Annotated in this window: 47 protein-coding genes (2 of these 47 only partly in view); 42 read left to right on the top strand and 5 right to left on the bottom strand. The window is 42.4% G+C overall.

Features of this window, described 5'->3' with window-relative positions:
- The 34 genes from FLL46_RS17650 to FLL46_RS17485 all read left to right on the top strand — a co-directional run.
- Positions 1-371, top strand: partial view of a chemotaxis protein CheW gene (locus tag FLL46_RS17650; RefSeq protein ID WP_142932641.1) — the 3' portion only. The gene continues 181 nt to the left of window position 1, outside the view; 371 of the gene's 552 nt are visible here — the last part of the coding sequence; the start codon falls outside the window, past its left edge; the stop codon is at positions 369-371.
- Positions 364-873, top strand: a complete 510-nt coding sequence (locus tag FLL46_RS17645) for a chemotaxis protein CheW (RefSeq protein WP_142932640.1) — start codon at positions 364-366, stop codon at positions 871-873. The genes FLL46_RS17650 and FLL46_RS17645 overlap by 8 nt, the downstream gene beginning before the upstream one ends.
- A gap of 128 nt (positions 874-1,001) precedes the next feature.
- Entirely contained in the window at positions 1,002-5,153 is a 4,152-nt protein-coding gene (locus FLL46_RS27430; protein ID WP_142932639.1) for a PAS domain-containing protein, read from the top strand.
- A gap of 98 nt (positions 5,154-5,251) precedes the next feature.
- Positions 5,252-6,094, top strand: a complete 843-nt coding sequence (locus FLL46_RS17635) for a CheR family methyltransferase (RefSeq protein ID WP_142932638.1) — start codon at positions 5,252-5,254, stop codon at positions 6,092-6,094.
- 2 nt (positions 6,095-6,096) lie between these two features.
- Complete coding sequence (gene cheD, locus FLL46_RS17630; RefSeq protein WP_142932637.1) at positions 6,097-6,732, top strand: chemoreceptor glutamine deamidase CheD; 636 nt, start codon at positions 6,097-6,099, stop codon at positions 6,730-6,732.
- Between the two features lie 74 nt (positions 6,733-6,806).
- On the top strand, positions 6,807-7,859 hold the full coding sequence (locus tag FLL46_RS17625) for a protein-glutamate methylesterase/protein-glutamine glutaminase (protein WP_246119345.1): 1,053 nt from the start codon (positions 6,807-6,809) through the stop codon (positions 7,857-7,859).
- Positions 7,860-7,995: 136 nt separating this feature from the next.
- Entirely contained in the window at positions 7,996-8,298 is a 303-nt protein-coding gene (locus FLL46_RS17620; RefSeq protein WP_142932636.1) for an STAS domain-containing protein, read from the top strand.
- A gap of 21 nt (positions 8,299-8,319) precedes the next feature.
- The gene (locus tag FLL46_RS17615) at positions 8,320-10,023 is read left to right on the top strand and encodes an ATP-binding SpoIIE family protein phosphatase (RefSeq protein WP_142932635.1); all 1,704 of its coding nucleotides are present in this window, start codon (positions 8,320-8,322) and stop codon (positions 10,021-10,023) included.
- 13 nt (positions 10,024-10,036) lie between these two features.
- Complete coding sequence (locus FLL46_RS17610; protein ID WP_142932634.1) at positions 10,037-10,396, top strand: Hpt domain-containing protein; 360 nt, start codon at positions 10,037-10,039, stop codon at positions 10,394-10,396.
- A gap of 215 nt (positions 10,397-10,611) precedes the next feature.
- The gene (locus FLL46_RS17605) at positions 10,612-12,234 is read left to right on the top strand and encodes a flagellar hook-length control protein FliK (RefSeq protein ID WP_168204211.1); all 1,623 of its coding nucleotides are present in this window, start codon (positions 10,612-10,614) and stop codon (positions 12,232-12,234) included.
- 783 nt (positions 12,235-13,017) lie between these two features.
- Positions 13,018-14,640 (top strand): methyl-accepting chemotaxis protein, encoded by a 1,623-nt coding sequence (locus tag FLL46_RS17600; RefSeq protein WP_142932632.1) that lies wholly within the window; start codon positions 13,018-13,020, stop codon positions 14,638-14,640.
- Between the two features lie 166 nt (positions 14,641-14,806).
- On the top strand, positions 14,807-15,169 hold the full coding sequence (locus FLL46_RS17595) for a hypothetical protein (protein ID WP_142932631.1): 363 nt from the start codon (positions 14,807-14,809) through the stop codon (positions 15,167-15,169).
- Positions 15,170-15,569: 400 nt separating this feature from the next.
- Entirely contained in the window at positions 15,570-16,088 is a 519-nt protein-coding gene (locus tag FLL46_RS17590; RefSeq protein ID WP_142932630.1) for a flagellar basal body-associated FliL family protein, read from the top strand.
- Between the two features lie 146 nt (positions 16,089-16,234).
- Positions 16,235-17,230 carry a flagellar motor switch protein FliM gene (gene fliM, locus FLL46_RS17585; RefSeq protein ID WP_142932629.1) on the top strand — a complete coding sequence of 332 codons (996 nt, stop codon included), beginning with the start codon at positions 16,235-16,237 and terminating at the stop codon, positions 17,228-17,230.
- Between the two features lie 2 nt (positions 17,231-17,232).
- Entirely contained in the window at positions 17,233-17,622 is a 390-nt protein-coding gene (fliN, locus tag FLL46_RS17580) for a flagellar motor switch protein FliN (RefSeq protein ID WP_142932628.1), read from the top strand.
- Between the two features lie 26 nt (positions 17,623-17,648).
- On the top strand, positions 17,649-18,116 hold the full coding sequence (gene fliO, locus FLL46_RS17575; protein WP_168204210.1) for a flagellar biosynthetic protein FliO: 468 nt from the start codon (positions 17,649-17,651) through the stop codon (positions 18,114-18,116).
- Positions 18,116-18,850 (top strand): flagellar type III secretion system pore protein FliP, encoded by a 735-nt coding sequence (gene fliP / locus FLL46_RS17570; RefSeq protein WP_142932626.1) that lies wholly within the window; start codon positions 18,116-18,118, stop codon positions 18,848-18,850. Before fliO ends, fliP begins: the two co-directional genes overlap by 1 nt.
- 15 nt (positions 18,851-18,865) lie before the next feature.
- Positions 18,866-19,135 carry a flagellar biosynthetic protein FliQ gene (locus tag FLL46_RS17565; RefSeq protein WP_142932625.1) on the top strand — a complete coding sequence of 90 codons (270 nt, stop codon included), beginning with the start codon at positions 18,866-18,868 and terminating at the stop codon, positions 19,133-19,135.
- A gap of 8 nt (positions 19,136-19,143) precedes the next feature.
- Positions 19,144-19,935 carry a flagellar biosynthetic protein FliR gene (gene fliR / locus FLL46_RS17560; protein WP_210418736.1) on the top strand — a complete coding sequence of 264 codons (792 nt, stop codon included), beginning with the start codon at positions 19,144-19,146 and terminating at the stop codon, positions 19,933-19,935.
- A gap of 112 nt (positions 19,936-20,047) precedes the next feature.
- The gene (flhB, locus tag FLL46_RS17555) at positions 20,048-21,175 is read left to right on the top strand and encodes a flagellar biosynthesis protein FlhB (protein ID WP_142932624.1); all 1,128 of its coding nucleotides are present in this window, start codon (positions 20,048-20,050) and stop codon (positions 21,173-21,175) included.
- Between the two features lie 94 nt (positions 21,176-21,269).
- Positions 21,270-23,363, top strand: a complete 2,094-nt coding sequence (gene flhA / locus FLL46_RS17550) for a flagellar biosynthesis protein FlhA (protein ID WP_142932623.1) — start codon at positions 21,270-21,272, stop codon at positions 23,361-23,363.
- A gap of 83 nt (positions 23,364-23,446) precedes the next feature.
- Entirely contained in the window at positions 23,447-24,856 is a 1,410-nt protein-coding gene (gene flhF, locus FLL46_RS17545; RefSeq protein WP_142932622.1) for a flagellar biosynthesis GTPase FlhF, read from the top strand.
- Between the two features lie 351 nt (positions 24,857-25,207).
- Positions 25,208-26,050 (top strand): MinD/ParA family protein, encoded by an 843-nt coding sequence (locus FLL46_RS17540; protein ID WP_281281977.1) that lies wholly within the window; start codon positions 25,208-25,210, stop codon positions 26,048-26,050.
- A 221-nt stretch (positions 26,051-26,271) separates the two neighbouring features.
- Positions 26,272-26,988, top strand: coding sequence for an RNA polymerase sigma factor FliA (locus FLL46_RS17535; RefSeq protein ID WP_142932621.1), 717 nt, complete (start codon positions 26,272-26,274; stop codon positions 26,986-26,988).
- Positions 26,989-27,072: 84 nt separating this feature from the next.
- Positions 27,073-27,447, top strand: a complete 375-nt coding sequence (gene cheY / locus FLL46_RS17530; protein WP_210418742.1) for a chemotaxis response regulator CheY — start codon at positions 27,073-27,075, stop codon at positions 27,445-27,447.
- A gap of 32 nt (positions 27,448-27,479) precedes the next feature.
- On the top strand, positions 27,480-28,226 hold the full coding sequence (locus FLL46_RS17525) for a protein phosphatase CheZ (RefSeq protein ID WP_142932619.1): 747 nt from the start codon (positions 27,480-27,482) through the stop codon (positions 28,224-28,226).
- Between the two features lie 10 nt (positions 28,227-28,236).
- On the top strand, positions 28,237-30,612 hold the full coding sequence (locus FLL46_RS17520) for a chemotaxis protein CheA (protein ID WP_142932618.1): 2,376 nt from the start codon (positions 28,237-28,239) through the stop codon (positions 30,610-30,612).
- 300 nt (positions 30,613-30,912) lie between these two features.
- A complete protein-coding gene (locus tag FLL46_RS17515) occupies positions 30,913-32,016 on the top strand; it encodes a protein-glutamate methylesterase/protein-glutamine glutaminase (RefSeq protein WP_142932617.1) in 1,104 nt (367 codons plus the stop codon).
- A 3-nt stretch (positions 32,017-32,019) separates the two neighbouring features.
- Complete coding sequence (locus FLL46_RS17510) at positions 32,020-32,763, top strand: flagellar motor protein (RefSeq protein ID WP_142932616.1); 744 nt, start codon at positions 32,020-32,022, stop codon at positions 32,761-32,763.
- Positions 32,764-32,767: 4 nt separating this feature from the next.
- Positions 32,768-33,700 carry a flagellar motor protein MotB gene (locus FLL46_RS17505; protein ID WP_142932615.1) on the top strand — a complete coding sequence of 311 codons (933 nt, stop codon included), beginning with the start codon at positions 32,768-32,770 and terminating at the stop codon, positions 33,698-33,700.
- A gap of 21 nt (positions 33,701-33,721) precedes the next feature.
- Positions 33,722-34,507, top strand: coding sequence for a ParA family protein (locus tag FLL46_RS17500; RefSeq protein WP_142932614.1), 786 nt, complete (start codon positions 33,722-33,724; stop codon positions 34,505-34,507).
- A gap of 17 nt (positions 34,508-34,524) precedes the next feature.
- On the top strand, positions 34,525-36,360 hold the full coding sequence (locus FLL46_RS17495; protein WP_142932613.1) for a chemotaxis protein CheW: 1,836 nt from the start codon (positions 34,525-34,527) through the stop codon (positions 36,358-36,360).
- 162 nt (positions 36,361-36,522) lie between these two features.
- Complete coding sequence (locus FLL46_RS17490) at positions 36,523-38,802, top strand: tetratricopeptide repeat protein (RefSeq protein WP_142932612.1); 2,280 nt, start codon at positions 36,523-36,525, stop codon at positions 38,800-38,802.
- 599 nt (positions 38,803-39,401) lie between these two features.
- Positions 39,402-42,179: an RHS repeat domain-containing protein gene (locus FLL46_RS17485; protein WP_142932611.1), complete on the top strand. Its 2,778-nt coding sequence runs from the start codon at positions 39,402-39,404 to the stop codon at positions 42,177-42,179.
- A gap of 62 nt (positions 42,180-42,241) precedes the next feature.
- Here FLL46_RS17485 and FLL46_RS17480 read toward each other — a convergent pair whose 3' ends face one another.
- The 5 genes from FLL46_RS17480 to FLL46_RS17460 form a co-directional block, all read right to left on the bottom strand.
- A complete protein-coding gene (locus FLL46_RS17480; protein WP_142932610.1) occupies positions 42,242-43,075 on the bottom strand; it encodes a mechanosensitive ion channel family protein in 834 nt (277 codons plus the stop codon).
- Between the two features lie 97 nt (positions 43,076-43,172).
- A complete protein-coding gene (locus FLL46_RS17475; RefSeq protein WP_142932609.1) occupies positions 43,173-44,303 on the bottom strand; it encodes an OmpA family protein in 1,131 nt (376 codons plus the stop codon).
- Positions 44,304-44,626: 323 nt separating this feature from the next.
- Positions 44,627-45,922, bottom strand: coding sequence for an OmpA family protein (locus FLL46_RS17470; RefSeq protein WP_142932608.1), 1,296 nt, complete (start codon positions 45,920-45,922; stop codon positions 44,627-44,629).
- A gap of 178 nt (positions 45,923-46,100) precedes the next feature.
- On the bottom strand, positions 46,101-46,847 hold the full coding sequence (locus FLL46_RS17465) for a response regulator (RefSeq protein WP_142932607.1): 747 nt from the start codon (positions 46,845-46,847) through the stop codon (positions 46,101-46,103).
- 18 nt (positions 46,848-46,865) lie between these two features.
- Positions 46,866-48,371, bottom strand: coding sequence for an ATP-binding protein (locus FLL46_RS17460; RefSeq protein WP_168204209.1), 1,506 nt, complete (start codon positions 48,369-48,371; stop codon positions 46,866-46,868).
- Between the two features lie 351 nt (positions 48,372-48,722).
- On the opposite strand from FLL46_RS17460, the gene FLL46_RS17455 reads away from it, so the two are divergent.
- The 8 genes from FLL46_RS17455 to recO all read left to right on the top strand — a co-directional run.
- Complete coding sequence (locus FLL46_RS17455) at positions 48,723-49,850, top strand: tRNA-queuosine alpha-mannosyltransferase domain-containing protein (RefSeq protein ID WP_142932605.1); 1,128 nt, start codon at positions 48,723-48,725, stop codon at positions 49,848-49,850.
- A 238-nt stretch (positions 49,851-50,088) separates the two neighbouring features.
- Entirely contained in the window at positions 50,089-52,092 is a 2,004-nt protein-coding gene (locus tag FLL46_RS17450) for a methyl-accepting chemotaxis protein (protein ID WP_142932604.1), read from the top strand.
- Positions 52,093-52,391: 299 nt separating this feature from the next.
- Positions 52,392-54,194, top strand: coding sequence for a translation elongation factor 4 (gene lepA, locus FLL46_RS17445; RefSeq protein ID WP_142932603.1), 1,803 nt, complete (start codon positions 52,392-52,394; stop codon positions 54,192-54,194).
- 131 nt (positions 54,195-54,325) lie between these two features.
- Positions 54,326-55,261, top strand: coding sequence for a signal peptidase I (gene lepB, locus FLL46_RS17440; RefSeq protein WP_142932602.1), 936 nt, complete (start codon positions 54,326-54,328; stop codon positions 55,259-55,261).
- 80 nt (positions 55,262-55,341) lie between these two features.
- Positions 55,342-55,725, top strand: coding sequence for a DUF4845 domain-containing protein (locus tag FLL46_RS17435; protein ID WP_142932601.1), 384 nt, complete (start codon positions 55,342-55,344; stop codon positions 55,723-55,725).
- A 28-nt stretch (positions 55,726-55,753) separates the two neighbouring features.
- Positions 55,754-56,437, top strand: a complete 684-nt coding sequence (gene rnc, locus FLL46_RS17430) for a ribonuclease III (protein WP_142932600.1) — start codon at positions 55,754-55,756, stop codon at positions 56,435-56,437.
- Positions 56,430-57,338, top strand: coding sequence for a GTPase Era (gene era, locus FLL46_RS17425; RefSeq protein WP_142932599.1), 909 nt, complete (start codon positions 56,430-56,432; stop codon positions 57,336-57,338). The genes rnc and era overlap by 8 nt, the downstream gene beginning before the upstream one ends.
- Positions 57,339-57,458: 120 nt before the next feature.
- On the top strand, positions 57,459-57,671 hold the 5' end (the start) of the coding sequence (gene recO, locus FLL46_RS17420) for a DNA repair protein RecO (RefSeq protein ID WP_142932598.1). 783 nt of this gene lie beyond the right edge of the window; 213 of the gene's 996 nt are visible here — the first part of the coding sequence; the start codon lies at positions 57,459-57,461; the stop codon falls past the right edge of the window.

Raw genomic sequence — 57,671 nt, 5'->3', positions numbered from 1 at the left:
ACTCTCCTGAATACATCAAAGGTGTTTTAAACCTTAGAGGAACCATTGTACCGGTGATGGATTTGCGAAGAAGATTTCGATTTAAAAACTTTGAATATAATGCGACCACAGTAATCATTATTTTAAAGAGCCAATATAGCGATAAAAACTGTTTAATGGGATGTGTCGTTGATGCTGTGTCTGATGTGTTTAATATGGAAGAGTCAAAAATTTTCGATGTGCCTGATTATGGTAGTGAAATTGATGGTCGATTTACTGCGGGTGTCATGACTATTGATGGTCATGCTGTCACGCTCTTAAACCTGGAAAATTTATTAAGTCTTGATCTGATAGATCATCCCTATGCGGGAGGGCAGGTAAGTAATGGCTGAGATCGCAGAATCAAAACAAGCTGATAATAACAATCATAAAAACGAAAAAAGCATGCAGCAATACCTCACATTCTTAATGGCGCAAGATGAATACGGGGTTGATATTTTGGCCGTACAAGAAATTCATGGCTGGTTAGAACCAAGGCCGATTCCTAATACACCTGATTATATCAAAGGTGTTATCGATTGGCGTGGAACCATCGTGCCGATAGTGGATTTAAGAGTGAGGTTCGAGTATCCAGAAGTTACTTACAATAAAACGACAGTGGTTATCATTTTGAAAACCACACTTGAGGACATAGAGCAGGATGTGACTGTTGGAATCGTCGTAGATGCGGTTTCAGATGTTTACGATGTCACCGTCGAAAACTTGCGCCAAGCGCCGAGAATGGGGAGCAAAGTTGACACGCGATATATCAAAGGCATTGCGAAAGTTGATGAGGCGATGATTGTTTTATTAGAACTGAATAAGTTGATTAATTTAGAAGAATTAGGTGGGTAGCGTTGTAGGTGTTGAGAAACTCGCGGAGAGAAATTATGAATGGGTCAAAGGCCAAAGGTTCGAAAAATAAAAACAAAAAAAGTCATGAGTCGAAAAGTCAAAGATTGAAATCTAGCAAGGGTACAAATATGAACAGTAATCAAGATGAACAGTATCTTGCAGCGTTAGAAAATTTGAATACTGCAATAATGACAGTTAACACTGACTTAGAAATTAGTTTTGTTAACGTCGCGTTAGAAAGGCTCTTAAATAAGTTAAAGCACGAGTTCAGTAATAACTGGCCGGATTTTAGCGGCGATAGAGATTTTTTGGTTGGAAAGAAAATTCAGAAGCTTCATCCTGAACTCGAACAATTCTCTAGTAAAATTACTGATAAAAACAATTTGCCAAATGCGATTAGTTTATCGATCGGAGAGCTCAGCATAAGACTCGATATTTCAGCGTGCCTTGATGGCGAAGGTGAATTATTGGGTGCAACAATTGCCTGGGCCGATGTTACTGTTGAGAAAGAAAGAGAAGCGCTAAACAATGATTTCGCCGGACAGATCGCTGCGATTGGCAAGTCTCAGGCTGTGATTGAGTTTAATATGGACGGCACCATCATTACAGCCAATGATATATTTTTGAATGCAATGGGATACAGCCTGAATGAAATTCAGGGGAAACATCATAGTATGTTTGCTGCTCCCGGTGTAAAAGAAAGCGCCGATTATAAGGCGTTTTGGGAAAAGCTAAATCAGGGCGAGTTTGAAACGGGAGAATATAAGCGGATTGGAAAAGGTGGGAAAGAAGTATGGATACAGGCTTCCTATAATCCGATTTTTGATTTAAATGGTAAGCCTTATAAAGTAGTCAAATATGCATCAGATGTGAGTGCACAAAAGCTTGCGAATGCTGACTCATCAGGACAAATTGAAGCGATCAGTAAATCACAGGCAGTGATTGAATTTAATATGGACGGTACGATTATAAAGGCGAACGATATATTCCTGGGAGCAATGGGGTATAGCCTGGAAGAAATCCAGGGCAAGCACCACAGTATGTTTGCCCCACCGGGCGTTAAAGAAAGTTCGGAATACAAAGAGTTTTGGGAGAAACTTAATCGCGGTGAATTCGAAGCGGGAGAATATAAACGTGTTGGAAAAGGTGGAAAAGAAGTCTGGATACAGGCTTCCTATAATCCGATTTTTGATTTAAATGGTAAGCCTTATAAGGTAGTCAAATATGCATCAGATGTGACTGCACAAAAGCTTGCGAATGCAGACTCTTCAGGACAAATCGAAGCGATCAGTAAATCGCAAGCGGTCATTGAATTTAATATGGATGGCACGATAATTATTGCGAATGATATATTCCTGGGCGCAATGGGATATAGTCTGGAAGAAATCCAAGGAAAGCACCATAGTATGTTTGCCCCTCCGGGTGTTAAAGAAAGTGCAGAGTACAAAGAGTTCTGGGAGAAACTTAACAGAGGCGAGTTTGAAGCGGGAGAATATAAACGCGTTGGAAAAGGTGGAAAAGAAGTCTGGATACAGGCTTCCTATAATCCAATTTTCGACTTAAATGGTAAGCCTTATAAGGTAGTCAAATATGCCTCTGATGTCACTGAACAAAAGTTAACTAATGCGGACTACTCGGGGCAAATCGAAGCAATCAGTAAATCGCAAGCGGTCATTGAATTTAATATGGATGGCACGATAATTATTGCGAATGATATATTCCTGGGCGCAATGGGATATAGTCTGGAAGAAATCCAAGGAAAGCACCATAGTATGTTTGCCCCTCCGGGTGTTAAAGAAAGTGCAGAGTACAAAGAGTTCTGGGAAAAACTTAATCGCGGTGAATTTGAAGCGGGAGAGTATAAACGCATTGGAAAAGGTGGTAATGAGATTTGGATCCAGGCGTCTTATAACCCCATTTTTGATTTAAATGGTAAACCTTACAAAGTGGTTAAATATGCCACAGATATCACGGAGCAAACTCGAATCTTTCATGAAGCCTCACGGATGAAAGGTGCTGTGCTCGGTTCACAAACCGCTGTGATGATGGTGGATAGAGATCTTAAGATCACTTTTTGCAACGACGCGACCTATGAACTACTGAAAAGCTTAGAGTCGGCAATGGTTTCTATCTGGCCGGGGTTTCAACCTACTGAAGAATATATGTTAGGTAAGTGTATCGATGATTTTCATAAAAACCCTGCGCACCAGAGAAAAATATTGAGCGACCCTGCCAACTTACCTTTTAAGACAAACATTAGTATTGGCGAAAATACCATAGAATTGAATGTTTGTGCGATTATTAATGTAGAGGGACAGCATGTCGGCGCGAGCCTTGAGTGGGCAGATGTCACGGCTAAAGTAGCGTCGGATAATGACGTCGCCAGGCTAATGGGGGCAATGGAAGGATCGCAGACTGCTACCATGATGGTCGATAGAGATCTGTTAGTAACTTATACTAACCCGGCGACAATGAGTCTGTTAGGCGAGTTGGAAAGCACGTTGCAATCCATCTGGCCAGACTTTAAAGCAACCGAAGATTACATGATTGGGAAGTGTATTGATGATTTCCACAAAGACCCCGCTCATCAACGAAAGTTATTAGGCGATCCTGCCAACTTACCTTATCAAACAAATATTAAACTGGGCGATAATACGATTAGCTTAAATGTTGCGGCCATTATGGATTCACAGGGAAATTATGTGGGTTCCAGTTTGGAGTGGGCTGATGTGACAGAACAAATTGCCGCGGAGGTTGAGGTTGGTCGGCTAATTTCCGCCGTTGAAGGAATGTCAACAAACTTAATGATGGCCGATCCGGACGGTAACATTAATTATCTAAACCCATCAATAAAAAATATGCTGTCTCGCCGCGAAAAAGAGATTCAAGCCGTATTACCGCAGTTTGATATTGACACATTAATTGGAACAAACTTTGACGTGTTCCACAAAAATCCAGCCCATCAAAGAAGGTTGCTTAGACCAGAAAACTTACCTTACAGCAGTGATATAAAAGTGGGGCCTTTATCGTTTAAACTAATTGCAGTGGCATTAAAAGATAAATCGGATAACTACCTGGGAACAGCAGTTGAATGGATTGATACCACCGAACAAGTAAATGCACAAGAACAGGTAGAGGAGCTAATTGCCAAGGCGTCTCGCGGTGAGTTAACCGAAAGATTAGATGCAGAGTCCTTTGAAGGATTTATGAAGAACTTATCACTCGGTGTCAATTCAATGTTGGATACCGTGGTAGAGCCGATTGATAATTGCCAAAAATCTTTGGAGCAATTAGCGGCTGGTAATTTGCAACAAAGCATGGAAGGGAATTACCACGGCATGTTCAAAGATTTGCAAAGTTCAATTAACACTAGCATTGATAACTTGCGCAACATGGTTGGAGAAATTATGGAAGCCTCCAGTCATGTTTCCAGCTCCTCGAAAGAAATTTCTCAAGGCAACACCGATTTGAGCCAGCGCACTGAGGAACAAGCATCAAGTCTGGAAGAAACGGCTTCTAGTATGGAAGAGCTAACCGGTACAGTAAAAGAAAACGCTGAGTCTGCAGGTAAAGCCAACAAGTTGTCTTCTGACACCATGCAACTAGCAGAAAGCGGCGGTCAAGTTGTTACCGAAGCAATTAAAGCAATGAAGGAAATTAACGACGCGTCGAGAGAAATTTCAGACATTATCAGCGTCATTGATGAAATCGCTTTCCAAACAAATTTACTAGCACTCAACGCCGCAGTTGAGGCAGCGAGGGCCGGCGATCAAGGACGTGGATTTGCGGTAGTTGCGGCTGAGGTTCGTAACTTAGCGCAAAGAAGTGCCAGCGCTGCAAAGGACATTAAATCACTCATCAGCAATAGCGTCAGCAAGGTTGATCAAGGCAGCCAACTAGTCAATGATTCTGGACAGAAACTGAATGATATCGTTGATTCAGTTCGCAACGTCAGTCAGTTGGTGAAAGAGATTTCCGGTGCAAGTGAAGAACAGGCCTCAGGAATCGAGCAGGTTAATCAGGCAATCAGTCAAATGGATAATATGACTCAGCAAAATTCCGCGTTAGTTGAGCAAGCTGCCGCATCTGCTGAGTCGCTTAATGAGCAAGCGGGCAACCTGATGGAACTAATGAGCTTTTTCAAAACCGGGGATGAGAGTGGTAAGCGTAGCGGTGAAATTATTTCTCCAGTAAAGCGGGCTTCTTCAAATGCAGAAAGTGCGCCTGTTAAGCGACGTTCACCACAAGTATCTTCCGATGAAGAGTGGGAAGAGTTTTAACCGGCAAGCAGATACTTTAGGAGAAGTGCAAAAAGAACAATTGAAATAAACCGTTGCTTGAAATAAACAGCATGAACAATGGAAAGACGCGATAAAAAATGCTCAACAAAAAAGAACCAATTTTTAATCGTGAATTTAATTTTACTCACGAAAACTTTGATCGCGTGGTTGAATTAATCGACGAGCTGTCTGGAATAAAGTTATCGAGTCGAAAAACCGATATGGTTTATTCAAGGTTAGCTCGCAGGTTGAGAAAACTCGGTTTAAGAGATTTTGATCTTTACCTCGACAGGGTTATAGAAGACGAGGAAGAAAAGGTTAATTTTATTAATTCTCTGACCACAAACCTGACTCACTTTTTTCGGGAAAACCATCATTTTGAATTTTTACAGAAAATCTATTTTCCTGAACTATTTCAAAAGAACCAAAAGCGTATTCGTTTCTGGTCTGCGGGTTGCTCAACCGGTGAAGAGCCTTATTCTTTATCCATGGTGTGGCAAGGCCAAGCAAATAAACCGCTAGGGATAGACTTTAAAATTCTCGCGACAGATTTAGATACCAATGTTTTAGAAAGTTGTCGTCGCGGTATTTATCAGTCAGAGAAAATAAAAAATATTGAACAAAAATATGAAAAGTGGTTTAGGCAAACTGACGATTGCAAAGCGGAAGAGTGGAAAATTAGTCCGAGATTGAGAGAGTATATTTTTTTCAAACAACTCAACTTGATGGAAGAGTGGCCGATGAAGGGACCACTCGATCTGATTATCTGCAGAAACGTATTGATTTATTTTGATAAGGAAACACAGCAAAATCTAGTCAATCGCTTTGCTGGTCTACTTTCAGATAATGGTATTTTGATGTTGGGCCATTCTGAAAATTTAAGCGCAAATAAACGATTGTTTACACCACTGGGAAAAACAACCTTCAGAAAGGCGAGTTGAAGATGGCAGTTGGCTTTAGTAGAGAAAATCTTCCTTCCTGCTGGCAGGAATTCAATCACATCAATCGCTATTGGGATAAAAATACCGGGCTACCAACCGCTAAAATATTGCCTGGTGAGTTTTATGTAACCATGCACAACGAGGCAATCACAACAGTACTAGGTTCATGTATCTCTGCTTGCATTCGAGATCCTGGATCGGGTCTTGGCGGAATGAATCACTTTATGCTGCCTGTACAGGGGGATAACACCGACTTTGAAGGGCTCAGTAGCGCCGCGCGTTATGGTAACTTTGCAATGGAGCAAATGATTAACGATATTTTACGTAATGGTGGACGCCGCGAAAAACTAGAAATAAAGATATTTGGCGGTGGTAAGGTGATGCGTGGAATGATGGATGTCGGAAAGCGAAATATCGCATTCGCGAAGGAATATATTGAAGTGGAAAAGCTTAATTTAGTGGCGGAAGATGTTGGCGGCATGTACCCTAGAAAGGTCGTTTATTTTCCAAAAACAGGAAAGGTGCTTATTAAAAAACTTTACAGCAAACATAATTCGACTATTGAAGATCGAGATGAAAATTACTTTAGTCGAATTTCTAAACAGGAAGTGGCGGGAGATGTTGAGTTGTTCGATTAATTGAATTATTCGATTAGTTGAACGGTTAGCAACAGATTGAAAATATACTGCTCAGTAAAGGCAGAAAACCAGACATGATGAAAAAACGACAAATCAAAGTGCTTGTGGTCGATGATTCTGCTTTCATTCGGGTGCTACTCACTCAGATCCTGGAAAATGATAGTGAAATTAAAGTGGTCGGCACTGCGGAAGATCCCTTTGATGCTCGCGAGAAAATTAAAAAATATAATCCAGATGTACTCACGTTAGATGTTGAAATGCCTAAAATGGACGGCATTACTTTCTTAAAAAATATTATGCGGCTACGCCCTATGCCGGTCATTATGGTTTCAACGCTCACTCATGCCGGAGCGGAAGTCACTATGCAGGCGCTGACATCGGGGGCTTTTGATTTTGTTGCGAAACCGAGTTCGGAAGTAAAAGAAAAGTTGCAGGAACTCGCCGACGATTTGATTGAAAAAGTAAAAGCTGCTGCCCATTGCAATGCAGGAGTGCTCGAGAAAAGTCCAGAAAAACCGCAGACTAATTTAGAGGTAAAACAAGATCGTCATTTAATCGATTTGATTGCAATCGGCGCGTCGACAGGTGGAACCGAAGCCATTCATTCCATTGTCACACGGCTGCCGGATAATTTACCGCCGATTGTGATGGCTCAACATATCCCTGATGTATTTTCTACTTCCTACGCCAAAAGACTCCATAATGAATCGAAGATGGTTGTGCAAGAAGTAAGAAGTCCACAGAAGCTCAGTTATGGTCACGCTTATCTTGCACCTGGACATATGCACATGACGATTAAAGTTAAAGGGCGCGGGAATAATAGAACACTTTGGGCTGACTTAAGTGATGCCGATCCAGTTAATAGGCATAAGCCTTCCGTTGATGTATTATTCGACTCCGTCGCAGAAGCGGTTGGGTCGCGTTGTATCGCGACACTGTTAACGGGAATGGGGCAAGATGGTGCCCAGGGATTACTCAATTTAAAACAATGTGGAGCGACCACAATTGCGCAAAATGAGGAAACCAGCGTGGTTTGGGGAATGCCTGGCGCTGCTGTAAAATTAGGCGCCGCCGACAAGATTTTAGCGCTTGGTAAGATTGGCGGCTATCTCATTTCGAGGTTGTAATTGTTGTGGTTCACAGGTTTGAAAAAAAAATTAGTCAAAAACCTCAGATTGCTCTATGCTTAAAGCAGTGTGAATTTTCTGAAAAACCTTCGATAACAAAGGTTTATTAACGTAAAAAATGAAAAGGGGTTAGATAATGTCAGTAGGTTCCAATCTTTCTGCCGATGGAAAAGTGCTTACTATTACGATAAATGGCCGGTTTGATTTTAGTGCCCATCAAGCGTTCAGAGATTCCTACGAGAAGCTCACTCCTACGCCGTCTGAGATCATTGTTGATATGGTAGATACTACCTATCTGGATAGTTCTGCACTAGGGATGTTGCTCCTGTTGAGAGATCATGCCGGGGGAGATACCGCCAATATCACACTTAAAAATTGTAACGAAGATATTAGAAAAATTTTGACTATTTCCAATTTTGAACAGCTCTTTAAAATATAGTCATGTTTTGAATTTGAACAATTGAAAATCTTAATTGCTGATGATAATAGCGTTGAGCGGCTGATCCTGTCGAAGGTGCTTGAACAAGAAGGACATGAAGTTGTTCAAGCTGAGACCGGTAACCAGGCAATCGACTTTTTTTTCCGGCACTCTCCCTCCCTGGTATTTCTTGATATATTGATGCCCGACATCGATGGCTATGAAGTGGCGTCTGCAATTACTCGCGGAGAACAGTCTCGTTGGGTTCCTATTATATTTCTAACTTCCTTAACTGATGCTTACGATTTAGCCAAGTGTATTGATTGCGGTGGTGATGACTTTGTTTCCAAACCAATTAATCGAATTATTATCAAAGCCAAAGTTGACGCTTTTTCAAGAATTGCCAATCTTTATGAAACTATTGAACAACAAAAGTCAGAAATTCAATTTCACAATGATCATTTAATTCAGGAACAGGAAGCCGCAAAAAAAATCTTTAATAACATCGCTCACCGAGGATGTCTGGCTGCCGGTAACATCAATTACCATTTATCGCCGATGTCAATATTTAATGGTGATTTGATGTTAGCTGCTGAAACGCCGATGGGTGGAATGCGATTAATGTTGGCTGATTTTACCGGTCATGGTTTGCCGGCTGCGATTGGTGCCATGCCGACTTCAGAAATTTTTTATGGAATGACAAAAAAAGGCTTTGTTATTCCCGATGTGATGACGGAAATGAACACTCGCTTGCATTCGGTTTTGCCACGTGGTGTTTTTTGTTGTGTAGTTGTTGCTGACATCGATGCACTGGATGAGCGTATTACTATCTGGAATGCTGGTGCGCCGCAAGCTTACATAATCGACCTTGAGTCTGGCGATGTAGAACAAGTCCATTCCAATCATTTACCTTTAGGCGTTCAGTCACCGCAACGGTTCAAAGTCAATCCTCAAGTTTTCAGTTTTTCAAAAAAACACAAGTTGTTAGCTGTCACCGATGGAATCATTGAGTCGACTAATGAACAAGGCGAAATGTACGGCGAAGAAAGGATGCTGCATTTTATTCAAAATAATTTGAAAATTGATAACTTATGTAGTGCACTTATTGACCAAATCGTCGAGTTTACCCACGATGCTGAACAGGGCGATGATTTAAGCCTGATTGAAGTGGCTTTCCCACATCATCACCTGGAGCAACAGACAGCTGCAGACGATGATGAAGTTCACGCGCAAACTGGAACACTCGACTCCAATTTTAGTTTATGTTTACGCGGAAAGTCGCTCGGTAAATTCGACCCTATTCCACTTTTGCTACAAACTTTATTGGAATGTAGAGAGTTAACACCGCACCGTTCACGTATATTTACCGTTTTATCTGAACTCTACAACAACGCACTTGAGCATGGCGTGTTAGGGTTAGATTCTGAAATAAAAAGCGGCAGTGAAGGCTTTGCTAAATATTATCAAATGAGAACCGAAGGGCTGGTCTCGCTAAGAGAAGGCTTTGTCAAAGTGGAAGTTGATCATCGGCCATTAAAAGACGGTGGTGAGATAATATTTGAGTTTGTTGATAGTGGTAAAGGGTTTGATTTTAAGAAAGTGATTAAAAGTGGCAGTAAACACTATAGCGGCAGAGGTTTGCCACTGTTGATGAATTTGTGTGAATCGATAGAACATTTTGATGATGGGCGACGTATCAGAGCGGTTTATCGGTGGCATGCAAAAGATCCGGAAGACGAATCCTGATTAGGAGAAACCATTGTCCGCTGCTCTTGACCTTCAGATAATTGACGAGCTTAAGCTCATTATGGGCGATGACATTGGTATGTTGTTGGAAACATACTTTAGTGATAGTGTGATCAAAATTCAGGAACTTTCTGAGATTGCCGAGCGGAGTCATTCGGAAGTGACAGACGATAGTGATATTATTCGCAGAACTGCGCACAGCCTGAAAGGAAGTAGCAAAAATGTCGGTGCTAAAAACCTTGCTCAACTTTGTGAATTACTAGAAACGAATGCCCGTAATAATCAATTGGAAAACCTGTCAATTCAGGTTGAGGATATCACTCAGGCATTTGAGGTTTTTAAAATTGAAATTGGTCAATTATTATCATCATAATCTCTGAATGCGAAAAACTGGATTCACACTGATCGACTTGAGTTAGTTCGCACCAACGAAAACTTCCCAATTTATTGCGCTTGTTAATCCCACCAATTTTTCCCTGGGTAGTGGCACCGATAACGGCTTGTTTAAGAATCGGCGAATGTTTGGCATCAAGATTGCTTTATTGATTAAAGCTAACAGAACCTCGTTATTAACTTGAGTGAATGCCAATGAATTCATTTACATCAACCAGTATTCTCAATCTGTCACTTCTGTCTAATGGGTCAGAGAAAGGCCAAAATAATAGTTTAGGCGGAATTTTTTCCTTAGATATCAATAACAAACTGGCAGAAAATACAGAGTTAGAATTCGCAGAAATATTGAGTTCTTCTATTTTACCTGCTGAGAGTCTTTCTTTGCTTGGCCGCGGGAGTTTACATTCTATTGCTGAAGGCGGCGAAGCGGCGAATATTTCCGCTTTGCAGGGCAAGGTATTTCCGCCCGGAGATGGCGAGGGATTTACTAACGGAGTTTCGCTGACAGGCGGTGCATCCAAAATTAAGCATGGGCAGGTTGGTGTTGACCCAAGTCTTCTTGGAAAAGGCTTACTGGAAGAAACAGGGGCAGATAGCACAGGAAAAAACGCCACAGAAAAAAATATCGACGGTAAAAATATTATCGCAAATGGAAATTCGCTTTTAGATGGTTTGCAGAGTAAAACCGAAAAGGCGACGTTATCTGACCAGATGATATCTGCTAACGGCGTTAAACAGGCACTGCATGGTGACGATAAACTGATTAGACAAGGTACTAATTTGAATGCTAATGAAGAGTTGAAGATGAGGCATTCAAATATCGATAGCATTAAAGCTGGTCTGACTAATGGTGCGAAACTTTCAAAAGAAGAGAGTGTGGCTCAAGCAGAATTAACGCAAGTTTTTGGCAGTGATAAAACGGAAAAAAACAAACATTCTGTATCTCCTTTTACTGCTTCACTCAAACAAGAAAATCAAAAAGAGGGGCTGGCGCAAGCGTTGATAAAAGCTGGTGAGGGCAAACCTGGAGAAGTAAAAAATAGCGATGTGAAAGTCGTTGATTTTAAAAATGAGCTTTCAAATTCTAGCTTACATAAGGCTGACACATTTAAATTAGACAATAACCTGGAAGAACTGGCGTTTTTAAAAAACGAAAATCGAATTAATTCACTCTTTGCCGACAAACAAAACAGCGAACAAATGCTCGCTAACAAATTACTCAGAGCAGCCAGAACTGAGAACCATATTTTCAACCCGGCGAGTGTATCGCATAGTGCCAAAGTTGAGTCTCCTGCATTGATGCAGGAATTATCGCCAATATCACAACCAGCTGCGGAATTAAAAGCAGCCGAGCTACCTGTCACCCAAAAACTGCAGGCCGGATCTGAGTTTAATCAGGGATTAAATCTTAAAAAAGATTTTTCACCTAATCTGGCGATGAGAATTCAATGGATGTTTAAACAAGCCCTTTCAAGTGCGGAAATTATGATGGACCCGCCTGAAATGGGGCCATTGAGTGTCAAAGTGCAACAGCACAACGGCGAAACTAATATCATGTTTCAGGTTTCGAACGCGTCTACAAGGGAGGCGCTGGAAGAAAATCTGCCTAAATTAAAAGAAATGCTGCAGCAGCAAGGAATTAATATGGGAGAAGCTTCAGTGAAGCAAGATGGAACTGGTGATCAAAGTGATATGGCTGAGACCGATAAAGAGGGAAATGATGGGGGTGTGAATGGTGAAGGGGAGTCGGTTGCTGAGGAAGCTGTTACTGAGGAGGTTGGATTGGTGACGGATAAGTTAGTTGATGTTTATAGTTAGTTTTTTTAGGGCGGTTTCGCACCGCTTTGCTTGCGTGCGACCTTCTTTTTTCAAGAGCTAAAAAAGAAGGCAAAAAAGCCCGTGACGCTCGCGCTGAGCATGGATTGACAGTTGTGCTTGTTGTGAGTAAATCCAAACTCGTACCACTTTCGCTTGCTATTAGATTTACACACCAATTAATCAACTCATAAGTATGGGCAAGTAGTAGCGAGAACTAATTTCGAGACATCCTAACGATTATCTTACTAATCATTTCTATGCGACTACCTTGCAAGTACTTAGGTAGTCTCGAACTTAGTACATATTAATTGATTGCCAATCAGGATTCTTTTTGACAGGTGTTTAAATATAAAAGCGAACGAAAGAAGTCTGTGTTTGGGTAAAGTGAAAGCAAGAGACTCTGCTAATAAATGGCCCAGTGCAAACGTCAACGGCTTTTTTGCTTACTTTTGCAGCTGTTGGCAAAAGTAAGTCGCACGTAAGCAAAGCGGTGCGAAACAGCACTTAGAAAATAATCCCAATAACCAATTGATCAACAAAAAACGCCACAACAGAACCTTCTAACGCCAATACCCGTTAGAACTGATTAGTTTTTGACAACGCTATCATTAATATAGGATTATCTAACAATATCGCAAAATAAAATAAGTCGCCCAAAGAGCAAAACCAGACTCAAGGGACAAAGCATCGCGAATACAAACGGAAAACACCAGCAAAATTGCTTTGAGAAAAAATATCCAGAAAAAATTAAACCATTAAAGTCAAAACAGAGGGGAAAACTGTATGAAGCTAAAAACGAAAGTTTGGGTTATTAGCGTACTGACCTTTGTCGCCGTTATCACCATTATGCTCGTCGGCTTGTTTACCCTACGCTACACCAGCAGTCAGGACAACAAAGCCAGAGTATATCAACTATTAACCAGCACCTACTCAACAATCACCGAAATTGAAAACTATGCAGCCCAGGGGAAAATGAGTGAGCAAGAAGCCAAAGCACTTGCTACCCAAATTTTAAGAGAAAATAAATATCATAAAAGCGAATATGTTTATGTGGCAGATGAAAATATGAATTTCATTGCCGCTCCACTTGATCCTCAACTCCACAATACCAGTTTTCATGACTTTAAAGATGGCGATGGTAAAAGTGTCGGTAATATTATTTTAACAGCCGTTCAAAACCAGCCATCGGGTATTGTCGAGTATGCCTGGACCAAGAAAAAAAGTGATGGCTCAATCGAAGAAGTTTTATCCATAGTTCAGATCAGTGAAAGGTGGCGCTGGGTAGTGGGAACCGGCATTGGTTTTCATGAGGTCAATGCGAGATTCTGGTCAACAGCCCAATGGCAACTGATACTGTGCCTACTGATCTCAGCTGTTCTGTCGTTATGCGTTTTTTATACCGTCAGAAAACTTTTGCTGGATTTAGGCACCGAACCTACAGAGTTATTGAGGTTAACTCGCGAAGTAGCGTCTGGTAATTTCGACCACCAGACCGACGGTGAGTTCGATCGAAACAGCGTTTACGGATCGGTTTTGCGTATGCAAAGAGCACTCAAAGAAGTGCTGAACTCTCTATCAAACGCGACCATAAAATTACACGATGAAGTCCATTCTGCTGAAGAGCGCTCAACAAAAATTGAAAAGACATTTCAATCACAGTCCGAAGAAATTGATATGGTCGCAACTTCTATGACTGAAATGTCTTCTTCCGCAAATACCGTCTCAGATAGTGCGCAAGGGGCTGCCGAAGCCACTATACAAGCTGATGAAGACGGGCAAAAAGTTCAAACCATAATGTCAGAATCCGCGGCGGCAACTGAAGCGCTGGCAACCCAGATTGATTCTGCTGCGCAGGTTATCGGAGATTTGGGCCAGGACGTCGGCAGCATAGTTTCAGTGTTAGATGTTATTCGTGGCATTGCAGAGCAAACTAATTTATTGGCACTCAATGCAGCCATAGAAGCTGCCAGAGCCGGCGATCAAGGCAGAGGTTTTGCGGTGGTCGCAGACGAAGTTCGAAATTTAGCGAAACGCACTCAGGATAGTACCGCTGAAATTCAGCAAATGATCGAGAGATTACAAAGTGGCTCTCAAAATGCAATTAACTCGATGGAAACTGCCAAAAAATCCAGCTTTCAAACTGTAACCGGTGCGCGTGAAGCATCGGATGCATTGCAGCAGATAGCACAAGCTTTAACAACGATTACCGAAATGAATCATCAAATCGCAACCGCGGCGCAAGAACAAACCAAAGTGAGCGATGATATTTCCGAACGAATAAATTTGATTGCAACAGGATCACAGAACGCGGCAGCTTTAGCCCAGGATAATCGTAGAGCAACTGATCTGATATCTGAGCTAGCGACAGATCTGGAAAATCAGATTGGTAAACTCAAATTTAATTAGCTCAACAGGTAATATTGAAAAATTTGTAGTTGTTCAGACTTGATGTAATTGAAAAGCTAGTCTTATATTATTTATCCTATTGGGTTGTTTGTCATCGTTAAGAACGATTGACTACCTTGGTTAGCGATGTCATTAGCAAAGGTCAATTTTTAGAGTGGAGCTACTTATGAGTAACGAAGAAAAACACGCTGATCTGCTTTATGATTATATTAAATTTCATCTGGGCTTGTATATTTCAACGCCACCGGTCCTGGCCATAATTGCAACTGCTTTACATGTCGAAGAAATTGAAATATTTCAATTGAGCATGGTCGCATTGATCATCGTGTATTTTATTGCAGGTGTTCATGCGAGCCGAATGATTACCGACTATATTAATGTGGACTGGAAAGGTGAGAATAAATGGGCGGCGTTTAGCTTGCGAGCAAATTGTCGAGTCCGGCGTTTTTTCCAGCACTATTTATATTGGGTTGGATTGCTTATCGGGTTAGCTGGAATTCTATTTGCTAAAATTCAAGGTTCGTATTGAGCTTGGAGTGACACTCAATTCGAGATGATATCCGCTCATTTAATTTGTCCCATTTTTAACCATAAACGAGTGTTTGAGTTGCCAAATATCAGCATTGAACTTGGCGGTATTAATTAATGGCGACACAGATCCCTATTTGAATTTCTAATATTTTCATATCGATTAGGCCGAAAAATCCACAGGGTCAGATTTTTGGCTAATTATTTTGAATCCCTCACCAGCATCGCCATAATTTTGACTATACTAAGGTTGAAATACAAAGTGCGGAATCACGCTAATTCTTCTGATAATCAATAGGTTAGCTGCTTGTCTAAACATATCTCACGATTGGTATGTGTTTTGCAGTGTTAAGAATCATGCGTGCCGTGTATAGAGTTTAATAAAACAAACTGGAGTCAAAATGGCAAATGATGACCAAGATCTTGAACTAGATGTTGAAGACGGTGCCGGTGGAAGTTCGGGCGGAAGTAAGAAGTTTATTATTATTGGGGTGGTGGCAGTATTGTTAATAGGCGCAGGTGTTGGAGCCTTTTTAATGCTTGGCGGAGACGACAGCAAGTCAGATGCGAGTGCTGAAGAAGTCGAAGTTGAAGATAAAGAACCTGCACAATATGTTGGCGTACCGGAGGCTATCACCAGCAATATTCCTGGCAAAAGAAAAAGTCGAACGGTACAAATTAAAATGAGTTTTATGGTTCGTGGCGATGACGCCAGAATGACTGTAAAAAAACATATGCCTCAGCTAAAAAATGATGTCTTAATGTTAGTGAGTCAACAATCAGCTGATGAATTAAAAACGCCGGAAGGTCGACTTGCCTTGCAACAGAAGTCTTTGGAAACCGTGCAAGCAACCTTAACCGATCTGGTCGGCGAGCCGACAGTTGAAAAGGTTCTCTTTATTAGTTTTGTTATGCAGTGATTTTTTGTGTTGGTCGAAGTTTTTTAATTGATATTTTGAATACTTGTTTCTATCGAATGAATGATAATAAAGTTGAAATTTAAAATGATGGCATTAAAACGGCGATTTCAAAATGATGATGTACAAAAAGTTGAACGTGGATTGATATGTCTGATCTATTAAGCCAGGACGAAATTGACGCGTTACTCCACGGAGTTGACGACGGTGATATCGATGTTGAGGAGGAGTCGTTAGACCCTTCCGAAGCGCGCGCTTATGACTTTTCTTCTCAGGACCGAATTGTTCGTGGTCGAATGCCATCGTTGGAAATGGTCAACGAACGCTTCGCACGACACATGCGGATCAGCCTTTTTAACATGATGAGAAGAAGCGCTGAAATTTCCGTTAATGGCATTCAGATGATTAAGTTTAGTGAATATATTCATAGTCTGTTTGTGCCGACCAGTTTAAATATGGTCAAGATAAAGCCACTCAGAGGAACGGCATTATTTACGCTGGAAGCAAAATTAGTTTTTATTTTAGTGGACAACTTTTTCGGCGGTGACGGACGTTTTCACGCCAAAATCGAAGGTCGAGAATTTACACCAACCGAAAGAAGAATTATTCAATTATTGCTACAGCAGGCATTTGTTGATTTGCGCGAAGCCTGGTCACCGGTGATGAAGGTTGAGTTTGAGTATATGGACTCGGAGGTTAACCCCGCGCTGGCGACAATTGTTAGCCCCTCAGAAGTGGTTTGCGTTTGTAGTTTTAATATTGAACTTGATGGTGGCGGCGGAAATTTTCACGTTACCATGCCTTACTCGATGTTAGAACCGATACGCGACAAACTCGACGCCGGTATCCAGAGTGACAGAGATGATGTTGACGATCGTTGGACCGATGCGCTGCGTGAAGAAATTCTTACTGCAGAAGTCGAATTGAGTAGCCAACTGGTTGAAACCGAAGTGAGCTTGCGCGATGTGATGGCTTTTAAAGAGGGCGATATCATACCCGTCGATATGCCTGAACTGGTTACTTTGAGCGCGCAGGATACACCTTGCTTCAGAGCAAGATTTGGTACATCAAATGGCCATATGGCAGTAAAAATTGAAGAAGAAATTTCTCGCGAACATATTATGCGAACATTACTAGAGGAATAATTATGGCTGGTGACGACGATACCGACGATTGGGCCGACGCAATGAACGAGCAGGCTGCTGCAGAAGCGCAAGCTCAGGCGGCTAGTATGGAATCGCTCAAAGAAGAAGGAGAGGGGCTTAAAGATGTTGATACCGATAAGCTCGACGTTATTCTTGATATTCCTGTATCGCTTTCAATGGAAGTGGGGCGAACCCAGATTCCAATTCGAAGCCTGTTACAGTTAACCCAAGGTTCTGTGGTTGAACTGGATCGGTTAGCTGGAGAACCTTTGGATGTGATGGTTAATGGAACGATGATTGCGCACGGCGAAGTTGTCGTGGTTAACGAAAAATACGGGATACGATTAACTGATGTAATGAGCCCGGCTGAAAGAATACAAAAGTTAAAATAGTTAATGAGTCGTTTATGAAAAGCACCATGAAAAAAATACTAAACCAACAAGTGCTGCTCATCATCTGCTTGTCTTTTGCTTTGCCTGTTCAGGCAGCTGATAAATCTACTTCTAATGCCGTGACACCCGTTGAGAGTTTATTACCGATGCTAATGGGCCTGGGCGGTATATTGCTAGTGATTTTTATACTCGCTTTTTTATTGAAAAAGTTTAACAGCTTTAACATGGTTTCCAATCATATTCGGGTCATCGACTCACAAAATCTCGGCACTAAGGAAAAGCTGGTCATTGTCGATATTCAAGGGGAACAATATGTTTTAGGAGTGACGCCTAATAACATTAACCAGATTTGTCAGTTAGAGCAGCCTATCGAAAAGAAGCCTGCGAAAATTTCATTTGATAAATTAATGAAGCAGCTGCTTCATCCTCACACGCTGGTTGGCTCAGCAAAAAACGACACGACAAAAAATCAATCGGCTAGCGAGGCAAGCTAATGTTGAAGCTATTGCTAATCGCTTTCGGTTTATTCATTTCACCGGAGTTATTCGCTGACGCCGGCGTCCCTGTATTAACGGTTGAAACTAATCAATCAGGCAACCAGGAATATAGCATTACCCTGCAGGTTTTAGGGTTAATGACCTTACTGACCTTTCTGCCTGCGATAGTGATGATGATGACTTCTTTTATCCGCGTGACCGTCGTGTTTGCGATTTTGCGTCAGGCATTAGGAATGCAGCAAACACCGAGCAATCAAATTTTAATCGGCTTAAGTTTATTTCTTACCTTGTTTATTATGTCGCCGGTGATTGAGCAAGTTAACGAACAATCTATACAGCCCTATTTGAACGAGTCAATCAACGCGTCTCAGGCGCTTGAACAAGCACAGCTTCCTTTCAGTCAATTTATGCTGGGTCAAATTCGAGAGAGCGACCTGGTTTTGTTTATGGATTTGTCCGGCACTGAAAAATTGGAAGAGGGTGAAATGCCGCCATTCAAAGTGTTGGTGCCTGCTTTTATTATCAGCGAATTAAAAACGGCTTTTCAAATTGGCTTTCTATTATTTATTCCATTTCTCATTATTGACCTGGTAATCGCCAGTATATTGATGGCAATGGGGATGATGATGCTGTCTCCTTTGATTATCTCATTACCTTTTAAAATTATGTTGTTTGTTCTGGTTGACGGGTGGGCGTTGGTCGTGGGGACTTTAGCCAATAGTTTTTTGTAACAGGAGTGCATAACAATGGGACCGGAAGTTGTTGTAGAAGTTTTTCGAAACGCACTTTATGTCATTATTTTATTGGTGGCTGCGGTGATTGTTCCGGGGTTAATTGTTGGTTTGCTAGTCGCGGTTTTTCAGGCCGCAACCAGTATTAATGAGCAGACCTTATCATTTCTACCGAGGCTGCTGGTGACCCTGGCGACGATGATGTATTTAGCTAACTGGATTTTTGCGACTCTGGTTGGTTTTGCTAACGAACTATACCTTTCAATACCTGAGCTAATTGGTTAAGTGGTTTTATGATGTTGAGCCTCAACGCCGAACAGATATTGTCTTTTTTAGCCGTTTATATGTTGCCGTTTGCGCGTTTATCCGGGCTATTAATGACTTTGTCAGTAATTGGTTCTCGCAATTTTTCCGCGAGGTTTCGACTACTGCTCGCGTTATCAATCACTATTCTGGTGGCCCCTGTATTGCCGCCGACAGAGCCGATTAAACTATTCACCGCACAAAGTTTTATCCTGGTGATCGAACAAACATTAATCGGCGTGGTTATCGGATTTGTATCGAGGCTTTTACTGGAAACTTTTGTGGTCGGGGCACAAATAGTGGCAATGCAATCAGGCTTAGGTTTTGCCTCTTTAGTTGATCCTGCTAACGGCACTAGCGTTCCCGCTCTGGGGCAGTTTTTTTTGATGCTAACCACGTTACTGTTTTTGGCCTTTGACGGCCATTTACTCATGATTCGACTGGTGGTTGAAAGCTTTTATGTGTTGCCTATTGGCGCTGATACGGGGATAACTATTTTTGAAATGTTTTACAAAATAGTCATCTGGGCCAAGTGGGTATTTGCGACTGCCTTATTGATGGCATTGGTGAGTATCGCGTCATTGCTCATTGTGAATATTTCATTCGGTGTGATGACCAGAGCTGCGCCACAGATTAATGTATTTGCGGTCGGTTTTCCGTTGACGATGGTGTCAGGATTAATTTTAGTGTGGTTAACGCTGTCGTATTTTTTACCGCATTTTGAAGGACAACTAGCCAGAGCGAGTGTGCTGGTATGTGATCTGGTTGGCTTGGAGTGTTAACAATGTATTCTGGTAAATTCCTGAAACTTAGTGCGTTAACAAAAATAGAAATTCACTCAATTAAGTTAAGCGACTTGATGGTAATTGTCGCTGATAATGGCTGGAGCTGATAATGGCTGAAACAGATTCCGGTGAACGATCCGAACAGGCGACCCCCAAGCGGCTAAAGGAAGCGCGCGAAAAAGGGCAGGTTGCACGTTCACGAGAATTAACCACGGCAATGTTGCTGATGATGGCATCGGTTTCGCTGTATAGTTTTTCTTCCAGTATGGGAACCGGTTTTGCAAACGTGGCCACTCGTGCTTTTTCGCCTGATCGAAAAAATATTTTTACGTCCAATCAAATGATTGCTTCCCTTGGTGAATTGTTAGGGGATGTGCTGCTATCGGTTGCGCCTTTTTTTCTCTTATTATTTTCAATTGCATTGCTCTCTCCGTTACTGACCGGCGGGTTGGCATTCAGCTCAAAAGCGATGGCGCCTAAAGCTAATCGAATGTCACCGGCTAAAGGTTTTAAGCGAATGTTTGGCATGCACGCGCTGATGGAATTGGTTAAAGCATTAGCGAAAGTTTCAGTGGTTTTTCTGGTTGGCTACCTGGTAATTATTCAAGTTTTTCCAGAGTTGATTCAATTAGGACAGGGAGAAGCGGAGGCTGGAATTGGCCGCGCAATGGATCTGGTGACTCGCAGTTTCTTTTTAATATCTTTGTCGTTGCTGGTCATTGCTTTGATCGATGTGCCTTACCAAATCTGGAATCATGCCAAACAACTTAAGATGACCAAACAGGAAGTTAAAGATGAATTTAAAGACACCGAAGGAAAACCTGAGGTCAAAGGGAAAATTCGCCAGATGCAACGAGAGTTGGCGCAGAGCCGAATGATGGAAGCGATTCCTGATGCTGATGTGGTGGTAACCAATCCTGAGCATTACTCGGTGGCATTAAAATACGATGCGATCCGTTCGAGCGCGCCAATTGTTGTTGCCAAAGGTGTTGATGTCATTGCTATGCAGATCCGCAAGGTAGCAATTGCTAACGATGTCGCTATTTTGCCAGTACCGCCGCTTGCCAGAGCGCTCTATCACACCACTGAAATCGATCAGGAAGTTCCTCACGGACTTTACCTGGCTGTGGCGCAAGTGCTGGCTTATATTTTTCAGATGAAAAGTTACCGACAAGGGAAAGGTCTACGGCCAAAAGAGCTGGATGAACTGCCGATCCCGGATGAATTGAAATACTGAATAAGCGTAGTGAAATAGGAATTATGAATTAGGCGTTATGAATGAGTAATTCATAATTGTTAATTAAAAAAGTAGCAGGGTTAAGAGTGAAACTATGGCTGAACTAGCAGGGCAAAAATTTTCAGCAAGCAACATTTCAGGGTTGGGAACGCCGGTCCTTTTGTTGGTGTTATTGGCAATGATGATTTTGCCGATGCCGACTTTTTTGCTGGATATTTTGTTTACTTTTAACATTTCGTTGGCACTGATTGTTTTACTTGCAACGGTTTATGCCAACCGACCTTTAGATTTCGCCGTTTTTCCAACTATCCTACTGGTGACCACATTAATGCGGTTGGCATTGAATGTAGCTTCTACTCGCGTAGTGCTGATTAACGGTCACACCGGCCCCGGTGCTGCAGGTAGCGTGATTGAGTCCTTTGGTTCGGTAGTCATTGGCGGAAATTACGCGGTCGGTTTAGTGGTTTTTGCCATTTTGGTCATTATTAACTTTGTGGTGGTGACAAAAGGGGCGGGGCGTATATCGGAAGTGAGCGCTCGTTTTACTCTGGACGCAATGCCAGGTAAGCAAATGGCGATTGATGCCGATCTAAACGCTGGATTGCTTACTCAAGAAGAAGCCAGGGAAAGAAGGAAAGAGGTTGCCGAGGAAGCTGATTTTTACGGTGCGATGGATGGTGCGTCAAAATTTGTACGTGGTGATGCTGTCGCCGGATTGCTCATTCTTTTCATCAACATTTTAGGCGGCGTTTCTATTGGTATGGCGCAGCATGGTCTGGATTTTTCTACCGCCATGCAATTCTACGCTTTGCTAACCATTGGAGATGGGTTGGTCGCTCAGATCCCGGCACTCCTACTATCAACTTCAGCGGCGATTATGGTCACTCGCCAAAATGCAGCGCAAAATATGGGTGAGCAACTGGTGGTCCAATTGGTCAGAAACCCGCGTGCTCTATACGTGACCAGCGGTGTTTTGGCGATTATCGGTATTATTCCCGGTATGCCCCATGTCGCCTTTTTGTTATTAGCCCTTGCCGCTGGCAGTATGGGTTATATGATTCAGGAAAAAATACGCCAACACCAGGTTGAAGAAGAACAACAGGAGCTGCAGACCATCGAATCACCTGAACCCCCGCCGGTCAAAGAGTTGAGCTGGGAAGATGTTCCACCGGTTGATCAGATCGGGCTGGAAGTCGGCTACCGGCTAATCCCGATGGTCGACCCCGCGCAAGACGGTAAGTTGATGGGGCGTATTAAAGGGGTGCGCAAGAAGATATCCCAAGAACTAGGTTTTCTGATTTCGCCGGTGCATATTCGCGATAACCTGGACCTTTCCCCCAATGCCTACCGAATTGCAATTTTAGGTGCGACCGTCGGCGAGGCAGAGGTATACCCCGACAAAGAAATGGCGATTAATCCCGGCCAGGTATTCGGTAATCTGCAGGGCATTGAAACTAAAGATCCTGCATTTGGTCTCGATGCTGTGTGGATTGACAGCGATCAAAAAGACAATGCACAAGCACTTGGTTACACCGTGGTTGATGCCAGTACTGTGATAGCAACCCATCTGAGTCACTTAATTCAAAACCATTCCGCTGAACTATTCGGCCATGAAGAAGCTGAGCAGCTATTGAAAGGGCTGGCAAAGTCCGCGCCTAAACTGGCCGAAACATTGGTTCCAGATTGTGTCAACCTGGGAACTCTTGTCAAAGTGCTACAAAACTTACTGTTGGAACAGGTTCCCATTAAAGACATGCGAACGATAGCCGAAACTTTGGCGGAGTTTTCCAGCCGGAGTCAAGATCCCGCCGTTTTAACCGCGGCAGTCAGAGTCGCGTTGAGTCGGTTAATTATTCAGAATATCAATGGTTTACAGCCTGAGATACCGGTAGTAACCCTGGCACCCGAACTGGAACAAATATTGCAGCAGACCTTAGTAACCGGTGGTGGCGATGCGGTAGGGATTGAACCTGGTTTAGCGGACCGAATTCAATCTTCCCTCAAAGGGTTGGTAGCGCAACAAGAAGCGGCAGGGCAACCGGCGATACTTTTAACTGCGCCTGCAATTCGACCATCATTGGCAAAGTTTGCTCGATTTGGAATAAAGGGATTGCATGTATTGAGTTATCAGGAAATCCCCGACAATAAACAAATTAAGGTGATTGCAACGGTCGGCAATTCAGGCTAACCGAATCGAAGGGCTGAACTGGGTGACGATATTACTGGATTGTTTCACTTAATCATGGTGAGTGTTTGAGAGAGAGTCTTTGAATGAAAATCAGAAGGTTTTACGGTAGCAATATTCGAATAGCATTACGCGAAGTGGTTGAAGAATTTGGTGAAGATGCGGCTATTTTGTCGAATAAGAAAGTTGCCGGTGGTGTGGAGGTGATTGCGGCTCTCGATTATGACGAGTCTTTGACGCCCGCCGCTATGCAATCGTCAATGGAAGCGACTGAATCGGCTTCTAAGTCTAAATCTGAGTCTTTTGAGCAAATGGCGCTGGCACCTGGATCTGAGAGTGCAGAAACAGGTCATTCTGAGCCTAAAGATATAGGGGGAGAAAATAGACCGTCACTGTCCAGTTTATTAAATGGCAAGCACACCAACCCAACCCAGGTTGATAAGTCGACAATTCAGTCTTTGCGAGCAGAAACTCAAATTGAGGCTGAGCCCGCGCAATCGGCAGAGCAAATTAGTTCACCTTTCTACAACGAGCAAACATCGCCAGGAAAACTGGAATGGTCGTTAGATCCCAGTTTGCAAGCGATGAAGGAAGAGTTGGGGTTAATGCGGGTGATGATGTCAGAACAACTCAAAGGAATTGCCTGGAATCGATTTGCCGAAAAAGACCCTATGAGCGCAATGGTAATGCGTCGGTTATCTGCGCTGGGACTAACCAACGAAGTCGTCAATTCGTTGCTGCCCTATGTTAACACCAAGCTAGACAGCGAATGTGCCTGGCAACAAGTATTGGCGGTGATGGCAAAGTCGTTACCGGTTGCGAATAATGAGTTGATTGAAAATGGTGGCATTTATGCTTTTATGGGGCCGACAGGAGTCGGTAAAACCACAACCATTGCTAAGCTAGCAGCGCGTTTTGTGATTAAACATGGCGCAGATTCTGTGGCCTTGATTACGACAGATAATTATCGGATTTCTGCCTATGAACAGCTTGCGACATTTGGCCGATTATTGAAGTTACCCTGCGCAAAAATAAATGAACAAACGCCATTAGAAAACTTGCTGAAAAAATTTGCGGATAAAAAGCTGATTCTTATTGATACGGCCGGTATGAGCTCAGAAGATCCACAATTGATGGGACAATTTGAAGAAATTGTTGCCAGTCGTAAACCGATTCGAAAATTATTATTAATGTCTGCTGCCTGTCAAGAAGCTGTGCTGCTACAATCGATGGCTTTATTTTCCAGATTTTCGCCCGATGCAGTGGTGATTACCAAGTTGGATGAAGCGGTGAGTTTAGGCGAAGTTATCAGCGTTATTTTAAAACATCTGGTCCCAGTGCTGTATACTACCGATGGTCAGCGCATTCCTGAAGATATCCGAGTGGCGAGAAGCCATCATTTAGTATCAAAAGCGGTCTGGTTGGCTAATAAATATACTCGTTCAACCGATGAATGGAATCTGGCACAAAATGTTCAGCAGGTTAAGGCCGGTTGACCATTTAAAAATGGATAGGATTTTTGCCAGAGCAGGTGCTTTGTTTCATCAGGATCTTTGCTGAATCATCGATGTTGCGGCTAAAATAAGCCCTGTTTAGTAAAGAAGGTGAAGAGATTGTTATTCGTTATTATCGGTTTGTAGTGCCAGAGAGCAGGAAAGCGGTCTCAAAAGTGACATTCGCCAAAGTGACATTCGCCAAAGAATAGACGCATACTGCCTCACGTATATTTTTGATAATCAAAGGAATAAACAGCGTAAAATGTTCTATGCTTAAGAAAGAAAGACTTGAAGGCTAATTTTTACTCTGTGTCAATTTTATTACGCTTGTTTTGTTAGGAGAAAATTTACTTGAATCAAGTTATCGATATTTCACCATCAGGAGCAACCAAACCGGTTAAAGTGATTGCAGTAACCGGTGGTAAAGGTGGTGTTGGAAAAACCAATGTATCGGTTAATTTGTCAATCGCGCTAAGTCAGTTAGGTTTTAAAGTCATGCTGCTGGATGCTGATCTGGGGCTTGCTAATGTCGATGTGATGTTGGGACTACCAAGTAAACACAACCTTTCCCATGTTCTTAGCGGTGAGTGCGAGTTACGGGATATCGTTATTCATGGACCGCATGGCGTGCAAATTGTGCCTGCATCGTCGGGAACACAGAATATGGCAGAACTTTCTGCTGTTGAACATGCGGGCATTATTCAGGCATTTAGCGAGATTGGCCAAAACCTGGATTTTTTAATTGTTGATACCGCTGCTGGTATCACCGATATGGTGGTTAGTTTTACTCGCGCTGCACAAGATGTGTTGACCGTGGTGTGTGATGAGCCCACGTCGATTACTGATGCGTATGCGTTAATGAAAGTTCTCAACAGAGATCATCGAATCACAAGATTTCATGTGCTGGCCAATATGGTGAGAAGCAGCCAGGAAGGGCGAGAAATTTTTGCTAAGTTAAGTGGTGTGTGCAATCGCTTTTTGGATGTAACGCTCAATTATCTTGGCTCGGTTCCGCAAGATGAGAACGTGCGTAAAGCGATCAAAAAACAAAAAGCATTGGTCGAAGCATTTCCACGAAGCCCAGCTTCTATTGCTTTAAAAAGTTTGGCAAAAAAAGTGCAACAATGGCCAATGCCAAAAGATGCTAGCGGACATATTGAATTTTTTATGGAACGGTTAGTTGCTGTAAAATAAAGTAAGATGAATGAAGTAAGATGAATGGAGTCATAGCAACTATTATTCTGAAACTATCAATTGTGATAATAGAAAATAATCGGATCGGCAGAGATGTCTGTGAATGCTTAAGTTAAACAGACAGCTACTATAAAATTTTTTATCAAGCAATTGAAATTTGGAAAGGCAGAAATATTAAAGCCCGATAAACAAAAAATAATTGGAAATTTAAGGTTAGTAGAGTGGCAGGTGCAGACACCTATAGTCAAGTTCAGCAAGACGATTTTGCGGCACGTTACGCGCCCTTAGTGAAGCGTATTGCTCACCATTTATTAGCAAGATTACCGGCTAGTGTGCAATTGGAGGATTTGTTTCAAGCGGGTATGTTGGGTTTGTTAGAAGCGCGCAGTAATTTTGATGCCAGTAAAGGTGCTAGCTTTGAAACCTTTGCTGGAATCAGAATTCGCGGTTCAATGATCGACGAAATTCGCCGTGGCGATTGGGTGCCTCGTTCAGTACATAAAAATTCTCGCTCAATAGCAAGTGCGATTAAAGAAATAGAGCAAAAAACAGGCAGAGATGCCAGAGATACCGAAGTCGCAGAAAAACTCGGTGTAGAAGTTGAAGATTATCGGCAAATGCTAATGGAAGTGAGCAGCGGGCATATGCTTGATTTTGAAGGTTTGGGGGTTACTGAGGATTATTTTAGCGAGGGATTATCCGACAGCTCCCTGACTCCATTAGAACGAATTCAAAAAGAAGATTTCAGAAACTCTCTCGCAGGTGCAATTGCGTCTCTCCCGGAAAGAGAAAAGCTGGTACTTGCGCTTTATTACGATGAAGAACTGAACCTCAAGGAAATTGGAGAGGTATTGGGCGTCAGTGAATCTCGTATCAGTCAGATTAACAGTCAAGCCATGCTACGCCTGCAATCTAGACTAAAAGATTGGAAGAAATAGCCATTGTTGACTAAATTTAGTGTAAATTTTAATAATTGTTAAATCATTGATTATTCCAGACGGAGATTGATCTTGGACAAAAACATGAAAATCCTGGTGGTAGACGATTTTTCGACTATGCGTCGAATAATCAAAAACCTACTAAGAGATCTTGGGTTCACAAACACTCATGAAGCTGATGACGGTAGTACAGCGCTGCCGTTGCTGCAAACCGGTAATTTTGATTTTCTTATCACCGACTGGAATATGCCAGGTATGCAGGGGATTGATTTGCTGAAAGCGGTTCGTGCCGATGAAAAATTAAAAACAATTCCTGTTTTGATGGTAACTGCTGAATCGAAACGAGAACAAATCATTGAGGCAGCTCAAGCAGGTGTTAATGGCTATATCGTAAAACCATTTACCGCTGCTACGTTAAACGAAAAATTAAGCAAAATTTTCGAGCGAATCGAAGGTTAGGCTCGTCTTTTCCCCAATAGGAACTTAAGCGCATGAAGCTATCAGATAAAGAGCAGCTTGAAAAAACGATCGCTCAGACTAGAGACTTACTCGAACATTTAGAAAATGATGAAATTGAAGACGCTCAGGAGCTGATCGATACGTTAGCTCGAGATGGCGATGAAGATCTATTTATTGAGATCGGTAAGTTGACGCGACGTCTGCATGAGGCGCTGAATAGCTTCCAGCTTGATTCAAGAATCACCGACATTGCAGCTTCAGAAATTCCGAACGCAAAAGATCGACTCAACTATGTCATCGAACGGACTGAAGAAGCGGCGAATAAAACGATGGATAAAGTAGAACAGTGTAATCAACTTGCCGACGTGATAGCGAAAGATTCTGAAGATTTATTGAGTGAGTGGCAAAAGCTTTATCGTCGTGAATTAGAGCCCGGCGATTTTCGAAAATTATGTAAGCGAATTGAAAGTCATCTGGAAAAAAATAAAGATTCTGCAACTGACTTGCACGCAAAACTTTCCGATGTGTTGTTAGCACAAGATTATCAGGATCTCACCGGCCAGGTGATTCGCCAGGTTATCACTTTAGTACAAGATGTCGAAGACAGTATGGTTCACGTTATCAAAATGTTCGGTAATATGGATGGTTATGCTGCTGCACAAAATGAGCAAAAAGTGACTAAAGGTGCAGAAGGTCCAGTAGTGAATAAAGAAAAACGAGACGATGTAGTGAGCGGTCAAGATGAGGTAGATGACTTGTTATCAAGTTTGGGTTTTTAGGGGTATTTGAATGTCGTTTGAAGCTGACGAGGAAATCTTACAGGACTTTCTTATCGAGGCGGGCGAAATCCTCGAAACCATGTCCGAACAACTGGTTGCGTTGGAAAACGAGCCGGAAGATATGGATTTATTGAATGGGATCTTTCGAGGCTTTCACACTGTTAAAGGTGGTGCTGGTTTTCTCGCGTTAGAGCCTCTAGTCGAAATTTGCCATATCACAGAAAATATCTTTGACATTTTGCGTAACGGAGAGCGCAAGGCTGATGCCGATCTCATGGATCAAATTCTTCAGGCGTTGGATATTATTAACGATATGTTTGAAGATGTTCGCGGTGGTGAATATCCGACCAATGCCGACCCTGAATTTCTCAAACACCTGGGAACCTATGCAACAGCAGAAGGTGCCGAAGCTGAAGCTGACACTGAGGGGGTCGTAGAGGAAAGTTCCGCAGTTGAGGTTGATACTGGCGGTGCTGAGCTGTTTGGAGAAGAAACTACCGAGTCGGATAGTTCACAAGAAGAAATTACTGACGATGAATTTGATGCGCTGCTCGATGAGTTAAGTGCCGGTGGCGGTGATGCTGCTAGTGCTGAACCGGCGAGTGCTGAATCTAATACTAGTGCGCCAGCGTCAAGTGCCTCTGGCGAATCTTCCGACGACATTACCGATGATGAGTTTGAAGCGCTGCTCGATGAACTTCATGGTATTGGCAAATTTTCTGGAGAAGAATCGAAACCAGCTAAAGAACCACCTGCTGCAAACAATACCGAAGCAAAAGCAGCCCCAGCAGCTAGTGGTGGCGCTAGTGAAGATATTACCGACGATGAATTTGAAGCGCTTCTAGATGAGTTACATGGTAAAGGCGCGCCGCCATCAACCGCAGAACCGGCCAAACCAAAACCAGCGAGTTCACCTGCAGCGGCAGATGAAGATTTAATTGGCGACGATGAATTCGAAGCATTATTAGATGAGTTACACGGATCTGGTCAGGGACCGACAAAAGATTCTGCAACGCCAGCGTCGGACGATAAAAAAACGCCTGAAGTAAAAGCTGAACCGGCGAAACCTAAGGCAAAGGCGAAAAAAGCTGCCGCGCCTGCAGCTAAAGCAAAACCTGCGCCCGCAAAAAAACCGAAACCAGAAAAGGCTAAGCCTGCTGCGCCAGCGGTTGCGAAACCCGCTGGGAAAAAGCCTCCTCCGAGGAAAGCTGCAGCACCGGCAACTGAGGCGACAGTAAGAGTTGATACTAAACGTCTTGACGACATTATGAACATGGTTGGCGAATTGGTTCTCGCCAGAAATCGTTTGAAAACCTTGGGTCAAACCACGCAAGATGAAGCTTTAACAAAGGCGATAGCAAACCTTGACATAGTTACCGGCGACCTTCAGGGAGCGGTAATGAAAACAAGGATGCAACCGATTAAAAAAGTATTCGGTCGTTTTCCTCGAGTGGTTCGTGATTTAGCCAGAAGTTTGAAGAAAGAGATCACCCTGGAAATGATTGGGGAGGAAACTGATCTGGATAAAAATTTGGTGGAAGCGCTTGCCGATCCACTAGTTCACCTGGTTAGAAATTCGGTAGATCATGGTATCGAGTCTCCGGAAGATCGAGTTGCCGCCGGAAAAGCACGCAACGGAAAAATCGTTTTATCTGCTGCCCAGGAAGGGGACCATATTTTACTTTCAATTGAAGACGATGGTAAGGGAATGAACGCCGATGTGCTTCGAGGCATGGCTGTTGAAAAAGGCTTGATGGATAAAGATCATGCTGATCGACTTACTGAAACTGAATGTTATAACTTGATTTTTATGGCAGGTTTTTCGACCAAAAAAGAAATCTCAGACATTTCCGGCCGCGGTGTCGGAATGGATGTTGTGAAAACTAAAATAACCCAGTTAAATGGCTCGTTAACGATTGAGTCAACTTTGGGTAAAGGAACAAAGATACTGATTAAAGTACCTTTGACTCTGGCAATTCTTCCAACCTTGATGGTTAAGATAAAAGACCAATCCTTTGCACTGCCATTGACTTCAGTTAACGAAATTTTCCATCTGGATTTGACAAAAACCAATATTGTCGACGGCCAACTAGTGATTGTGGTTCGTGATAAAGCACTCCCTTTATTTTTCTTGAGAGAATGGTTAACTCAAGACCTGATTGGTAGCGAGCGGGAAAAAGAAGGGCATGTGGTATTGGTTCAGGTTGGCACTCAGAGAGTCGGCTTTGTGGTAGATTCTTTGATTGGCCAGGAAGAGGTTGTTATCAAACCTCTGGGTAAATCACTACACGGTACGCCCGGCATGGCCGGTGCAACAATTACCAGCGATGGTGGAATTGCCCTTATCATCGATATACCCAGTTTGCTGAAGCATTATGCGAGTTAGTAAAGGTGTGCTAACTCGGAATGCGCTTTCTATTTGCTCCCCTCTCTCTAAGGGAGAGGGCTAGGGAGAGGGAAGATTGATTAAAAGTTTTGCAAAACTGCCAGTATTTTTCCCTCCCCCTAAACCCCTCCCATAGGGAGGGGGACACTTGGTTACAAGTAATTATCGAGCGAAGCTAGAGAGTGAGCGAAGCTAGAGAGTGAGCTAAGCGGGTATAGGTATAAATAAATTCACTAAATTGAATAAGTTCGTCGCGAATGATTCTTCGCGATATGTTTATTGCCAAACGAGGAGTATGTCTTGGGCATAAAAGTTTTAATTGTCGATGACTCACAGTTTTTTTGTCGTAGAGTAGGCTCTATTTTAAACGCCGCTCACGATATTGATATTGTTGGTGTCGCCAATAACGGGCAGGAAGCAATTGAAAAAGCGCAACGTCTGCAGCCAGACGTGATTACGCTAGATGTCGAAATGCCGATTATGGATGGCGTGACCGCACTAAAGCAAATTGTGAAAGTGTGTGATGCCAGAGTGTTAATGCTTTCTTCGCTCACGTATGAAAATGCAAAAATTACCCTGGATGCATTAGATGCCGGTGCAACGGATTTCTTGTTGAAATCTTATGAATCGCTATCGTCAGATAGCAGCGGTTTGGTGGTTCAACTACAGAAAAAAATCAGGGAAATGGGAAAAGCCAGAAAAGTGCCGGCTTTTAAACCGGCGCCGGCAGAACCGCAAGATAAAACCAAAACGCCTTCTGGCGCGCCATCACCAGCACGAAGGCAAGCGCCAATTCAAGATTCGAGAGTGTCGGCCAGGTTACCGGGGGTGCCGCCGAGAACCAAATTGGTAGCGATTGGTGCTTCAACCGGTGGGCCAGTTGCGTTACAAAAGGTGCTTGCGCCACTGCCTGCGAATTTTCCCTATCCTATTACCGTTACCCAACATATGCCGGGGACATTTACCGGTGCTTTTGCGACTCGTCTCAATGGCCTGTGCCAGCTCAAGATTGTTGAAGCGCAGGACAGCATGCCGCTGCAAAGAGGCCATGTTTATATTGCACCCGGTGGAAAACAAATGGTGTTTGACGGCTCTGCAACATCGCCTCGAATTCGAATCAGGCCAACGGACCCGAGATTGCAATTTTCACCGTCGGTTGACTTAACCTTTGGTTCAGCCTCCAAACTGCTTGGTGGTGATATTGTCGCTATTGTATTGACAGGCATGGGGTCTGACGGCACAGAGGGAAGCCGGTTGATTAAAGCCAAAGGTGGTAAAATATGGGTTCAGGATGAAGCGACCTGTGTGGTTTACGGCATGCCGATGTCAGTGGCTAAAGCGGGATTAAAGGATGCGCAACTCCCGATTGATCAATTCGCCGCCGCACTTGCTAAGCGGGGATGATTGATGGATCGGCTCACATTCCTTGGACTGATTATTGCCATTGCGGCAATTTTTGGCGGTCAGCTGCTGGAAGGTGGTAGTGTTGATGCATTGTTAGATTGGGCCGCGTTTGTTATTGTGGTTGGTGGCAGCGTCGGCGCAGTGATGGTGCAGTCTCATATTAAAACCTTTCGCAAGGCGATGCGAATCTTAACCTGGGTTTTTAAACCACCAATGCAGCCGGTAGAAGAGGGAGTTACCAAGGTAACGGCCTGGAGCAACTTGGCCAGAAGAGAAGGGCTTTTAGGGCTTGAAAAGAATATAGATGAATCAATCGACCCGTTTATTTTGAAAGGTCTTAATATGCTGGTTGATGGTAATGAGCCTGAAGCGATTCGAAAAGCTTTGTATGTCGAACTGGATGTACAAGATAAAGAACTGTTAAATGCAGCGAAAATTTTTGAATCGATGGGAGGATATTCTCCCACATTGGGTATTGTTGGTGCCGTTTTAGGGTTAATACATGTGATGGGCAACCTGAGTAACCCGGAGTTACTTGGTAGCGGAATAGCAACCGCTTTCGTTGCTACTATTTACGGCGTTGGATTTGCTAATTTATTTTTTATACCTATTTATCATAAATTGAGAGCGGTTATTGCGCAGCAGTCTCAATATCGCGAAATGATTGTTGAAGGTATCGCCTGTATCGCTGAAGGCGAAAATCCACGTGTCATCGAAGGGAAGCTCAGCGGGTATATTACACGGTGATGCTATGCGACGAAACCGAGAGCAATTGTTCAACGATGAACAGGAAGTTGGTCGCTGGTTAATATCCTACGCGGACTTTATCACCCTGCTGTTTGCTTTTTTCGTGGTGATGTATTCAATTTCTCAAGTCAATGAAAGCAAGTACAAGCTGCTTTCTGAATCTTTGGTGCAGGCTTTCGACGTTCCTCAAAAAAGTGCCGACCCCATCCAGATAGGTGAAATTAACCGAAGCGACCAGCCAATAACCGGTGATGATCTGGAACAACCTGAAAATAATGATGAGCAAATTGAATCCGGCAATATGGACTCGGAAAATTTCGCTACCACTGAAGAATTTAAAGCGCTAGAAAATGGACTGCGAGAGTCCCTTGGGGATTTAATCGATCAAGAGCTAGCAGACATCTCGTCAGATGCGAACTGGATTAATATTAATTTAAGAAGTGCGTTGTTATTTCCTTCAGGAAGTGGTGAATTAAATGAAAGTGCAGACCCCTTGTTAGAGGAAGTTGCCAAACATTTAAATTCGAATAGCCAACTTATTCTAGTGCATGGTCACACCGATAATATTCCTATTAATACTGAAATCTTCCCGTCAAATTGGGAGCTTTCTAGCGCGCGTGGTGTCGCGGTGGTACGCAAATTGCAAAATCTATCGGTATTCGCTCCCAGGATGAGCGTCGAAGGGCACGGTGAGTTTCAGCCGATTGCGAGTAACGATACGGTGGAAGGGCGCTCGAAGAACCGTCGAGTGGTTATTTCCATTTCACGCAAACAAAGGATTGATGTACCTCAGCAAACTGAGGGTATAATTGCGCAGCCCGAAGCTGTACCAGAGCAACAGCAACAAAAAGAAGCCGAACCTGAATTTGAAATCGTTCGTCTTCCCGGCGGTGGAATTCTCATCCGCGGCAAAAAATTGCCGACGGATGAGCAGTAAAACGAATTAAAGAGGTTAATTGTGAAAGTCTGGACTGTCGCAAATCAAAAAGGGGGGGTTGGTAAAACCACAACAGTCGCTGCGCTCGCGGGTATTCTTTCCGAGCGGGGACAACGCGTTTTAATGCTTGATTGTGATCCACACGCTTCACTAACGGCCTATTTTGGCTACGATAGCGAAAACCTGCCATCAACTTTGTTCAACTGGTTTTCCCATACGCCTACTACTCCGCAGCAAACACTGAACACCGTTATTAAACTCAAAGAAGAAAATATTAGCCTGATGCCTGCGTCGTTGAGCCTGGCGACATTGGATAAGCGATTTAGCTCTAAAGAGGGAATGGGGCTGGTGATCAGTAAAGTTCTCAAGTTAGTCACCAACGAATATGATACAGTGTTAATTGACTGTCCGCCGGTTCTCGGAATTTTGCTGATTAACGCCCTGGCAGCGTGTCAGCAATTGATCATTCCGGTGCAAACCGAATTCTTAGCGATTAAAGGCCTGGAGCGCATGATGAATACCTTGAATATGGTGATTAAGGCACAGCACCATTCGATTGGGTATACCATTGTGCCGACCATGTTCGACCGCCGTACTAAAGCCTCAATTCAAGCACTTCGAAATATGCGAGACGAATTTGGCGGCCATTTGTGGAATAAGATTATCCCGGTGGACACTAAATTTAGAGACGCTTCTCGCCAGCATAAAACACCGAGTTTCGCTTACCCGGAAACTCATGGCGTGTTAGCTTACTATAAACTGGCGGATTCGCTGACTGCGCTCACGGCAAGTCATAAGGTCGCGTGACCGGAAGGTTTATTGGCATGAAACTGAATAAACCGCCGGTTAGCGAACAACAGTCTGCTCTGGAAGAATATGTTGACTTCTTGTTAACCGATCTCTCGAATGTTACTCACATTAGTACCAAAAAAAATGAGAGGAAAAAACACGCCCATAAAAGAGAAGGGAAGTCTGAGTTCTCTACAACAGAGACGCCATCGGCAAGGTCTCATGAAAATACGAATACAGAAAATTTAAAGACAGATAATTTTCAAACCGAGAACTTTCAATCAGAGAGCTTTCAAACTGAAGAGATAGAAAAGCCCAAATGGACAACTATTGAGAAAGTTGTCGAAAACACCTCAAATCGCACCGTTCAGAAAAGCGAAATTGAACCGCTTGCTCCTGAAGATTCCAATGTAATTAGCAACGACTTCGAACAAGATATTGACATTGAGCCTGAAACAGAAAATAAAAATGAAGTTGGACAGGAACCTAACGAGAAGCCCAGGCAAGATAGTAAAAAGATCGAAAGTGAAGCTGTCAACTTTGACGACAAACTAGTAGAGAATATGCTAACGGTTGCTGAAGAAAAACAGCGGGATCAACATTCTACTGAGTTAGAGAAAAAGGATAACAGTGAAACGCTTTCTGCTCAGGAAGTATTCGATTCATTTTTACCTGAGGAAGGGCTTAAAAATACGGATGAACTTAAAGATACAGGTGAACTAGAAAATGTTGAGGAAACGACAAACGCCGAAGAAGTTCAAGTCGATGTGCAGAAGTTCGAGCAGCACGAATCAACTCCAGATGTTTTAGAAACCGAAGGCTTAGAAACTGAAAGCTCGGAAACTGAAGTCGACGTTCAAACTGTTCCAGGCATTTCCCACTCGTTTACCGAAGAATCGGAAGAGGAGGAAGCGAAAAAGTGGGATGCGTTGCTCACCAAAGAAAAAGAACAGCAATTGCTAGCAGAAGAAATTAGACAAAGTCAATCTGAAATAGTCGGTGCTAAGACAAGTGATATTGAAGTACCTGAAACTGATGCTAAGAGTGAGAATGTTGAACAATTAGAAACGGAAGTCGCAGAAGATATTAAGCAGGAAAATGTTGCGGAAGGTTTTAAAAATATCTCTGACGTGATCAATCGAGAGAAAGAATTATCTGACTCGACCTCCAGACAAACTGAAAAAATTGTTGATGACTTCTTACCGCATAAGGATTCTGATCCGCGTCTGGCCGGTGTCGAAAAACTGCTGGCAAAAATTTCCTTAGCGACTAAACCGGTAACTCAGGTAAAGACGACTACAGAAGCAAAAACAACAACCGAATCTAAAACACAAACAACGCAAGTTGCCGTCAGTGAAACTGATGTTGAAAGTCAAAGTACTCAGGCGACTTTTTTACATCGCGAAGCAAAGAAAACCAAAGATGTACTTCCTGAAGTTTTCCAAACTTTGATCTTTCAGGTGAAGCGATTGCCGCTTGCAGTACCGCTGTTAAAATTAGGCGGAATTGTTAAAGTCAGTGAGGAAGATATTACGCCTTTGGTTGGTACGCCTGATTGGTTTATCGGCTTAACACCGAATGATCGCGGAAACCTGATGGTGGTTGATACGCAAAAGTACCTGATGCCTGAACAGTCGGTGGCGGATTCTGATGAGTTTAATTACGAGTATCTAATCATTCTGGATGACTCTAATTGGGCGCTAGCTTGCCATTCAGTTGGTGATGCAAAAAATTTGACCGTTGATGATATTCGTTGGTCTGAACGATCATCAAAACGACCCTGGTTTGCCGGTATGGTAGTTGATTACATGAGCGCCCTGATTGAAGTTGATGAGTTGATAAACATGCTCGCAGATAACATTGTTGAGTGAGTTGGTTATTCTTATTCCTGCAGTTCCATTTCACCTGTTTAGTTAATCCTATTGATTTATTCTAACGACCTTGATACGGTTTACTGATGCGGCATTTTAGTTAGCAAAAATACTAATAAAGCATTAGCCGAACGTTTCACTCGATAACAGGGAAAGCATACTATGAGTCGTTCAGAGCAACCACCGAACCTTTCTGAAAAAAAAACTTCTGGTAATTCTCCTTCAGGCTATTCTTCTACAAATAGCTCATCTTCGAAGCGCTCTTCTTTAAGTGGAGCACTTGAAAATAAAAATCTTGCAGACAAAAAGCACGCTGATAGTGACCTTTCGAAAAAATCACCGACTAAACGCAAACGAGGGGTAATGGCTTCCAGGGTTAAACTGGAGCAAGCCATGCGAGTAAAGGGATTTAAGACACAGGCTGCATTAGCCGAAAAAATTGCTGAGCGAGAGGAATTGGAGAGTGCTCCGAGAGATATGGTCAACCGAGTTTTTAGAGGGATGCCGGTAGAACCACAAACGATAGAAAGGGTTGCTGCTGTATTATCTGTAGAAGCATATTCACTTTATTTATCTTCAGATGAGATTGAAAAACAACATCAAATGGCTGTTGAAACAACTGCAGAAAATATTTCTTCGCCGGCAGAGAGTCCATTTGAGCAACCTGATAGTCATGGGAAAAAAAATAATTTATTTTTGGCTGTTGCAGTTGTCTCAATTGTCATTTTATTTTCTCTGTTTTATTTTAGAGGAAATATTTTACAGCCTTTTTTGGGTGGCGATAAAGAAACTAGACTTATGCCGCATGATTCTGAGGAAATTACATCAAAACAGCTCAGGTTAAATCAGTCAATTTCCAGGAAAACTAGTCAAAAATTACCACTAAATATCGCCGTTGTCGGAATTGAAGCAATTGATTTACCTGAGCTGGTTCCATTACTTCAACAGGAACTGGGAGAGAGCAAGCAAATATCAAAATCGAGTATATTGACGGCCGTAAAAGATATATCTCCGTGGGAAATGTCTGAGCGTTTGGCGGTGGATTATGTCATTCAAATTAACACTGAAACGAAAGGCCGCCATCTTGCGACTTATTTTTACTTGTTAAATGATCAAACAAGACGTTTAGTTTATGCAGACGTATGGACCGAGAATGCTATATCTCAGTATTCGTCGAAAATTGCTGTTGCGGCGAGTAACAGAATTCGGTTTTTACTGGATGGAGAACAAATTGTTTCCGACGATAATAAAGCTTATGTTCCGTTAAAAGAAGAAGCGGTAAGTGCCTACCTGAATGGAATGGATATGGTTGATAAAGCATTAAGTTTAAGCTACATCAACCAATCATTATTATTCTTTGAACGTGCTTTAAAGTATTCACCCCATTACATCAAAGCGCAAGCTGCCCGGTGTGAAGCCATGTCACGTTTGTATAGTGTGGCCAAAGACATTTCAGTTATCAAAGAAGCGCTAGCGGAATGTCAAAGCCTTGCAGATTCAGGACAGAAGGTTGCGGAATATCATTATGCAATGGCGCAGATTTATCGGCGGTTGGGCAAGGTGGAGCAGGCTGCTGATTCTTATGCTGCTGCAATAAAGCTGGATGCTAATTATGTTGATGCGATGATTGGGCTGGCTGAAAATTACTTGGCCCAAGGAGCAAAAACACGTAATCCAGCGTTGTTCAAATCAGCACTTGATGTTTTGGAAAAAGCCAAGCTTGTGTCACCTGATTTCTGGAAGATTTATCACGCGTTTGGTCGTATTTATTATTTGAGCGGTAGAGCTGCAGAAGCGATCGAAGCAGGTGAGAAAAGCGTGAGTTTATCGCCTAATCTATCGTCTTTGAGTAATTTGGGAAATTTTCATTTTTGCTCTGGTAAAGTATCTCGCGCGCAAGAAATTTTTGAACAAATGCGCTTAATGAAATATGTTTCTCCACTGGTTTTGTTTCAGTTGGGCGCTGTATATAGTTATTACTCTGAATATGAAAAAGCCGCGAGTTTGTTTGAAGAGTATGTGAAAGAAGTGAAGGACGATAACACGCAGGTACATGCTGACGGACTGATTGGGCTCGCGGATATTTACACTGAATTATCTCAATTTGAAAAAGCGAGAAAAAATTATCAGCGCGCTTTCGAGCGACTGGAACAAGAACGCTTGAATGGAAAAGACAATCTTGAAATTCAAGTTAAGCAGCTTTATCTCAAACTGGCTTTGAGATTGTTGGATGGAAAATTAAACCCCACGGAAGTAGAAAACTTTAACGAACAACTAGTGAAGCTTGAGCCGAAAATTCATAACCCCCATTTGAAACTAAGGCTTTTATTCGCGTGGATGCTATTGGAACAATGGGAGCATGCCAAGCGGGTTTATTTACAACTAGCACCAACCTGCAAAGCAATTGCAGACAGACCATCGTTTGATCGATTCAAAAAGTAACTAACCTCAGCAGGCTCTTCTTATGCGCAGCTGAGGTTAACCATAAGGGTAATTCTTGTCCCGAATTCTGGTTACCTGTCTTATTCCTATCTAACTGACGTTAAACCCCCTTAACTGTCGACGACGTTTTTTGTCTTTTTCGGCATATTAAATAACCTGAGTTCGGGATAAGAACAGCCATCCAGCACAAGTATTTAAGCGGCTCTCTGCGTTGAGTTTGCTACCAATAGCTCGCTATTGCCACGCAACCTCGCCTTGATATCCACTTAAATCCTTGCACCGGCCGAACTTTTTGAGAGTGTTATTACTAATAATCTCAAAAGATATTTTGATAACGCTTTAAAACTTAAGGCCTTTGGCTTTTCTTATCCCAAATTCAGGTTAAATAACGGAGTTCTTCATTTTTGGGAACTCAGGTTTAATCGCTGAAATAAGTTTAATCTCAAATAGAAATGTCTAATAGGTTGAGAGTTTGGCAAATTGTCGGAGTCTGAATTTGTTTTGTCGTTAATTTCAGAATACTTGTTTCAATACATTTATCGAATCTTGCTTAGGCTGTTCTTATTCTGAGCTAAGGTTGATTTAACAGGGAATTTACTATGAAACGCTTATTTTTAATTTTAGTTTTTTTTATCTCAGGTATTTTTTCGGTTTATGCAAATAGTTCTGCACTCCCCAGTGGTGGTTCTGTCTCTGGGATTTTGCTTTCCAATAGTCAACATGTTTATTCATTTAGCGCAAATAACGGGGACTCCGTTAATTTATCCGCTAATTCTCTGATGCAAACCCATCTAACAATTTATAACCCTGATGGTAGCGTATTAGGAAGTGGATATAACTCATATTATCGATTAGGACTGCCACAAAGTGGTAACTATCAAGTAAAAATAAAACCCAGGTATTCGGGCCAACATGGGAGCTATGAGCTTCATTATGTTAATGCTTCAACGGCGAACGAACACGGGAGTTTGACCAGCGGCGGTGTCCATCTGGAATCATTCACCCCGCAAGATCTGGACAGTTATACCTTTGAGGCGGAAAGCGGTGATGCTATCAATTTGTCGGTTAATTCGAGCAAGCAAACCACGATGGCAGTGTATTACCCGGATGGGAGCCGTGTGGGTTATGGTTATAATTCATTTTACCAGCTTAACCTGGCACAGACAGGTACTTACCGCGTTGTGATCAGTTCTCGTTACGCGTTTAACACCGATGATTATGAGCTGCATTTTGTGAACAGTGCAACTGCGAATGAGCACGGAGTTTTAACCAGTGGCGGTGTTCATCTGGAATCGTTCACTCCGCAAGATCTGGACAGCTATACTTTTGAGGCCGACAGTGGTGATGCTATCAATTTGTCGGTTAATTCGAGCAAGCAAACCACGATGGCGGTGTATTACCCGGATGGGAGCCGTGTGGGTTATGGTTATAATTCATTTTATCAGCTTAACCTGGCACAGACAGGCACCTATCGTGTTGTGATCAGTTCTCGTTATGCGTTTAACACCGATGATTATGAGCTGCATTTTGTGAACAGTGCAACTGCGAATGAGCACGGGGTTTTAACCAGCGGCGGCGTTCATCTGGAATCATTCACCCCGCAAGACCTGGACAGTTATACTTTTGAAGCCGACAGTGGTGATGCTATCAATTTGTCGGTTAATTCGAGCAAGCAAACCACGATGGCGGTGTATTACCCGGATGGGAGCCGTGTGGGTTATGGTTATAATTCATTTTACCAGCTTAACCTGGCACAGACTGGCACCTATCGGGTTGTGATCAGTTCTCGTTACGCGTTTAACACCGATGATTATGAGCTGCATTTTGTGAACAGTGCAACCGCGAATGAGCATGGGGTTTTAACCAGCGGCGGTGTTCATTTGGGATCATTCACCCCGCAAGATCTGGACAGTTATACTTTTGAGGCCGACAGTGGTGATGCTATCAATTTGTCGGTTAATTCGAGCAAGCAAACCACGATGGCAGTGTATTACCCAGATGGGAGCCGTGTGGGTTATGGTTATAATTCATTTTATCAGCTTAACCTGGCACAGACAGGCACCTATCGGGTTGTGATCAGTTCTCGTTATGCGTTTAACACCGATGACTATGAGCTGCATTTTGTCAATAGTGCAACTGCGAATGAGCATGGAAAACTGGTGAGCGGAGAAACTCGTTCCGGCAGTTTCACTCCGCAAGATCTGGATAGCTATACGTTTGATGTCATTAGCGGCGCCAACATTCAAATCGCTACCACGTCCAGTAATCAAACCACGATGGCGGTATATTATCCGGATGGGAGTCGCGTAGGTTATGGTTATAATTCATATTACCGGGCTAACCTGCCACAGACTGGCACCTACCGCTTAGTGATCGGTTCTCGCTATGCTTTTAATACGGATGATTACACCATAGGTTTGACGGTAAGCTACAACAATCCGTCTGCTGGTTTAAGCTTAAGCTCGACTGGTTTAAATGCAGAGTCTGATCCTGTTATGGAATTCTGTGACGCTCAGGAAACGGTTGAGCCCTTTAGTTCGGCCGATAACGAATTAGAGTTTTCCAGCGAGCAAACTGTATTTTCTGAAACAGATTATGCCGATGGTATTTTAAAGTTGAGTCGCATATATCGTCCGGCAAATACAGGAACTGAAGCAGGTAAGATAAAAGACACTTTAACCCTGTCGAATTTAAAGCAAAGCAATCAGACCAGGGAAAGTATGGCGAAGAGTCGTCCGATAAATGGTTTCTTCGGAGCCGATTGGACTTCAAACTATGAGCGCACTCTAACGTTTTTGAGCCCAGCTCAAATCCAAATTTCTAGTGGTCGTGAGGTTATTGCAAACTTTATTAAGTCTGGCGAAGGCTGGGCACCTGAAACAACGAGCGACTTTGTTCTCATTGAGGAAATAAAGAACGAATCGTCATTGGCAGGTTATCGAGTGATCCGTGATGACGGAACGCGAGAGAATTTTGATCTGTCAGGTAAGTTATTAAGCATCGAATACTCTGCTGGAGAATTGGTTAAACTTTCCTATGACAATTCAAATCGATTAATTTCGGTTATCGATGATAATAATCGTGCGTTGAATTTTAATTATGATGCCTCTGCTCGTGTTGCCAGTGTGAGCACACCTGATGGATTATTTTTGTATGCCTACGATTCAAACGATAATTTGATTTCAGTCTCGTTGCCTGCTGATGAAAGTCGCATCTATCATTATGAAAATCTTGGTAATCCGAACTTAATGACTGGTATCACTGATGAGCAAGGCGTTTATTTTGTGATAAAAGGCAAAGGCTCAAAAGATCGTGTAATGAGTTCTGGACTGATGAGAGCTGTCGATAGTTGTAGCGCGATTAATTTTTCTAATTGAAGAGACTAGCTTAATAACCTAAAAACGAAAAGGCGTGGGCACGAAAGTGCCCACTTTAAAAATTAATCTTCGTCTGTTTTTAGCTTGTCCAAATGAACATCCATCTGAGGATAAGGAATAGAAATATTAGCTTCATCGAAAGCGAGCTTAATATTTTCATGATAATCGAAATAGACGCCCCAATAGTCAGCAGAATTAACCCAGGGTCTGACGACGAAATTCACAGAAGAGTCTGCTAATTCAGATACAGCGATAGTAGGCGCTGGATCTGCCAAGATGCGCTCGTCTTTTTCAATAACTTGCTGCATAATTTCCTTCGCTTTTTTAATGTCATCATCATAGCCAATGCCAAATACCATATCGACTCGACGGGTTGGTTTGGCCGAGTAGTTAGTAATAACATCGCCATAAATTTTACCGTTAGGTATGATTACTTGCTTGTTATCTCCGGTACGCATTTGTGTAGTGAAAATTGTAATTTTTTCAACCACACCGGCAACACCGGCCACTTCAACAAAGTCGCCGTCTTTGAATGGGCGAAATACAATTAACATGACACCTGAGGCAAAGTTTTGTAAAGAACCTTGCAAAGATAGTCCGATGGCAAGACCGGCTGCACCAATTAATGCGACCAGTGATGTGGTATCAACTCCCAATTGGCCTAATGATGCAATGATGACAAATAGCATCAAAATACTGCTAATAATTCCCGTTAAAAAGTCTACCAAAATGTCATCGACTTTAGCTTTATTCAATAATTTAGCTGAAACTTTCGTGAGCAGCTTAACCACCATTTTACCAATGATAAAAATAACGATGGCGAAGATTATGTTTAAACCATAAGGAATAACGTAAGTATCAATGATATTTTGAGTGGACTCTAATGACAATTCCATCTTCTTATCCTCTTTTTGTTTTTCAGGTAGCAGTAAACTGCTACCTGAGATTAGGGTCTGTGTATGGAATAATGATTAACGATATTTCTGGTTAATATTATTTTTCAAACTTTGTAACAGTCGTTTTAATTTCTGCTTGTACACGACGATTGGCAGCTCTACCTTCAGCAGTTTCATTGTCAGCAATAGGAGATGATTCTCCTTTTCCAACTGCAGAAACGCGTTGTGAATCAATATTAAATTCACTGATCAAATAATTGCGAACTGCTTCGGCGCGTTTTTGCGATAAACTTTGATTGTAGCTTGCTGCGCCACGAGAATCAGTGTGACCTTCGATAACAACAGTTGTATCTGGATACTGACGCATGAAAGTGGCTACTTTTGAAATTTCCTGACTAAAGTCATTCGTAATCGCATCGCTATTGTTTGCGAACTTAACATTCAGTTGAATAGATACGTTTTCCTGCAGAGCAATTCGGCAACCCTTTTCGTCAACTTTTGCGCCCGCTGGTGTTGAAGGGCAGTTGTCTGCAGAGTCAACAACGCCATCTTTATCGGAATCTAATTCACAGCCATTAGAGTCAACTTTTGCACCGGCTGGTGTCGATGGACAACGATCAACGTCATCATTTACACCGTCACGATCGGTGTCTTTAGTAATTGTTTGTTGAACCGGAGCCGGTGTTGGTTGAGGAGGAGGTGTTGGTTTGCGAGAAGAGGTATCACCAAAAAAGAATTCAAACCCAGTGTATGGAACAAAATCTGCGTGGCTGTGTTGAATTGCGAATACTGTATCTGCACCAACAACCCATGAGAAGTTTTTGCTTATGTTAAAATCGTAACCAAGACCTAAACGAAAAGCTGTGCTATCGGCAGTGTTAGGCGTACTTTCATAACGACCTGCGCCCGCTTTCCAGAAAAAAGAACTAGTACCTCTTGGTGAATATCGATAAAGACTTGAGACAGACCATAAGTTGATGTCAAGTTCACTGCCAAAATCGTTGTTGGTTTCAACTTCTGTAAAACGAAGTTCCACTCCCCAATTTTCGTCAACTTGATAACCTAAGCCAAGATAGAAGTCGTTTTCATCTTCTAATTTTCGATCCCCGTCAAAACTAAAATAATTTTGCCCTAGCGATATAAATGGACCTGTGCCTTCGTCTGAACTATTTGCAGAAAATGAAGTAATCGACGATGCCAAGATTGCCATACTGATAATAATTTTCACGATTTATCCTCTCTTATTATTCATGTATTGTTGGAATATAGCGGGGCGGGGATTAATACTTCCTTTTTGACAACTGGAGTGATTTAGATCCTAGCACGCCTTTTCCTTGTTTGTTTGTTGATATTGGAATAGAAGCGGCAATTATAGTAAGATTCGATCAGATCAACAACAATCTTTAACGCCACACTTGAATAAATTTTAAAAATGGCTTAAAGAAGTCGTTTGGTAATAATGAACAGTTAAATAAGACCAAAACTTAAATAATGTCAAGGTTTTGGTAAAATTACCATTCTTTGGTTTTTATCGACGATTTAGCTAACTCATCAATTATTCGTTTTCTTTAGTTGGGGTTTTTGAACTTCAGCTTTTAGCACTGCTTGAACCCGCCTGTTTTGAGATCGTCCTTCATCAGAGAGATTGGTTGCCACCGGTTTTGTTTCTCCATATCCAATTGAATTTATCTTTTTCAAAGTGATGCCGAAATCTCGATTTAATATTTTCGCAACTTGATTGGCTCGCTGACTGGATAATCGTCTGTTATAGTTTTTAGCCCCAACATTATCGGTATGTCCTTCAATTGTGACATTGATTGTCTGGTGTTGTTTCATGAATCTTGCGAGGCTTTCTATATCGTCATAATATTCTTCTTTAACTAAAATACTATCTGAATCAAACTGAATGTTTAAGACGATAGACTGCCTGTCAATCACATATTTAGTGCAGCCATTTTGATCGACCATAAAATGGTAAGGGGTTTCAGGACATTGGTCTTGGTTATTGTCGATACCATCGTGATCAGAATCGAGAGGTTTCTCACTTTTTGAATCAGTAATTGGTTTGTTTTTTTCTGCTTGAGAATGTTCCAGTGAAAAGCTATCCGAAAGCGTTTTCTCAACTGACTCTTCCCCAAAAAAATAGTTAAGAGAAATGGACGTCGACCAATCTGTATTTTTTCGATTTTGTGGGAAGATTGCTTGTGTATTTAGCGAAATAAATAAATTACGATTGAGATGAAAGTCATAGCCGCCGCCGACATTGAGTTCTAATTCGTTGGAAGGAAAAACGGTCGAGCCTTCAAATTGAAATTGACCTATTCCAAAGTTGACGTACCAGCCATTATTTTTATCGCCGTTAAATCGATATTTTGAGTTGATATTCAAGTAATCAACATCGCTGACGATGGTATCTGAATCGGTGACCTGGGAAGTTAGAAATGATAATTGTGCAGACCAATGATTTGTCAATTGATAACCTAAACCTACATAGGACTCCGAGACACGGTCAAACTTTTGTTCCTCGATTGATTCAAACTGGATTTGCTGAATACCGAGAGTAAGGTAAGGCCCAGATTCAAAACTAAGCTGCGTGGTATTCTCTTCAGTTTTTTCTGTTTCTTGATCTTCTGTCACAGTTTCAAAACTAGAGGCATTATCAAACTCTGTTGCTATCGAATCGCTAATTGGCAGGAGTGATCCCAACAAGGTTGTCGATAGGCTCAATAGTGTTAGCGACAGAAAATAAGATGAGCGTCTGCTGAATCGTCTTGCATTAATAAACTGACATCGTAAAGAGTTCTTTATTGGTGTGTTCGACTCAAAACTTTTTCTTATTATTTCCATTACTTCGCCCTGACAAAAAACGGCCGAATGATATCAAACTGGTTACAATATAGCCATTGAAAAAATGGAATAAGCTTCGCTGGTTAGTTACTGGTTTAGGTCATTATGAAGTTTCTAAAACAGGATTTATTACAATGTACTCAAGACGCTGGAATTTTCATTGAGATGGAGGACCTGATTAGCTTTGAGTTTTGTCTGCACTATTGTTGATTTGAATCTGCTGATTTGAGTCTGTTGATTTAGATACTGGTGAGGCAAGTGGTTGTAACCGATAACCCACACCGTAGATTGACTGGATAAGATCGACATTCGTTAAATCAAATAACTTCTTACGCAATTTTTTTATATGGCTGTCGATGGTACGGTTGCTAACCACACGCTGATCATCGTACAAAGTGGCTGAAATAGTCTGGCGGTCAAAGGATTGACCAATTTGGGAAGCTAATAGGTTTAATAAACGATACTCAATTTGCGTTAGCGACATACTGATTCCGTTGATGGTAACCGTTAAATTTGTTGCATCGAAAAAGTAGTCATTGATAGGTTTGAAAGCCGGTTGTACGCTGCGCCGTATCAAGGATTCCACTCGGGCCACCATTTCCCTGGGACTGAATGGTTTACAAAGGTAATCGTCGGCGCCGACCTGCAGACCTTTAAGCCGGTCTGCTTCTTCAATTCTTGCGGTAATCATTAGCACTGGCAATTGTGAGAACTCCCTGACTTCCTGGCAAATTTCGATACCATTTTTATTCGGCAGGTTTATGTCTAATACCATCAGTGATAGCTGGTTGTTTTTGACAAAAGGAATGACATCGCCGCCATCGCTAATAATCGTTGCTTCAAACCCGGAAGCTTTCAGGTAGTCCTGAACTAATAAGGCCTGTTTTTCTTCATCTTCGACGATTAATACGTGGTGTTCTGCCATACAAATGAATGATACACATCAACTTTTGGGTAATGTTATTGTAATCCATAAACCGCCGTATGATGAGCTTTTTGCGTTAATTTTTCCGTTATGGGCTTCGACAATGTTCTTGCAAATGGTTAAGCCTAACCCGGCACCGCCGGTGGCTCGATTTCTTGATTTGTCTTCTCGAAACAGGTGTTCAAACAAAAATGGAAGTGATTCTTTATCAACACCCGGCGATGAGTCTTGAATATCAATCTTGACAAGTTCTGCGTGCTCGTGAACTTCTATTGCCAGCGTACCAGGGCTATCTGTATAGCGGAGAGTATTTTTTAGCAGGTTAGTCAACAATTGGCGCATGCGCTTTTCATCGGCTACGATCATTGTTGATGCTGACTGGTGAGAGAAATCTACTGTAATAGCATTTTTGGTAAAGCTACTTTCAAAACTTTCTAGCGACTTGCTGATAATTTGATTGATATCACATGGAGCGAGTTTGTAGTTTAGCGCGCCCAAATCAGAAAGAGATAGCTCATAAAGATCATCAACTAACTGCGCCAATTGAATCACTTCTTGTTCAACCGATAATACGCTTTGTTTGTTGAGCGGCCTTACGCCATCGATCATTGCCTCTATTTCTCCCCGCAGAACCGATAAGGGAGTCCTGAGCTCATGGGAAATATCGGCGATCCATTTATTTCGTGTCTGGGTATTTTTTCTGAGTGTTTTCGCCAGTCGGTTAACGCTGTTTGCCAGTAAGCCGATTTCATCTTTGTTGTTCTGACTAACCTCAATTTCATAGTGACCATTTGCCAGGTCAAGTGCCGCTTTGTTGAGTTTTTTAACGGGTTTTACAATTTTTCCAGCCATAAAGTACGCGATAATAAAAGATAACGTCAGCGAAATGGCTGCGGCTGAGATAAAAGCGCGATTTTGTTTTGCTGAGAATATTAGTGCATCTTCATTCTTAAGTTGAGTGATTGGTTTTAGTCCAATATAGCCAATGATCTCGGATTCAACTTTCATCGGAAAAAGCTTAAACTCAGCGCTTAATTTAGGGCCGAATATCCGTTGTTGATTTTTATCAAGGACGTTGATACGAGTGATGAAGTTTTCGCTGGTTGCTTGTTCATTCTCGGGCGGACCGGGCCGATGCGGTGGTTTTCCACCAGGAGGAGGTGGATGCGAATGATTTGGTCCTCGTTTTCGTCTTGGTTTATGTTCTGGAGGTGGAGGGCGGAAATTACCTTTTCCTCTCGGTCTGCGCGGTGAAAAATACTGCATTTCGTCTGGCAGTGCTTGCTCAACAATTTCCTTCCATTCTCGAGGATTTCGTTCCAGTTGAGACCAACCATTATGTTGTAAATAATGCTCAATTAGCGTGTCGGCTAGATAATTGACTTGCTCTTCTTCTTTTTTGTTAACATAAGTAAGAAAGCCTTGGTCGAATGTCCAATAGCTGATTAACAGCATAATTAACAAGGCAATCAGACTGCTTAGTGCGATTACACTAAACACTTTGATTCTCATTCCCAGCTTCATACTTACCCCTTCCAACATCTGTTTATTACAGATTTGTTGTCATTATATTGCTACATATTGCCATGTTCATGGTTTTGAAAAAACAACGATTAGTTAAAATAGTTGTTTTCGTTATTCGTTTGATGTGGGACAAATCATTTGTCATGGCACAAACTCACGCTGCTAAGACATTTTTAAATTAAACTGTGCTACTCAATATCAGTTTTAACAAGGTGAGCGGTTCTAAAGATAGCGGGCTTTTAATAGAGTGCCAGTCTGTTTAACGTAATTACACATTGTTTGCACATTTTTGTGACCAGGTAAAAAAACTTCAGTATGATTTAGCAGCTTTTTTGTTAAGGGGGGTTCTCGTTGAAAAAACGTATCTTACTTTTGTCTGGCTATGACGCTGCCAGTCATCGATATTGGCGTCGGACCCTTGAGAACAACCTGAGTGAGTTTGAGTGGACACAATTGTCTCTACCTGACAGGCATTTTTCATGGAGAACTCGCGGAAGCAGCTTAACATTTGCGTTCGAACGTCAACAAGAACTGAGCGGTGATTATGATTTATTGATTGCGACCTCGATGGTTGACCTGGCTGCGTTGAGAGGATTTTTACCCCATCTTGGACTGTTACCGACCATCGTTTATTTTCACGAGAATCAATTTGTTTATCCCATATCCAAGGAACAGCCGAACTTGCTCAATGCTCAGTTAACGAGCATTTATAGCGCTTTATGCGCCGATCAGATTTTGTTTAACTCTAACTACAACCGAAATACTTTTTTAAATGGCGCGGCAAAGCTACTTCAACGTATGCCAGATGGTGCGCCCGCATCGCTGATTCACACACTCAAAAATAAATGTGATGTTATTGCTGTGCCGCTGGAAGATTGCATTGGTAATTCGACTAATGATTCACAAAAGCGAGAACAACCAGAGACAACTGAACGAACGAAAATAATAGCGCCTGCCAAAATTTTGTGGAACCACCGTTGGGAGTACGATAAACAGCCTGAGATATTTTTTGACGCATTACTTCTTCTGAAAAAAGCGGGCTATTCATTTAAATTGAATGTGGTCGGCCAATCTTTTCGAACAATTCCATCGTGTTTTCAACTGGCTAAGGAGCAGCTTGCTAGTCATATCGAGTATTGGGGACACCAACCTCGAGAAACTTACCAGTTAATTTTACAAAGCAGTGATCTTGTTGTATCAACCGCTTCCCATGATTTTCAGGGGTTGAGTATGTTAGAGGCAATTCATGCCGGCTGCACGCCGGTTGCGCCTGACAGCCTTGTTTATCCGGAGTACATTCCTGAAAGTTTACGTTATGCTACCGCTCAGACTCCTCAGCAGGAGACTGCAAACTTGTTAGCTTTATTAACGCAGATTCTGGCAGCTGATGAGCGTCAACCTATTAGCGTCAACAATTATCTGGTCAGTCATTTGATACCTGAGTATCGAGCTATTTTTAATCGCTTAATTGCTCGGTAGTTGAACCACTAAGCATTTGAGAATATAAAAAATCTAAACTATTATTCAAGTAGGGAATTAGAAAAATAGCCACTTCTGGTATCGTCTAAGCTTTTGTCTCACTGGCGGGGTATTCCAATCTTTTAACGGCAAAGGGCTAACAGATACCAAGTTCCAATTATTTTGCAGTTCTACAGGGAATGGCTTGTTGGCGGAACACGCTGAAGGTCGGTTTTAACCCTATAGAGAAATCACATCTATGTTTAAATTTAAATCAATTCGCACCGAGTTAACCGTCCTTTTATCTTCTGCACTTGCATTAATCTTATTACTGGTTTCTTTTGTTTTTATTCAAAAAGTGTCTGATGAAACTCAGCAATCCGCCAAAAACGGGTTGAGTAACGCGCTCGCGCTGCAAACATTAGAAATCGAATCTTTTATTAAAAAGCACGGAGAAGTCGTTGATACAATGGTTTCTTCTCCGCAGTTAACCAGTTGGTTTGATAATTACAGAGAAAGGCAAAAGGATCTTACTGGAGACAGCGATTTTCCAAAAATACTCCAGCTATTTAAAAACCTGGCCAATCGAGATGAGAGCACTAAAGCGGTTTTTTTAGCAAGTGCCGCAACCGGCGAGTATTTTGATAGCACCAACGGAAGATACTATGGCGATGGCACCTACTATGCGACAAAACGTCCTTGGTGGGGGGAGGCGGTTAAAGTTAATCGACTTTTTATCACTCAGCCGGAAATCGATATTGTCGACAAGACTATTGTGTCTTCGGTTAAGCGAACGGTTTACAACGATTCTGGCGAGTTAATCGGAATTGCCGGTGTCGACATTCTCTTATCAACCATTGAGCAGCAAGTCGCTTCGCAGCTTAACTATCAGGGTCAGGGACTGCCGTTTATTATGAATCGTGACGGCCGCATTATTATTTTTCCTGCTGATGATACCGTGATAAAACCCAACAGTGATATTGGAACAGTCGATTCGATACTTGAGCATGCATCTGGATTTCAACAATTAAAGCAAATGATTCAAGCACAGAATAGCGGTATGGCCGAGGTGACCTGGAATGGCGAGAAACATATTGCAGCCTTTGACAGTATTTCAATGGAAAGTCCTTTGGTTGATTGGGCGGCGGGGATCATTATTTCTCATGATATTGTTGACGCGCCCATTCGCACTAGCGTTCAAAATTATATTTTTGCCGCATTGATAATTTTGGCTGTAGTCAGTTTGACGGTTTGGCTAGTCAGCTTGAGGATTGTCAATCCATTAAAGCGAGTGGTAGACGCGATTTACGATGTTGCGCACGGTGAAGGGGATCTGACTCGTCGTATTGAAGTGCAAAGTGAAAATGAGGTCGGTGAATTTGCCAATCAATTTAATCTTTTTGTTAATCAGATTCATGACATTATTCGATTGAATAAGCAAACGGTTGATGAGTTGATCGAAAGTTCGGAAAAAGTCGCGCAAATCACAAGCCTCAGTGCGAAAAAAGCGGAACAACAAAGGGATTCAATTGATATGGTTGCTACCGCCGCGGAACAGCTCAGCTATTCGGTTAACGGTGTTTCTGAAAATTCAAACGCGGCGTCTCATTCCGCCGATGAAGCCGATAAGCAGATTACCAAAGGCGTGGAAGTGGTTGATGAAGCCTCAGACAGTATTCGAACTCTGGAAGCAACGGTTGATCGGGCGTCGGAAGTTGTGAATAAATTAAATCAGGACAGTTCGAAAATTGGTGAGGTTCTGGAAGTGATTAGAAGTATTGCAGAGCAAACCAACTTATTAGCGTTAAATGCAGCAATAGAAGCGGCACGGGCTGGGGAGCAAGGACGTGGATTTGCGGTAGTAGCGGACGAGGTGCGCTCGCTGGCCAGTAGAACTCAAGAGTCGACAGAATCAATCCATCATATTATTGAGGGACTGCAGGGGAGTGCCGGCGAAGCGGTTAAAGCCATGGATGAGGGAACCGAACACGCACACATTGGTGTTGATAAGTCGGATCTGGTTCAAGGCGTTCTCCGCAGTATCACTGAGGCGGTAGCGGAAATCAAAAAACAATCTACTGAAATTGCCGGCTCAACAGGGGAGCAAGCCAAGGCGTCTAATGAAATTACCGAGAGAGCGGCCAATATCAGGCAGTTGTCGGAAGAAACCGCTGCTGAAATGTCTGATGTATTAACTGGTACTTTGCAGCAAAAAGAAGATATTCAAAAATTGGCTGAATTGGTGGGGCGGTTTAAAATCTGACTATATTAATCTCGACTGTCTAGCTTAGCTATTAGCCTAACTATTTGAACCGTCTAGCCAACCGGTTAATTTTTATAAACTCACGATCATGCGATTAAGAGCCTGGATTTGTTCTGGTCGCTTTCCTAGCGTTCATTGAAAAGAGAAAAGCGGCATTTCTCACCCCACTTGGAACTAATTAGGAACCGAATTCAAAAGTATTCGGACTAAGCAAACAAAAGCCCCCCATTTTGACTTAAAATAGGTTACAATTCGCCACTTTTTGATGAAACCCATTTGCCAAGAACGCTGTAATTACTATGTCTTACACCCAATATATTCGAAATTTCTCTATTATTGCCCATATCGATCACGGGAAATCGACCTTATCTGATCGACTCATTCAAGAATGCGGTGGGTTGAGCGAACGAGAGATGTCGGAGCAGGTTCTAGATTCAATGGATTTGGAGCGAGAGCGCGGTATTACCATTAAAGCGCAAAGTGTAACATTGAATTATAAGGCGAAAGATGGCAATGAGTATCAACTGAACTTCATTGATACGCCCGGCCATGTAGACTTCTCATATGAAGTTTCGCGCTCGTTGGCGGCCTGTGAAGGGGCGCTTCTTGTGGTGGATGCCGGTCAGGGAGTCGAAGCACAAACCCTGGCGAACTGTTACACCGCGATAGAACAAGATCTGGAAGTTATTCCTGTATTGAACAAAATCGATTTACCTCAGGCCGATCCTGATCGGGTTGCCCAGGAAATCGAAGATATTATCGGTTTGGAAGCGCTTGATGCGGTTCAATGTAGTGCAAAGACTGGTGTTGGCATTGAAGAGCTGCTTGAAGAGTTAGTCGCCAAAGTACCCGCACCTGTTGGTGACCCTGATGCACCGTTGCAGGCATTAATTATTGATTCCTGGTTTGATAACTATCTTGGGGTTGTATCTTTGGTCAGAGTTGTTCAGGGAACACTGAAGCAAGGCGAAAAAATGTTGGTTATGTCAACTGGCAAACCACATCAGGTTGATTTTGTAGGAATATACACGCCAAAAAGACATGACTTACCACAATTGCGAGCCGGTGAAGTTGGATATGTTATTGCTGGTATTAAAGAAATCCAGGGAGCGCCGGTCGGTGATACCTTAACCACATTCAAAACGCCGGCTGAGCAGCCACTGCCAGGATTTAAGAAGGTTAAACCGCAAGTTTATGCGGGATTGTTCCCAGTTTCGTCCGACGACTATGAGGCGTTCAGAGATGCTTTGGCTAAATTAAGCCTTAACGATGCGTCTTTGTTTTATGAGCCCGAAAATTCCACCGCATTAGGCTTTGGGTTTCGCTGCGGCTTCCTTGGCATGCTCCACATGGAGATCATTCAGGAGCGTCTGGAGCGAGAGTATGACCTTGATTTGATTACCACGGCACCGACAGTGGTCTTTGAAGTGGTCAATTCGAAAGGGGAAGTAACCTATGTAGATAATCCCTCTAAATTGCCCGAGCCAGGCGAAATCGAGGAAATGCGTGAGCCAATCGTTGAGGCCAATATTTTAGTTCCTCAAGAGCATTTAGGCAGTGTAATTACTTTGAGCGTTGAAAAGCGTGGCGTTCAAACCAAAATGGAATACGCGGGAAATCAGGTTTCGCTGTCTTACCACTTGCCGATGAATGAAGTCGTTCTCGACTTTTTTGACCGTTTGAAATCGGTGAGTCGCGGTTATGCATCATTAGATTACAATTTCAAACACTTCCAGGCGGCAGATTTAGTTAAACTGGATGTATTGATTAACGGCGATAAGGTCGATGCCTTGGCCATTATTGTCCATAAAGATCAAGCCCAGTACCGTGGGCGAGAGCTGGTTGAAAAAATGCGAGAGCTAATCCCTCGTCAAATGTTTGAGGTGGCTATTCAGGCGGCAATTGGTAATCATATTGTGGCGCGCTCCACGGTTAAGGCACTGAGAAAAAATGTTACCGCAAAATGTTACGGTGGCGACATTACTCGAAAAAGAAAGTTGCTTGAAAAGCAAAAAGCCGGTAAAAAACGCATGAAAAAAGTAGGTAAAGTAGAAATTCCGCAAGACGCGTTCCTGGCTGTGCTTCAAGTGGGTAAAGATTAGTGCCGCTTAAGGCAACTGATTGCAAAGTGATTGTTTATAAAGTGACTTGTTATAAAGTAAAGAACCGTCGAAACAGATAAAAATAGAATGTTTCAAGGGAAAAATAATGTTTGTTATTAAGGGTTTTCACTATGAGTAGCTATTACGGGTTAATTTTGGTTGTTTTAACCTTCGTATCGGGCCTGATTTGGCTGGTCGATGCACTGACTGCCGGTAAAAAGCGCAAAGCAGCGATTGCAAAACTTCATCTGCAAGATGAGTCGCCTGCTCAAGAGGCAATTGACGCGGTCGCCCGGGAACCTGTTTATGTTGACTATTCGAAGTCATTTTTTCCGATATTACTGTTTATTGTCGTTTTACGTTCGTTTTTATATGAGCCTTTTCAAATTCCTTCTGCCTCGATGAAACCTACTTTAACTGAAGGGGATTTTATCCTCGTCAATAAATACAACTATGGCCTTCGCTTACCGGTTAACTCAAAGAAGGTCGTTGATATCGGATTACCTAAACGTGGCGACATAGCTGTTTTCAAAGCGCCCCATAAGCCCCACGAAGATTATATCAAACGAGTTATCGGGCTGCCGGGCGATACCGTGATATATACCAGAAACAAAGAGTTGTACATTATTCCAGCATGTCCTGCTGATACTCAGAAGGAGGAATGCCCTGAAAAAATCCAGGTTAAAAAAGAAAGGGTGCCAGGGGATGACTATATTGATATGAACCCCGACACCGGCAGTTTTACCAAAAATCATGAGTTTATCGAGACTATCGATGGCGTTGAACACGGCACTCTTAATCGGCCAGAAGTTAGACAGCGTAACAATTTTGGCATTGAATATGACAGAGAGTTTAAAGTGCCACCACGCTCTTATTTTGTTATGGGCGACAATCGTGACAATAGTCTGGATAGCCGCTACTGGCCGACGACTCATTTTGTTCCTGAAGAAAACCTGGTGGGACAGGCTGTTTCTATCTGGCTTCATCTGGATTTTGGCATCAAAAATAAAGCCTTTCGATGGGTACCAACAGGAATTGATGTAAGCCGAATTGGCGGGATCCAATAGATTGTTATGCTATGATTAACTCAAAGGTTAATGGGAAGTAGGCTAAACCATTGGTTTAATGAGCAAAAAGGTATATCTGCATGAATAATAATTGCCAATTAAAACAACAACAGGGTGCGACTATGTGGAGCACCCTTTCTATTGGTTTGATGATCGGATTCATCGCGTTAATTGCATTTAAATTGGTCCCTGTTTATATCGACCACGGTATAATTCGAGGATCAATGCAGGAGTTAGTTAACCAACGAGATTTCAGGCAAATGACGGCTAAACAGATTCTGTTGAGCATGGAAAAGCGGATGATGGTTGATAATATTCGCGGCTTCGGTAAGGATGCATTTACTGTATCAAGAGAGAAATCCGGCGAGAAATTTATAATTATCGAATATTCAGCAAAAGTGCCGATTGCAGGAAATGTTTCTGCGAGCGTTGACTTTAAAGAAGAAATTCGCCCCGTAAGATAATCAGTTTCCAGGCTGAACAGAAAATTCAATGACTCCTTCCCCTAACCTTAAGCATCTTCAAAAAAAACTTGATTATCAATTTAAAGATATCGGGTTGTTAGAAAAAGCGCTGACTCATCGTTCGGCGGCCGGTCGACACAACGAAAGACTCGAATTTTTGGGTGATGCGATTTTAGGCAGTATTATTGCGCACCAATTATACCTCCAGTTCCCAAAAGCTGACGAAGGCCAACTCAGCCGTCTGCGAGCGTTTCTGGTTAAAGAAAAAGCTTTGTTTGAACTTGCCCAGGAGTTAGATTTAGGTGACTTTTTAAGGTTGGGTAGCGGTGAATTAAAAAGCGGCGGATATCGGCGTGCGTCAATTTTATCAGACGCATTTGAAGCGATAATTGGTGCGGTATATCTCGATAGTGATTTTATTGCTACTCAAACGTTCGTATTGAATCTCTATCGTAATCGGCTGGGTGCTTTATCCTTGGATATGGCGCAAAAAGACCCAAAAACCAGGCTTCAGGAATGGCTTCAGGCCAGAAATATTGAAATTCCTGAGTATGAAGTAACCCGTTCAGTCGGCAAGGATCACGCGAAAACTTATTGGGTGAACTGTAAAGTTAATTACAATGAATTGATCGCTGAAGGAAAAGGGGCCAGTCGTCGTAAAGCGGAACAAGACGCCGCAGAAAAAATTCTGGAGAAAATATCGAATGGCTAGTCCTTCAACCCATTGTGGATTTGTCGCTTTTGTCGGGCGGCCCAATGTTGGAAAATCCACTTTGCTTAATCGTTTGCTTGGACAAAAACTGAGTATTACCTCACGCAAACCGCAAACGACCCGACATCGTATTATGGGAATCGATACATTCGATAATACCCAGTTGGTGTATGTCGACACCCCGGGATTACATAAACAAGAAGCACGGGCGATTAACCGATTTATGAATCGTGCCGCGGCCAGTTCGATATCAGACGTCGATATTGTTGTATTTGTGGTTGAGCCTGATCGTTGGACAGAAGATGATCAATTAGTTCTCGAACACCTGAAAGCCAGCAAGAGACCAGTGATTCTTTTCCTGAACAAAACCGATCAGCTAAAAGACAAAGAACTTTTATTGCCCCAGCTGCAGAAACTATCGGATAAACATGAATTTCTACAGATCATTCCCGGCTCTGCGTTAAAAGGATTACAAGTGGATGAGTTAAAATCTTATCTAGTAGACGCGATGCCTGAGGGAGACTTTATATTTCCTGAAGACTACTACACCGATCGTAGCGAAAGATTTCTTGCCGCGGAAATTATTAGAGAAAAATTGATCCGCCAGTTAGGCGATGAACTGCCTTATTCTGTTACCGTAGAAATTGAGCAGTTTAAAACTGACGAAGCAGGTTTGTTGCGAATTAACGGTTTAATATTGGTTGAGCGGAATGGTCAAAAATCAATCGTAATTGGTAAAGGCGGCAGTCGATTGAAACAGGTTGGAACTGACGCTCGTAAAGATATTAAGCGATTATTCGGACAGAAAGTTTTTCTCGAGCTTTGGGTTAAAGTTAAAGATGGTTGGGCCGATGATGAACGGGCTTTACGCTCTCTTGGCTTTGACGACTATAAAGACTAATTGGCAACCATTTTGTTTAATGTTGATATCGAACTGAATTACTTACTTGATTGGTTCGCTTGTTTCAAGTCAATAAGATTGGCTTGACCTGTTAGATAAAAAGCGATTGTAATCGGCCCAATGAGCATTGAAAAAAAAGCGACTGCCTTTGTACTGCACTCAAGAGCCTATCAAGAAAATAGCGCTATTTTGCAGCTATTTTCTTTACAATACGGTCGTTTTTCAGCGTTAGCAAAAGGGATCAAAGGCAAGCGCTCTCAAGCTCGTAAAGCGTTACTCCAGCCATTTCATGAACTAGCCCTTGAGCTGACCGGCAAAGGCGAGCTAAAAACG

The sequence above is a fragment of the Aliikangiella coralliicola genome (assembly GCF_007004725.1).
Lineage (GTDB): Bacteria > Pseudomonadota > Gammaproteobacteria > Enterobacterales > Kangiellaceae > Aliikangiella > Aliikangiella coralliicola.
This window is presented reverse-complemented; position numbering and strand designations above follow the sequence as displayed.

Coding starts and splice junctions, on each gene's coding strand:
- FLL46_RS17605 (WP_168204211.1), top strand. CDS start 10,612: ATGAATTCATTTACATCAACCAGTATTCTCAATCTGTCACTTCTGTCT.
- FLL46_RS17595 (WP_142932631.1), top strand. CDS start 14,807: ATGAGTAACGAAGAAAAACACGCTGATCTGCTTTATGATTATATTAAA.
- FLL46_RS17470 (WP_142932608.1), bottom strand. CDS start 45,922: ATGGAAATAATAAGAAAAAGTTTTGAGTCGAACACACCAATAAAGAAC.
- flhA (WP_142932623.1), top strand. CDS start 21,270: ATGGCTGAACTAGCAGGGCAAAAATTTTCAGCAAGCAACATTTCAGGG.
- fliP (WP_142932626.1), top strand. CDS start 18,116: ATGTTGAAGCTATTGCTAATCGCTTTCGGTTTATTCATTTCACCGGAG.
- fliN (WP_142932628.1), top strand. CDS start 17,233: ATGGCTGGTGACGACGATACCGACGATTGGGCCGACGCAATGAACGAG.
- FLL46_RS17465 (WP_142932607.1), bottom strand. CDS start 46,847: ATGGCAGAACACCACGTATTAATCGTCGAAGATGAAGAAAAACAGGCC.
- FLL46_RS17510 (WP_142932616.1), top strand. CDS start 32,020: ATGGATCGGCTCACATTCCTTGGACTGATTATTGCCATTGCGGCAATT.
- FLL46_RS17620 (WP_142932636.1), top strand. CDS start 7,996: ATGTCAGTAGGTTCCAATCTTTCTGCCGATGGAAAAGTGCTTACTATT.
- FLL46_RS17460 (WP_168204209.1), bottom strand. CDS start 48,371: ATGAAGCTGGGAATGAGAATCAAAGTGTTTAGTGTAATCGCACTAAGC.
- FLL46_RS17645 (WP_142932640.1), top strand. CDS start 364: ATGGCTGAGATCGCAGAATCAAAACAAGCTGATAATAACAATCATAAA.
- FLL46_RS17435 (WP_142932601.1), top strand. CDS start 55,342: ATGAATAATAATTGCCAATTAAAACAACAACAGGGTGCGACTATGTGG.
- FLL46_RS17520 (WP_142932618.1), top strand. CDS start 28,237: ATGTCGTTTGAAGCTGACGAGGAAATCTTACAGGACTTTCTTATCGAG.
- FLL46_RS17625 (WP_246119345.1), top strand. CDS start 6,807: ATGATGAAAAAACGACAAATCAAAGTGCTTGTGGTCGATGATTCTGCT.
- FLL46_RS17485 (WP_142932611.1), top strand. CDS start 39,402: ATGAAACGCTTATTTTTAATTTTAGTTTTTTTTATCTCAGGTATTTTT.
- flhF (WP_142932622.1), top strand. CDS start 23,447: ATGAAAATCAGAAGGTTTTACGGTAGCAATATTCGAATAGCATTACGC.
- FLL46_RS17590 (WP_142932630.1), top strand. CDS start 15,570: ATGGCAAATGATGACCAAGATCTTGAACTAGATGTTGAAGACGGTGCC.
- FLL46_RS17480 (WP_142932610.1), bottom strand. CDS start 43,075: ATGGAATTGTCATTAGAGTCCACTCAAAATATCATTGATACTTACGTT.
- FLL46_RS27430 (WP_142932639.1), top strand. CDS start 1,002: ATGAACAGTAATCAAGATGAACAGTATCTTGCAGCGTTAGAAAATTTG.
- fliO (WP_168204210.1), top strand. CDS start 17,649: ATGAAAAAAATACTAAACCAACAAGTGCTGCTCATCATCTGCTTGTCT.
- fliM (WP_142932629.1), top strand. CDS start 16,235: ATGTCTGATCTATTAAGCCAGGACGAAATTGACGCGTTACTCCACGGA.
- FLL46_RS17635 (WP_142932638.1), top strand. CDS start 5,252: ATGCTCAACAAAAAAGAACCAATTTTTAATCGTGAATTTAATTTTACT.
- FLL46_RS17525 (WP_142932619.1), top strand. CDS start 27,480: ATGAAGCTATCAGATAAAGAGCAGCTTGAAAAAACGATCGCTCAGACT.
- FLL46_RS17505 (WP_142932615.1), top strand. CDS start 32,768: ATGCGACGAAACCGAGAGCAATTGTTCAACGATGAACAGGAAGTTGGT.
- cheD (WP_142932637.1), top strand. CDS start 6,097: ATGGCAGTTGGCTTTAGTAGAGAAAATCTTCCTTCCTGCTGGCAGGAA.
- FLL46_RS17450 (WP_142932604.1), top strand. CDS start 50,089: ATGTTTAAATTTAAATCAATTCGCACCGAGTTAACCGTCCTTTTATCT.
- FLL46_RS17565 (WP_142932625.1), top strand. CDS start 18,866: ATGGGACCGGAAGTTGTTGTAGAAGTTTTTCGAAACGCACTTTATGTC.
- era (WP_142932599.1), top strand. CDS start 56,430: ATGGCTAGTCCTTCAACCCATTGTGGATTTGTCGCTTTTGTCGGGCGG.
- lepA (WP_142932603.1), top strand. CDS start 52,392: ATGTCTTACACCCAATATATTCGAAATTTCTCTATTATTGCCCATATC.
- lepB (WP_142932602.1), top strand. CDS start 54,326: ATGAGTAGCTATTACGGGTTAATTTTGGTTGTTTTAACCTTCGTATCG.
- FLL46_RS17600 (WP_142932632.1), top strand. CDS start 13,018: ATGAAGCTAAAAACGAAAGTTTGGGTTATTAGCGTACTGACCTTTGTC.
- FLL46_RS17495 (WP_142932613.1), top strand. CDS start 34,525: ATGAAACTGAATAAACCGCCGGTTAGCGAACAACAGTCTGCTCTGGAA.
- FLL46_RS17490 (WP_142932612.1), top strand. CDS start 36,523: ATGAGTCGTTCAGAGCAACCACCGAACCTTTCTGAAAAAAAAACTTCT.
- cheY (WP_210418742.1), top strand. CDS start 27,073: ATGAAAATCCTGGTGGTAGACGATTTTTCGACTATGCGTCGAATAATC.
- rnc (WP_142932600.1), top strand. CDS start 55,754: ATGACTCCTTCCCCTAACCTTAAGCATCTTCAAAAAAAACTTGATTAT.
- fliR (WP_210418736.1), top strand. CDS start 19,144: ATGATGTTGAGCCTCAACGCCGAACAGATATTGTCTTTTTTAGCCGTT.
- flhB (WP_142932624.1), top strand. CDS start 20,048: ATGGCTGAAACAGATTCCGGTGAACGATCCGAACAGGCGACCCCCAAG.